56 protein-coding genes (2 of these 56 only partly in view) are annotated in these 55,101 nt (G+C 69.2%); 27 read left to right on the forward strand and 29 right to left on the reverse strand.

The window, feature by feature from the left end; all coding sequences use genetic code 11:
* A protein-coding gene (gatC, locus tag NL115_RS18380; protein ID WP_254830776.1) for an Asp-tRNA(Asn)/Glu-tRNA(Gln) amidotransferase subunit GatC crosses the window boundary here: on the forward strand, positions 1–90 show its final stretch. The gene continues 192 nt to the left of window position 1, outside the view; the window shows 90 of its 282 coding nt (coding positions 193–282); the start codon falls outside the window, past its left edge; it ends in the stop codon at positions 88–90.
* Positions 90–1,454 (forward strand): Asp-tRNA(Asn)/Glu-tRNA(Gln) amidotransferase subunit GatA, encoded by a 1,365-nt coding sequence (gatA, locus tag NL115_RS18385; RefSeq protein ID WP_254830777.1) that lies wholly within the window; start codon positions 90–92, stop codon positions 1,452–1,454. Before gatC ends, gatA begins: the two co-directional genes overlap by 1 nt.
* Positions 1,455–1,508: 54 nt before the next feature.
* Here gatA and NL115_RS18390 read toward each other — a convergent pair whose 3' ends face one another.
* Entirely contained in the window at positions 1,509–2,294 is a 786-nt protein-coding gene (locus NL115_RS18390; protein ID WP_254830778.1) for a DUF6517 family protein, read from the reverse strand.
* Positions 2,295–2,491: 197 nt separating this feature from the next.
* On the opposite strand from NL115_RS18390, the gene NL115_RS18395 reads away from it, so the two are divergent.
* The 4 genes from NL115_RS18395 to NL115_RS18410 all read left to right on the forward strand — a co-directional run bounded on the left by NL115_RS18395 (position 2,492) and on the right by NL115_RS18410 (position 6,573).
* The gene (locus tag NL115_RS18395; RefSeq protein ID WP_254830779.1) at positions 2,492–4,165 is read left to right on the forward strand and encodes a long-chain fatty acid--CoA ligase; all 1,674 of its coding nucleotides are present in this window, start codon (positions 2,492–2,494) and stop codon (positions 4,163–4,165) included.
* 142 nt (positions 4,166–4,307) lie between these two features.
* On the forward strand, positions 4,308–5,462 hold the full coding sequence (locus NL115_RS18400; protein ID WP_254830780.1) for an acyl-CoA dehydrogenase family protein: 1,155 nt from the start codon (positions 4,308–4,310) through the stop codon (positions 5,460–5,462).
* Between the two features lie 486 nt (positions 5,463–5,948).
* The gene (locus NL115_RS18405; protein ID WP_254830781.1) at positions 5,949–6,191 is read left to right on the forward strand and encodes a toxin-antitoxin system TumE family protein; all 243 of its coding nucleotides are present in this window, start codon (positions 5,949–5,951) and stop codon (positions 6,189–6,191) included.
* Positions 6,127–6,573, forward strand: coding sequence for an HVO_A0114 family putative DNA-binding protein (locus NL115_RS18410; protein WP_254830782.1), 447 nt, complete (start codon positions 6,127–6,129; stop codon positions 6,571–6,573). Before NL115_RS18405 ends, NL115_RS18410 begins: the two co-directional genes overlap by 65 nt.
* A gap of 124 nt (positions 6,574–6,697) precedes the next feature.
* Here NL115_RS18410 and NL115_RS18415 read toward each other — a convergent pair whose 3' ends face one another.
* Positions 6,698–7,834: an acyl-CoA dehydrogenase family protein gene (locus tag NL115_RS18415; protein WP_254830783.1), complete on the reverse strand. Its 1,137-nt coding sequence runs from the start codon at positions 7,832–7,834 to the stop codon at positions 6,698–6,700.
* 156 nt (positions 7,835–7,990) lie between these two features.
* Between NL115_RS18415 and NL115_RS18420 the strand changes: the two genes are divergently transcribed.
* The gene (locus NL115_RS18420; RefSeq protein WP_254830784.1) at positions 7,991–9,496 is read left to right on the forward strand and encodes a class I adenylate-forming enzyme family protein; all 1,506 of its coding nucleotides are present in this window, start codon (positions 7,991–7,993) and stop codon (positions 9,494–9,496) included.
* Between the two features lie 9 nt (positions 9,497–9,505).
* Here NL115_RS18420 and NL115_RS18425 read toward each other — a convergent pair whose 3' ends face one another.
* Complete coding sequence (locus NL115_RS18425; protein ID WP_254830785.1) at positions 9,506–10,375, reverse strand: hypothetical protein; 870 nt, start codon at positions 10,373–10,375, stop codon at positions 9,506–9,508.
* A gap of 209 nt (positions 10,376–10,584) precedes the next feature.
* Between NL115_RS18425 and NL115_RS18430 the strand changes: the two genes are divergently transcribed.
* The 4 genes from NL115_RS18430 (at position 10,585) to NL115_RS18445 (ending at position 12,377) form a co-directional block, all read left to right on the forward strand.
* Complete coding sequence (locus NL115_RS18430) at positions 10,585–11,337, forward strand: SDR family oxidoreductase (RefSeq protein WP_254830786.1); 753 nt, start codon at positions 10,585–10,587, stop codon at positions 11,335–11,337.
* Positions 11,338–11,384: 47 nt separating this feature from the next.
* Positions 11,385–11,522, forward strand: a complete 138-nt coding sequence (locus tag NL115_RS18435; protein WP_254830787.1) for a hypothetical protein — start codon at positions 11,385–11,387, stop codon at positions 11,520–11,522.
* A 51-nt stretch (positions 11,523–11,573) separates the two neighbouring features.
* Positions 11,574–12,146: a thioredoxin family protein gene (locus tag NL115_RS18440; RefSeq protein ID WP_254830789.1), complete on the forward strand. Its 573-nt coding sequence runs from the start codon at positions 11,574–11,576 to the stop codon at positions 12,144–12,146.
* Positions 12,147–12,218: 72 nt separating this feature from the next.
* Positions 12,219–12,377: a hypothetical protein gene (locus tag NL115_RS18445; protein WP_254830790.1), complete on the forward strand. Its 159-nt coding sequence runs from the start codon at positions 12,219–12,221 to the stop codon at positions 12,375–12,377.
* Between the two features lie 12 nt (positions 12,378–12,389).
* On the opposite strand, the gene NL115_RS18450 is transcribed toward NL115_RS18445, so the two are convergent.
* Entirely contained in the window at positions 12,390–12,569 is a 180-nt protein-coding gene (locus tag NL115_RS18450; protein ID WP_254830791.1) for a hypothetical protein, read from the reverse strand.
* 3 nt (positions 12,570–12,572) lie between these two features.
* Positions 12,573–14,543, reverse strand: coding sequence for an Eco57I restriction-modification methylase domain-containing protein (locus NL115_RS18455; RefSeq protein WP_254830792.1), 1,971 nt, complete (start codon positions 14,541–14,543; stop codon positions 12,573–12,575).
* An 87-nt stretch (positions 14,544–14,630) separates the two neighbouring features.
* Here NL115_RS18455 and NL115_RS18460 point away from each other — a divergent pair, with 87 nt between their 5' ends.
* On the forward strand, positions 14,631–15,305 hold the full coding sequence (locus tag NL115_RS18460; protein WP_254830793.1) for an O-methyltransferase: 675 nt from the start codon (positions 14,631–14,633) through the stop codon (positions 15,303–15,305).
* A 137-nt stretch (positions 15,306–15,442) separates the two neighbouring features.
* Here the strand turns inward: NL115_RS18460 and NL115_RS18465 are convergent, their stop codons facing one another.
* The 5 genes from NL115_RS18465 to cofD are packed head-to-tail and all read right to left on the reverse strand — an operon-like array spanning position 15,443 to position 18,982.
* Positions 15,443–15,628, reverse strand: coding sequence for a 30S ribosomal protein S17e (locus NL115_RS18465; protein WP_254822392.1), 186 nt, complete (start codon positions 15,626–15,628; stop codon positions 15,443–15,445).
* Between the two features lie 57 nt (positions 15,629–15,685).
* Complete coding sequence (locus tag NL115_RS18470; RefSeq protein WP_254830794.1) at positions 15,686–16,342, reverse strand: DUF447 domain-containing protein; 657 nt, start codon at positions 16,340–16,342, stop codon at positions 15,686–15,688.
* The gene (locus tag NL115_RS18475; RefSeq protein WP_254830795.1) at positions 16,339–17,184 is read right to left on the reverse strand and encodes a triphosphoribosyl-dephospho-CoA synthase; all 846 of its coding nucleotides are present in this window, start codon (positions 17,182–17,184) and stop codon (positions 16,339–16,341) included. The genes NL115_RS18470 and NL115_RS18475 overlap by 4 nt, the downstream gene beginning before the upstream one ends.
* Positions 17,181–17,990, reverse strand: coding sequence for a tRNA-dihydrouridine synthase (locus NL115_RS18480; RefSeq protein WP_254830796.1), 810 nt, complete (start codon positions 17,988–17,990; stop codon positions 17,181–17,183). Before NL115_RS18480 ends, NL115_RS18475 begins: the two co-directional genes overlap by 4 nt.
* On the reverse strand, positions 17,987–18,982 hold the full coding sequence (gene cofD / locus NL115_RS18485) for a 2-phospho-L-lactate transferase (RefSeq protein ID WP_254830797.1): 996 nt from the start codon (positions 18,980–18,982) through the stop codon (positions 17,987–17,989). The genes NL115_RS18480 and cofD overlap by 4 nt, the downstream gene beginning before the upstream one ends.
* A gap of 101 nt (positions 18,983–19,083) precedes the next feature.
* Here cofD and NL115_RS18490 point away from each other — a divergent pair, with 101 nt between their 5' ends.
* The 6 genes from NL115_RS18490 to NL115_RS18515 all read left to right on the forward strand — a co-directional run bounded on the left by NL115_RS18490 (position 19,084) and on the right by NL115_RS18515 (position 24,221).
* Positions 19,084–20,298 carry an HD domain-containing protein gene (locus tag NL115_RS18490; RefSeq protein ID WP_254830798.1) on the forward strand — a complete coding sequence of 405 codons (1,215 nt, stop codon included), beginning with the start codon at positions 19,084–19,086 and terminating at the stop codon, positions 20,296–20,298.
* Between the two features lie 87 nt (positions 20,299–20,385).
* A complete protein-coding gene (locus NL115_RS18495; RefSeq protein ID WP_254830799.1) occupies positions 20,386–21,279 on the forward strand; it encodes a hypothetical protein in 894 nt (297 codons plus the stop codon).
* 88 nt (positions 21,280–21,367) lie between these two features.
* Positions 21,368–21,808, forward strand: coding sequence for a hypothetical protein (locus NL115_RS18500; protein ID WP_254830800.1), 441 nt, complete (start codon positions 21,368–21,370; stop codon positions 21,806–21,808).
* 4 nt (positions 21,809–21,812) lie between these two features.
* Positions 21,813–22,502 (forward strand): DUF7546 family protein, encoded by a 690-nt coding sequence (locus NL115_RS18505; RefSeq protein WP_254830801.1) that lies wholly within the window; start codon positions 21,813–21,815, stop codon positions 22,500–22,502.
* Positions 22,499–23,884, forward strand: a complete 1,386-nt coding sequence (locus tag NL115_RS18510; RefSeq protein WP_350355261.1) for a hypothetical protein — start codon at positions 22,499–22,501, stop codon at positions 23,882–23,884. The genes NL115_RS18505 and NL115_RS18510 overlap by 4 nt, the downstream gene beginning before the upstream one ends.
* A gap of 91 nt (positions 23,885–23,975) precedes the next feature.
* Entirely contained in the window at positions 23,976–24,221 is a 246-nt protein-coding gene (locus tag NL115_RS18515; protein WP_254830802.1) for a DUF7410 domain-containing protein, read from the forward strand.
* A 42-nt stretch (positions 24,222–24,263) separates the two neighbouring features.
* Here NL115_RS18515 and NL115_RS18520 read toward each other — a convergent pair whose 3' ends face one another.
* The 5 genes from NL115_RS18520 to coxB are packed head-to-tail and all read right to left on the reverse strand — an operon-like array spanning position 24,264 to position 28,525.
* Complete coding sequence (locus tag NL115_RS18520) at positions 24,264–24,515, reverse strand: hypothetical protein (RefSeq protein WP_254830803.1); 252 nt, start codon at positions 24,513–24,515, stop codon at positions 24,264–24,266.
* A gap of 43 nt (positions 24,516–24,558) precedes the next feature.
* On the reverse strand, positions 24,559–24,822 hold the full coding sequence (locus NL115_RS18525) for a zinc ribbon domain-containing protein (RefSeq protein WP_254830804.1): 264 nt from the start codon (positions 24,820–24,822) through the stop codon (positions 24,559–24,561).
* Positions 24,823–24,828: 6 nt separating this feature from the next.
* Positions 24,829–25,101, reverse strand: a complete 273-nt coding sequence (locus tag NL115_RS18530) for a cytochrome C oxidase subunit IV family protein (RefSeq protein ID WP_254830805.1) — start codon at positions 25,099–25,101, stop codon at positions 24,829–24,831.
* Between the two features lie 45 nt (positions 25,102–25,146).
* The gene (locus NL115_RS18535; protein ID WP_434084002.1) at positions 25,147–27,750 is read right to left on the reverse strand and encodes a cbb3-type cytochrome c oxidase subunit I; all 2,604 of its coding nucleotides are present in this window, start codon (positions 27,748–27,750) and stop codon (positions 25,147–25,149) included.
* Positions 27,743–28,525, reverse strand: coding sequence for a cytochrome c oxidase subunit II (coxB, locus tag NL115_RS18540; RefSeq protein ID WP_254830806.1), 783 nt, complete (start codon positions 28,523–28,525; stop codon positions 27,743–27,745). Before coxB ends, NL115_RS18535 begins: the two co-directional genes overlap by 8 nt.
* A 174-nt stretch (positions 28,526–28,699) precedes the next feature.
* Between coxB and NL115_RS18545 the strand changes: the two genes are divergently transcribed.
* Positions 28,700–29,434: an MBL fold metallo-hydrolase gene (locus NL115_RS18545; protein WP_254830807.1), complete on the forward strand. Its 735-nt coding sequence runs from the start codon at positions 28,700–28,702 to the stop codon at positions 29,432–29,434.
* A 56-nt stretch (positions 29,435–29,490) separates the two neighbouring features.
* On the opposite strand, the gene NL115_RS18550 is transcribed toward NL115_RS18545, so the two are convergent.
* Both NL115_RS18550 and NL115_RS18555 read right to left on the reverse strand, forming a co-directional pair.
* Positions 29,491–31,770: an OB-fold nucleic acid binding domain-containing protein gene (locus NL115_RS18550; protein ID WP_254830808.1), complete on the reverse strand. Its 2,280-nt coding sequence runs from the start codon at positions 31,768–31,770 to the stop codon at positions 29,491–29,493.
* Positions 31,771–32,643: 873 nt separating this feature from the next.
* Positions 32,644–33,858, reverse strand: a complete 1,215-nt coding sequence (locus NL115_RS18555; RefSeq protein ID WP_254830809.1) for a M24 family metallopeptidase — start codon at positions 33,856–33,858, stop codon at positions 32,644–32,646.
* A 119-nt stretch (positions 33,859–33,977) separates the two neighbouring features.
* On the opposite strand from NL115_RS18555, the gene aroA reads away from it, so the two are divergent.
* The 3 genes from aroA (at position 33,978) to NL115_RS18570 (ending at position 36,838) form a co-directional block, all read left to right on the forward strand.
* Positions 33,978–35,345: a 3-phosphoshikimate 1-carboxyvinyltransferase gene (gene aroA / locus NL115_RS18560; RefSeq protein WP_254830810.1), complete on the forward strand. Its 1,368-nt coding sequence runs from the start codon at positions 33,978–33,980 to the stop codon at positions 35,343–35,345.
* Between the two features lie 93 nt (positions 35,346–35,438).
* Complete coding sequence (locus NL115_RS18565; RefSeq protein ID WP_254830811.1) at positions 35,439–35,912, forward strand: dTDP-4-dehydrorhamnose 3,5-epimerase family protein; 474 nt, start codon at positions 35,439–35,441, stop codon at positions 35,910–35,912.
* The gene (locus NL115_RS18570; protein WP_254830812.1) at positions 35,909–36,838 is read left to right on the forward strand and encodes a dTDP-glucose 4,6-dehydratase; all 930 of its coding nucleotides are present in this window, start codon (positions 35,909–35,911) and stop codon (positions 36,836–36,838) included. Before NL115_RS18565 ends, NL115_RS18570 begins: the two co-directional genes overlap by 4 nt.
* Before the next feature lie 20 nt (positions 36,839–36,858).
* On the opposite strand, the gene NL115_RS18575 is transcribed toward NL115_RS18570, so the two are convergent.
* Positions 36,859–38,358, reverse strand: coding sequence for a sulfatase-like hydrolase/transferase (locus tag NL115_RS18575; RefSeq protein ID WP_254830813.1), 1,500 nt, complete (start codon positions 38,356–38,358; stop codon positions 36,859–36,861).
* 78 nt (positions 38,359–38,436) lie between these two features.
* On the opposite strand from NL115_RS18575, the gene NL115_RS18580 reads away from it, so the two are divergent.
* Positions 38,437–39,453: a sugar phosphate nucleotidyltransferase gene (locus NL115_RS18580; protein ID WP_254830814.1), complete on the forward strand. Its 1,017-nt coding sequence runs from the start codon at positions 38,437–38,439 to the stop codon at positions 39,451–39,453.
* A 40-nt stretch (positions 39,454–39,493) separates the two neighbouring features.
* Here NL115_RS18580 and NL115_RS18585 read toward each other — a convergent pair whose 3' ends face one another.
* Genes NL115_RS18585 through NL115_RS18595 form a run of 3 tightly spaced genes read right to left on the reverse strand, consistent with a single transcriptional unit; the run spans position 39,494 to position 42,344 of the window.
* Positions 39,494–40,435, reverse strand: coding sequence for a glycosyltransferase family 2 protein (locus NL115_RS18585; RefSeq protein WP_254830815.1), 942 nt, complete (start codon positions 40,433–40,435; stop codon positions 39,494–39,496).
* Complete coding sequence (locus tag NL115_RS18590) at positions 40,432–41,175, reverse strand: class I SAM-dependent DNA methyltransferase (RefSeq protein ID WP_254830816.1); 744 nt, start codon at positions 41,173–41,175, stop codon at positions 40,432–40,434. The genes NL115_RS18585 and NL115_RS18590 overlap by 4 nt, the downstream gene beginning before the upstream one ends.
* A gap of 5 nt (positions 41,176–41,180) precedes the next feature.
* Positions 41,181–42,344: a DegT/DnrJ/EryC1/StrS family aminotransferase gene (locus NL115_RS18595; protein WP_254830817.1), complete on the reverse strand. Its 1,164-nt coding sequence runs from the start codon at positions 42,342–42,344 to the stop codon at positions 41,181–41,183.
* Between the two features lie 122 nt (positions 42,345–42,466).
* Between NL115_RS18595 and ileS the strand changes: the two genes are divergently transcribed.
* The gene (gene ileS, locus NL115_RS18600; protein ID WP_254830818.1) at positions 42,467–45,604 is read left to right on the forward strand and encodes an isoleucine--tRNA ligase; all 3,138 of its coding nucleotides are present in this window, start codon (positions 42,467–42,469) and stop codon (positions 45,602–45,604) included.
* Between the two features lie 95 nt (positions 45,605–45,699).
* Positions 45,700–47,025 carry an MFS transporter gene (locus NL115_RS18605; RefSeq protein ID WP_254830819.1) on the forward strand — a complete coding sequence of 442 codons (1,326 nt, stop codon included), beginning with the start codon at positions 45,700–45,702 and terminating at the stop codon, positions 47,023–47,025.
* A gap of 28 nt (positions 47,026–47,053) precedes the next feature.
* Here NL115_RS18605 and NL115_RS18610 read toward each other — a convergent pair whose 3' ends face one another.
* From NL115_RS18610 to rpl7ae, 6 genes are all read right to left on the reverse strand, one after another.
* On the reverse strand, positions 47,054–48,307 hold the full coding sequence (locus tag NL115_RS18610; protein ID WP_254830820.1) for an alkyl sulfatase dimerization domain-containing protein: 1,254 nt from the start codon (positions 48,305–48,307) through the stop codon (positions 47,054–47,056).
* Positions 48,308–48,390: 83 nt separating this feature from the next.
* A complete protein-coding gene (locus NL115_RS18615) occupies positions 48,391–49,041 on the reverse strand; it encodes a helix-turn-helix domain-containing protein (protein ID WP_254830821.1) in 651 nt (216 codons plus the stop codon).
* Between the two features lie 223 nt (positions 49,042–49,264).
* Positions 49,265–49,744 carry a nucleoside-diphosphate kinase gene (gene ndk / locus NL115_RS18620; protein ID WP_254830822.1) on the reverse strand — a complete coding sequence of 160 codons (480 nt, stop codon included), beginning with the start codon at positions 49,742–49,744 and terminating at the stop codon, positions 49,265–49,267.
* Positions 49,741–50,112, reverse strand: coding sequence for a 50S ribosomal protein L24e (locus NL115_RS18625; RefSeq protein ID WP_254830823.1), 372 nt, complete (start codon positions 50,110–50,112; stop codon positions 49,741–49,743). The genes ndk and NL115_RS18625 overlap by 4 nt, the downstream gene beginning before the upstream one ends.
* Positions 50,112–50,336, reverse strand: a complete 225-nt coding sequence (locus NL115_RS18630; RefSeq protein WP_144262070.1) for a 30S ribosomal protein S28e — start codon at positions 50,334–50,336, stop codon at positions 50,112–50,114. The genes NL115_RS18625 and NL115_RS18630 overlap by 1 nt, the downstream gene beginning before the upstream one ends.
* A gap of 1 nt (position 50,337) precedes the next feature.
* The gene (gene rpl7ae / locus NL115_RS18635; RefSeq protein WP_254830824.1) at positions 50,338–50,700 is read right to left on the reverse strand and encodes a 50S ribosomal protein L7Ae; all 363 of its coding nucleotides are present in this window, start codon (positions 50,698–50,700) and stop codon (positions 50,338–50,340) included.
* Positions 50,701–50,983: 283 nt separating this feature from the next.
* Between rpl7ae and NL115_RS18640 the strand changes: the two genes are divergently transcribed.
* Together NL115_RS18640 and NL115_RS18645 are read left to right on the forward strand one after the other, a co-directional pair.
* A complete protein-coding gene (locus NL115_RS18640; RefSeq protein WP_254830825.1) occupies positions 50,984–51,880 on the forward strand; it encodes an aldo/keto reductase in 897 nt (298 codons plus the stop codon).
* A 5-nt stretch (positions 51,881–51,885) separates the two neighbouring features.
* The gene (locus tag NL115_RS18645; protein ID WP_254830826.1) at positions 51,886–53,115 is read left to right on the forward strand and encodes a lactate racemase domain-containing protein; all 1,230 of its coding nucleotides are present in this window, start codon (positions 51,886–51,888) and stop codon (positions 53,113–53,115) included.
* A gap of 290 nt (positions 53,116–53,405) precedes the next feature.
* Here the strand turns inward: NL115_RS18645 and NL115_RS18650 are convergent, their stop codons facing one another.
* Together NL115_RS18650 and NL115_RS18655 are read right to left on the reverse strand one after the other, a co-directional pair.
* A complete protein-coding gene (locus NL115_RS18650) occupies positions 53,406–54,209 on the reverse strand; it encodes a helix-turn-helix transcriptional regulator (protein ID WP_254830827.1) in 804 nt (267 codons plus the stop codon).
* A 125-nt stretch (positions 54,210–54,334) separates the two neighbouring features.
* Positions 54,335–55,101 carry the final stretch of an ATP-dependent helicase gene (locus NL115_RS18655; protein ID WP_254830828.1) on the reverse strand. The gene runs 2,095 nt beyond the window's last position, so 767 of the gene's 2,862 nt are visible here — the last part of the coding sequence; its start codon lies beyond the right edge, outside the window; it ends in the stop codon at positions 54,335–54,337.

Consider the following 55,101-nt stretch of genomic DNA (forward strand, 5'->3'; position numbering starts at 1 on the left):
GAGGTACACGAGGGACTCACCCAGGACGAGGCTCTCCAGAACGCCCCCGAGTCAGAGGACGGCCGCTTCAAGGGGCCGCGGGTGGGATGATGGCGGCGCAGGACTCCCCCGGCGAGGGTCGCCTCGTCGCGGACGACTTCGACGACGAGCACGGCGCCTTCCTCACCGTCGAGCGCGTCGAGGGGGCCGACGACGGCCCGCTAGCGGGTGCGACGGTCGCGGTCAAGGACAACATCTCCACGGACGGTGTGCGGACGACCTGCGGCTCGGCGATGCTGGCCGACTACGTCCCGCCCTACGACGCGACGGTCGTCGAGCGCCTGAAGGACGCGGGTGCGACCATCGTCGGGAAGACGAACATGGACGAGTTCGGGATGGGCACCACGACCGAGACGAGCGCGTTCGGTCCCACCGACAACCCGGCCGCACCCGGGCGCGTCCCCGGCGGCTCGTCGGGGGGGTCGGCGGCGGCCGTCGCCGCCGGCCAGGCCGACTACGCGCTCGGGTCTGACACGGGTGGCTCCATCCGCTGCCCGGCCGCGTTCTGCGGCGTCGTCGGCATCAAGCCGACCTACGGCCTGGTGTCGCGCTACGGCCTCGTCGCGTACGCCAACTCGCTGGAGCAGATCGGCCCCATCGCTCGCGACGTGGCGGGCGCGGCGGCCGTGCTCGACGCCATCGCCGGACCGGACGAGCGCGACGCCACGACCCGGCACGACACCCGCGAGGACCTCGCCGAGGCGTACGGTGGCCAACACCCGGCCGACGCGACGGCCTACGCCGACGCGGCCGACGGCGATGTCGAGGGCCTCTCCGTCGGTGTCGTCACGGACCTCGTGGAGGGCGCCGACGAGGCGGTCGTCGAGCGGTTCGAGAGCGCGCTGGACGACCTGCGCGCGGCGGGGGCGACGACCCACGAGGTCTCCCTGCCCTCCGTCGAGACGGCGGTGCAGGCCTACTACGTCATCGCGATGAGCGAGGCGTCCTCGAACCTCGCGCGGTTCGACGGCGTCCGTTACGGGCAGAGTGGCGGCTACGAGGGCGACTGGAACGAGACGTTCGCGAAAGCCCGCGAGGAGGGCTTCGGCGAGGAGGTCAAACGCCGCATCCTCCTCGGGACGTACGCCCTCTCGGCGGGCTACCACGACAAGTACTACAAGCAGGCCCAGGACGCCCGTGCCTGGCTGAAGCAGGACTTCGACGAGGCGTTCGAGGACGCCGACGTGCTGGCCTCGCCGACGATGCCGGTGCCGCCGTTCGAACTCGGCGAGTCGCTGGACGACCCGCTCCAGATGTACCTCGCCGACGCGAACACCGTCCCGGTCAACCTCGCCAATCTCCCGGCTATCTCCGTGCCGGCGGGCGAGACGGACCGCGGTCCGGTGGGGCTGCAGCTCGTCGGGCCGGCGTTCGGCGAGGAGACAATCATCCGCGCCGGCAGCGCACTGGAGTAGCCGTCTCGACAGCCGTTCGCTCCCTTACTCGACGGACGGTCGCCCACGACCGTCTCACTTCACGGTCCGCATCAGGCCGAACGCCTCTTCCCGGTAGGCCTCCGGCGTCAGGCCGAGGTCGATATCCAGCGTCATGTCCAGCGCCGAACTCAGCTGTTTGTCGATGGTGTCCGTGTAGTTCTCGGCGGCGTGGACCGCTCCGGAGACGAGCGTCGACTCCACCTCGTCGTTGTACCAGACGGCGAGCCACCCACGCACGGGGACGGGCTCGCCCTCCAGCGTGATGGTCTCGCCGCCCGTGACGGTGAATCCGAAGTCGTCGACCGGATAGATGGCCCCGTACCGGACGAGGTCGGCCGTCTGGCCGGTGTCGACCTCCAGCGTCGACTCGCCGAGCACCTCGATATCGGTCAGGCCGTCAGCCTCCATCTCGGTCTCGAAGTCGGCCTTCGCGGATTCCTTCGTCCGCTGGAGCACCTCGTCCCGGCCGATGGCCAGCGGGAGGTTGTCGAGTTCAGGGTCGAACTCGATGCGCGTGGCGAAGAAGACGCTCAACTGCCCGGTGACGGAGCCGAGTGTCTTCTCCGCGATCTCCCGGCGGAGGGTCTCGTCCTGATAGCGGATGGTGTGGCCCCTGGCGGTGACAGTCCCCGCGGCGTACTCCTGGGTGAACACCGTTCCGGACTCCTCCTCGTCCTCGCGCCACCCACCTGCCTCGAGTTTCTCCTGGGAGACCTCCGGCGGGGGCACCTTCCCGAGCACGGACCCGAAGAACCCACAGCCGGCGAGTCCGACCCCAGCGACCACCGAGGACGCACCGAGGAACTTGCGCCTGTCCATGTCTCCGCATGGTCGTTCCCGGGGCAAGGGCCTGCTGGCTGGTAATGACGGTTCGAGAACGGTTGACACGGGGACTGGACGGGCCACACATCACCTTCGCGGGCGCTGGTCCGGTCATGGCGGACCGCAGCAGGTCATAAATACCCCGTGGAAGACCGGCAACCTTCAAGCCGGGGCCGGGCGAACCACGAATCGGTATGCCAGGAGGTCACGACCAGACGCTGCGACCGTTCCTGTGGCGCGCCGAGACGCTGTACGAGGACACGGAGATCGTCTCGCGAACCCACGAAGGTATCGAGCGGTACACGTACGACGAGTACGGCGACCGGACCGCCCAGCTCGCACACGCACTGACCGAGGGCGGCATCGAGGAGGGCGACCGGGTGGCGACGTTCTGCTGGAACCATCACCGCCACTTCGAGACCTACTTCGCGGTACCGACCATCGGCGCCCAGCTCCACACCATCAACCCGCTCCTGCCGGACGAACACATCCGGTTCATCGTTCAGAACGCCGAGGACCGGACCATCTTCGTCGACCACTCGCTGTTCCCGAAGCTGGCCGGCGCTATCGCCGACGCCGACGACGAGTTCGACCAGGTCGACCGAGTCGTCGCGATGGGCGAGACAGTGCCCGAGGGCGCCGACGACCTCCCGGTCGACATCGTCGCGTACGAGGACTTCGTCGAGGGGCACCCCACCGAGTACGACTGGCCCGACATCGACGAGGACCAGTCGGCAGGGATGTGCTACACGTCCGGGACGACGGGGATGCCGAAGGGCGTCGAGTACACCCACAAGATGCTGTGGAGCCACACGATGGCCTCGCTCACGCCGCAGGGCATCCCGATGGCCGACGACGACGTCGTCATGCCCGTCGTGCCGATGTTCCACGTCAACGCCTGGGGGATGCCGTTCACGGCGACCGCGGGCGGCTCCAAACACGTCTACCCCGGCCCGTCCCCGGAGCCCGAGGACATCGCGAACCTCATCGAGAACGAGGGCGTCACCATCACGGCCGGCGTCCCGACGGTCTGGATGGGGCTGCAGGACTACATGCAGGACAACGATGTCGACCTGTCCACGCTGGACACGGTCATCGTCGGCGGGTCGGCGGCCCCCGAGTCGATGATCCGCTGGTTCGACGACCACGACGTGACGCTCCTGCACGCGTGGGGCATGACGGAGATGTCCCCGCTGGGCAGCGTCTCGCACCTCAAGTCGGACCTCGAGAACGCCGACTACGAGACACAGATAGACCGCCGCTCGAAGCAGGGCCTCACGGTCCCCGGCGTCGAGTTCAAGGTCGTCGACGACAGCGGCGAAGAGGTCCCCCACGACGGCGATGCGTTCGGCGAACTGTGGATCCGCGGCCCGTGGGTCACGAAGGAGTACTTCGAGCGCCCGGAGGCCAACGAGGAGGACTTCGAGGACGGCTGGCTGAAGACCGGCGATATCGTCACGGTCGACACGGACGGCTACCTCCAGATCGTCGACCGCGCGAAGGACGTCATCAAGTCCGGCGGGGAGTGGATCTCCAGCGTCGAACTGGAGAACGCCATCATGGCCCACGACGACGTGGCCGAGGCCACCGTCATCGGTGTGCCCCACGAGAAGTGGCAGGAACGACCTGTCGCCTTCGTCGTGCCGGGCGAGAACGCCGACGAGTCGACGCTCGACGAGGAGGTCATGGACCTCCTGCGCGAGGACTACCCCAAGTGGTGGCTCCCGGACGACATCGTCTACATCGAGGAGGTCCCCAAGACGGCGACGGGCAAGTTCTCGAAGAAGGACCTCCGCGAGGAGTACGCCGGGCAGTCGCTCATCGAGGAGACCGAGGTACCCGAGGACGCGGCGCCCGACGACGACTGAATCGGTCGTAGCGCGGCGCTGTCGGCGCAGTCACGGTCACGGCCCCTTCCGTGCCGTTTCCCGCCGTGGGGTCGTGGGACCTCAATAGACAGGCACCCACCGCCGTGCGGTTCTTGTTGCTCCCGCTCCAACGTATTGCTGTATGGAACTCGACCTGCTAGAGGCGTCCATCGTCCCGGAGCACGCACGCGACGCCAAGGCGGAGGCGCGAGAGTTCGCGCAGGAACATATCGCACCCAATGCCGAGGCGTACTTCGACAGCGGGGAGTACCCGTGGGAGGTGCTGGAGGCGGGCATGGACGCCGGCCTCGTGGCCGCCGACGTGCCCGAGGAGTACGGCGGCCGGGGCTGGGACCTGTACCAGATTCTCGCCGCGGCCGAGGAGTTCTACCGCGCGGACGCCGGTATCGGGCTGGTCCTGCAGCTCGCCTCGTTCGGCGCCGAGATGACCGACGAGTACGGGTCCGAACGGCAGAAGGAGGAGTACCTCGCGCCCGTCGGTCGCAACGAGCAGATTACGGGCCTCGCGGTCTCCGAACCCGAGACCGGCAGCGACCTCGCCGGGATGGCCACCGTCGCGGAGAAGGACGGTGAGGAGTGGGTGCTGGACGGCGAGAAGTACTGGGTCGGCAACGGCGTGGAGGCCGACTGGGTCACGCTCTATGCGAAGACGGGCGACGACCCGGACAACCGCTACGGCAACTACTCGCTGTTCATCGTCCCGACGGACGCTCCCGGCTACGAGGCCGAGCACACCCCCGAGAAGATGGGGATGCGTGCCTCGAAGCAGGCCCACATCGTGCTGGACGGCTGCCGTATCCCCGAGGAGAATCTCATCGGCACGGAGGGCGCGGGCTTCTACATGCTCGCCGAGTTCTTCAACTACGGCCGCGTGGTCGTCGGCGGGCACGGCCTCGGCATCGCAGCGGCGGCCATCGAGGAGGCGTGGGACTTCGTCCACGGCCGGAACGCGTTCGGCCGGCAGGTCAACGAGTTCCAGGCCGTCCAGCACACGCTCGCGGACATGCGGCTCACCTTCGAGCAGGCCCGCTCGCTCAACTGGCGGGCCGCCGAGAAGGTCGAGACGAAGGACCAGGGCGGCCTCTGGGCGTCGATGGCGAAGGTGGCCTCCACAGAGGCGGCGGTAGACTGCTCGGAACGCGGGATGCAGCTCCACGGCGGTCGCTCCATCTTCCACGACCGGCGCATCGCCCGGACATATCGGGACGCGCGGATTCCGGTCATCTACGAGGGCGCCAACGAGATACAGCGGAACCTCATCTACAGTCAGTCGTAGGGGGAGAACTCTGACTGGACGAATTAGCGCTACTTTGGATATCCGTCACTATGTCCGAGATGGATTTAGAGGATGTATTCGGCAGTCGGGCGCGGCTATGCCTATGCTACGAATTGGCCTCGTCCCGCGCCCACGACGGAGTGCTGATTAAAAACAGTGCAACAGCGGTAACGAGTACTCCAGCAAGAATTCCGGCGGCCACGGTCGCCACATCGGTCGCACCGGCCCCTGCAACCGCTGTTGAGCCAGCGATGACCGCGAGCAAAATGAGTCCGATGTCTATCCGCTTTCGTAGCTCATAATCCATCTTTTCGGCCCTTACTTATCCCGGCCTATTAATTCCCAGTCGTCCCTATTCAGGCTCTGAATAAGCGCTGTAGGTCGGTCACGGTGACACAGAATGGTCACCATCCGATAATTTCGACGAAAATCGTAGGGGTTTACCCCCACGTTTATACTGTAGGGGACCACCCCTACAACACACGGATGGCAGACGACGTGGTCGTCCTCCGGGACGAGCAGACCGCCTACGACGACGGGACCGTCGTCAGGGTGCGACTGCTGCGCGTCCCCGAATCCGACCGGTTCGAGGAGGGCGTGAAGTACGCGCTCCACTACGGCGCCGCCGGCGCGGACGACCCCATCATCCGATTCGATAACCACCATGACCGAGCCCGACGCCATCGACCCCACCGGCCGCACGCTCCACATCCGGCTCGCCGGCGCTGACGACGAGCGGGAGAGCACGAGCGACCTGCTCGAGGCACTCGACAGCGGCGAGGACATCGAACCCGAGTCTGATCCCGTGCTGCGCGTCGAGAGCCTTGCCACGCTCGGGCGCGTCCTCCGCGAGACGAACCTCGAACTCCTCGATGCCATCGCCGAGCACGAGCCCGAGAGCGTCCGGGCGCTCGCACGGGCGGTCGACCGCGGGCCGAAGGAGGTTCTCGAGAACCTGAACGAGCTCGAGGACTACGGCCTCATGGCATTCGAGGAGGACGGTCGGGCGAAGCGACCCTACCTCCCGTACGAAGAGATCGACATCGACATCCAGTACCCACTTCCGCGGTCGGCAGGTGGGCTGGATTCGGTGACATCGTCAGCCGCCTGACCGCACGGACACAGAGGAGCACCCAGCCGCGGGACATCAGCTTAGAGCCAGCTGGACGCATTATCCCATTATATCTCACCCAAACGACATACTTGGAGAATAATACGTCAGACCTCCAAATATACTATAAATCCAGCACTTCCTTCGCGATGATGTTCCGCTGAATCTCGCTCGCGCCCTCGCCGATCTGGTAGATCTTCGTGTGCTTGTAGTGCCGGGAGACTGCGTAGTCGGTCGTGTACCCGTTCCCGCCGTGCAGTTGAATCGCGTCGGAGGCCACCTCCTCCGCAATCTCGCTCGCGTACAGCTTCGCCATCGACGCCAGTTTCGTCGGCTTCTCGTCGTCGTCGACGCGCTGGGCGGCATCGTACACCAGCCGCTGGGCGAGTTCGACCTTCATCGCCATGTCGGCGACCTTGTGCTGGACGGCCTGGAACTCCCGCAACTCGCGGTCGAACTGCTCGCGGTCCTTCACGTAGTCGATGGTCTCCTCCAGACAGCCCTGGGCGATGCCGAGCGCCTGTGCGCCGATGCCGACGCGCTCCTCCTCGAAGAACTCCATCAGCTGGTAGAAGCCGGCGTCCTCGTAGCCGACGAGGTTCTCCTCGGGGACGCGGACGCCGTCGTAGCGGAGCTGGGCGGTCTCGGAGGCGTTCCAGCCCAGCTTGTGGATCTCGCTCTCCACCTCGAAGCCGTCGCGGTCGGTCTCGACGATGATGGCCGAGATGCCGCTGTGGCCCTCGTCGCCGGTGCGACACATCGTGAGGACGTAGTCCGCGATGGTGCCGTGCGTGATGAAGGTCTTCACGCCGTCGATGACGTACTCGTCGCCGTCCTTCTCGGCGGTGGTCTCGATGCCGGCGGCGTTGGAGCCGTGGTTGGGCTCGGTGTTCCCGAGCGCACCGATGAGGTCGCCGTTGGCGACGCCACGAAGAATCCAGTCCTTCTGCTCCTCGGTGCCGTACTCCGTTATCATCCGGGTGCCGAACTCGGTGCCGATGGCGGCGAGCATCCCGGCGTCCACCCGCGATATCTCCTCCATGAACAGGCTCATCTCCAGCTGTGAGAGGCCCGCACCCCCGTACTCGACGGGGATGCCGCCGCCGACGAGGCCGGCGTCGACGGCCTGCTCCCACACCTCCCGTGGCCACTCGCCCGTCTCCTCGTGGTGCTGGGCGACCGGGGCGATCTCGTTCTCGGCGAACTCGCGGGCGGTCTGCTTGATGGCGCGCTCCTCCTCGGACAAGCCGAAATCGACCATACCCGTCCCGGCGGGGCCGCGAGGGAAGGTGTTTGCCCTCTTATCAACGGTACACTGATGTAGAGTTTCTTGAAGCAGGGCGGGCCGGAGTACGGTCGGGCTGTCGGACGGTACCGCCCCCCAATCCCTAAGCCGGAGGCGCACGCGAGTGACGGCATGAATTTCGCGAACTACCTCGACATGGCCGCAGCGGAGGCGCCGACCGACCTCGCCATCACCGACGTCCAGCGGGAACTGACCTATCGCGACCTCGCGGGCGAGACCGACGCCTTCGCGAACGCGCTGGCCGACCTGGGCGTCGCCCCGGGCGACCGCGTGGCGCTCTACCTCCCGAACAGCACGGCGTTCGTGGCGGCGTACTTCGGCGCGATGAAGCACGGTGCCATCCCGTTTCCCATCAACATGCGCTTCGAGGGCCCGGAGGTCGAGTACGTCCTCGACGACGCGGGCGCGACGGCGCTCGTCACGGTGGGGCAGTTCGAGGACGCCGCCGCCTCCTTCGAGACCGACGCCCTCGAACATCTCATCGTCGCGAACGGGGAGCGGGGCCACGACTACGCGTCGCTGGTCGGCGAGCACGCCGGCGCGGGCTACGACATCCACCCGCGGAAGAGCTACGAGCTGGCCGAGCTGGTCTACACCTCCGGCACGACCGGCCGGCCGAAGGGGGTCAAGCACACCCACGGGAACCTGCAGGCGAACGCCGACGGACTCATCGGAGCGATGAACTGGACCAGCGACGAGGTGGCCCTGACGGTCTGTCCGTGCTTCCACGTCTCCGGGCTGAACGTCACCACGACGCCGTTCGTCGTCGCGGGCGCGGAGAACCACCTCCTGCCGCAGTGGGACATCGACCTCGCGCTGTCGACGATGGCCGAGCGCGACGTGACCTACGCCTTCTTCATCCCGACGATGCTCGTCGACATCCTCAACCAGGGCATCGGCGACCACGACCTCTCGGCGCTCGAAACCGTGGGCGTCGGCGGCTCGCCGATGCCGAAAGAGCGCATCGACGCCGCCGAGGAGCTACTGGACGTGAAGCTGCTGGAGGGGTACGGGATGACCGAGACGACGCCGCTCGCGGCCATCAACACGCCCGACCAGGACCTCTACAAGGCGGGGAGCATCGGGCCGCCGGCCCGCGAGGTAGTCGATGTCCGTATCGAGGACCCCGAGACGAAGGAGCCGGTCGGCACGAACGAGAAGGGAGAGATGCTCTGGCACGGCGACACCATCACGCCGGGCTACTACAACCTGCCCGAGGAGAACGAGGAGGCCTTCGTTCAGCGCGAGGGGAAAGCGTGGCTCCGTTCGGGCGATGTGGCCCGGCAGGACGAGGACGGTCACCTGTTCGTCGAGGACCGCATCGACGACATGATAATCACCGGCGGAGAGAACGTCTACCCCCGCGAGGTCGAGGAGGTGCTGTACGGAGTCGAGGGCGTCGAAGAGGCCGCAGTCGTCGGCGCGCCGGACGACCGGCTGGGCGAGCGCATCGTCGCGTTCGTCGTCGGCGACGTGACCGCTGACGCCCTCGAATCGGCCTGTCGCGGCACGCTGACCGACTACAAGGTTCCGAAGGAGTTCCGCGTGGTCGACGCGTTGCCGAAGACCTCCACGCAGAAGATGGACAAGGTGGCGCTTCGCGACCAGCTGGACTGACCTGTCCGGTCAGGGCTCGCTCACGGAGAGCGAGAACCCCCAGGTGAACGAGTTCCCGTCGGTGGTTCCGGTCGGCGTCTCACCCTCGGAGACCGACACCTCCTCCTCCCAGCGGTACGTGCCCGGCTCCATGTAGCCCTCGGCCCGATAGTCGCTCCAGAGGACGTACTCGTTGCTGACGGACTCGCCCTCGGCGTACTCCTTCTTCAGGCAGCCGTACGCGGCGTACGCGCGCGGCTCGTCGGAGTCCCGGTCGGCCTCCCAGCGGTTCCCGTTGCGGTCGATGCGGTCTGCCTGGCCGGGGTCGTGCAACCAGAGTCCGGCGGGTCGGTCGCTCCCACCCTTCGAGCGGTTGAGGAGGCTGCAGTCGTCCGGGGCGACGGAGATGGAGCGTGGCGAGCCGGTGTTGGTCGTGGTGATGCGCAGGCGCGCGGGCTCCGCGTCCGTCACCCGCGAGCGCAGGAGTTCGGCGTCTATCTCCACCTCGAACCCGGTGGGCACCGAGTCGACGCTGACCAGCGAGACCGTCCGCTGGAGGCCCTCGTGGGGCGTCCCCGTGGCCGTCTCCTCATCGGGTGTCGGTGAGTCGGTCTCCGTGTCCTGTGGCGTCTCCGTCTCGGACTCCGTGGCGGTCGTGGGGCTGTCCGTCTCGGCGTCGGTCGGCGTGTCCGTGGCAGTCTCCGCGTCGGTCGCGGTGGGGGAGTCGGTGTCCGTCGGCGAGTCGGTCGCGGGTCGACGGGTGGGCGAGGGAGAGGCGGTCCCGGTAGCCGTACCCGTCCGGGGCGTCTCGGAGGCGGCTGGCCCCTGCTGGTTCGAGCACCCGGCGAATCCGATGGTACATGCGCTGCCGAGCCATGCGAGCAGGCGTCGTCGGTTCATAGGACCCGTCCCGACTCCACCTCGTAAGTGCCTTGGGTCGCTCGGAGGGACGGCGGCCCTCCTGACCGCGTGGTAAATACGCCCCGTCTCCGTGTGGGAGAGGTTACTTGTACCCGCCGGCGGTGGAATCCGACATGTCGGACCACAGTGAACCCACGGAAAGTTGGCCAGCCACGCCCCCGTCCACAGATGTCTTCGCGGACGACCTCATGGAGGGCGAGACCTGCCTCATCACCGGCGGCGGCACGGGCATCGGCGAGGAGATGGCGCTGGCGTTCGCCGAGCACGGCGCCGACGTGGCCATCGCCAGCCGGGACATGGACCACCTCGAACCCGTCGCCGAGGCCATCGAGGAGAAAGGTGTGAACGCCTGCGCCACGACCGTCGATGTCCGCGACAAGGAGGTCGTCGACGAGATGCGCGACACCGTCCTCGACGAACTCGGCGACATCACCGTCCTCGTCAACAACGCGGGCGCGAACTTCCTCACCCCGTTCGAGGACCTCTCGGTCAACGGCTGGCGCGCCGTGGTCGGGACTATCCTCGACGGCACGGCCTACTGCACGATGAGCGTCGGCGAGCACATGCGCGAGCACGGTGGCGGCTCCATCATCGCGATGGGCGCGACCAACAGCGTGGACGGCGCCCCCTTCCACGGCCACTCCGGGGCCGGCAAGGCGGGCGTCCACAACCTGATGCAGACCGTCGCCAGCGAATGGGCGAAGTACGGCATCCGCGCCAACACCATCGCGCCGGGTATCATCGAGACCGAAGGCGTGTCCGAGGCTGCCGGCGGGGCGCTCCCACCACAGCTCCTCGACGAGATGGCGGCGGACCGCTTCGGCGTCGCACAGGACTGTGTACCGCTCGCGGTGTTCCTCGCGAGCCGGGCCTCGGCGTACGTCACGGGCTCGTACTACCAGGTCGACGGGGGCCATCTCGTGCGTCAGTCACCCTACTGAGCCAGCGAGTGCGCACCCTTTTCCGGAACCGGGCGAAGAGGCGATACATGGGTCACTGTATCGCCTGTGGCGAGGAACTGGTCGAGGTCGTCGAGAGCGACACGGACGCGAAGTTCAGCGACGCCACCGTCTGGGAGTGTTCGGCGTGCGGCGCGATACTCGGCGTGACCGAGTACGGCGTCTGACCCGGGGGCGCCGGAACGCACATCCCGGTCCCGGCCCAACTCCCGACCGACATGGTGATGATGGAATCCGAGGCGGACGCCCTGGAGCGCGGCGACACCGCCCCCGGCTTCGAGCTGCCCGGAACCGATGGCGAGACGTACACGCTCGAGAGCTTCGCCGACAGAGATGCGCTCCTGCTGGTGTTCACCTGCAACCACTGCCCGTACGCGAAGGCGAAGTTCGAGGCGTTGAACGGTATCGCCACGGACTACGACGACGTGGCCGTCGTCGGTATCAACCCGAACGACGCCGAGGAGTACCCAGAGGACTCCTTCGAGGCGATGCAGGCGTCTGTCGAGTCCGGCGAGGTCCGGTACGACGCCTACCTCCGCGACGAGAGCCAGGCGGTCGCCGCGGCGTACGGCGCGACCTGCACGCCGGACCCGTTCCTGTTCGCCAACCACGACGGGGAATGGCACCTGAAGTACCACGGCCGGGTCGACGACGCGATGAACCCCGATGCCGAACCGTCCGGCGAACCCGGCTTCGAGATGCGCGATATCATCGACACGGTGCTGGCAGGGGAGCCGGTGGAGACGGAGATGCGGCCCTCGCGTGGCTGCTCTATCAAGTGGCGCGACTGAGCCGGCTGCCCGCTTCCATCGCTCTGGCACCGACCGGCAACCGTTTTCACCGGAGCCACCGACACTCACGGTATGGCCCTCACCGACTACCTCGACGAAGCAGAACCCGCCGCGCTCGTTGTTATCGGGCTCGTGCTGATCGTCATCCCCGAACCCGCGACCACGACGCTGGGCGCGGGCGTCTTCCTGTTCGGCCTCGCGTACATGGCCTACGAGTGGAACCGGCCCTGAACGACCCCGGCGTCACGGCATCGTGGCGATTTCGGCGGTACGCTCGCTCCCGGCAGCCACGGTGCCACCGTGGAAGCAGTGGGTCGTCTCGACATCGAGTTCGCCCAGCGGTTCGGCCGACGCGAGCGCCGTGTCCACCGCCTCGATGAAGTTCCCCGTCAGCCGGAGCCGATAGTCGGCGCGACGGCGCATCCCTCAACCGTCCTCCACGTCGTCGCCCATGCCGTCTTCGGCAGTTTCCGCGGCCTCCCCGCTCGACGGCTCCTTTCCGGCACGACCGGCGCCATCGAACGCGTCGAGGTGGCGGACCTGTTCGGATACCGTCTCGGCGCCGTCGATACGCCGGCGCAGCATGGCCTCGTGGGCGGCCTGCAGGTCCGCTACGGACATCGACACGTCGAGCGCTGCGAGTACGGCCTCGTCGAGGGCCTCCTGCGCGGCGGCGCCGTCGAGCAGTCGTTCGCCCGCCTCACGGATGACCTCGCGCTCGGCCGCCGAGAACCGTGCCGGGTCGGGTATCGGGACGGACGACACCTCGTAGGTGAGAAGCTGGAGTGCGCCGCCGCCCTCGTGGCGCCCCCAGAGTTCGAGCATGACCTTGTGCAGGGTGGAGTTCAGCAGGTGCGGAACGACCGACTCGTACTCCGTCACGTCGACGCGCTGGATGGCGTTGGTCGGCGCGAACCCGCCCGCGTTCTCGACGGTGAAGACGCGCTCGTCGTAGAAGACGGGATGCAGGACCTCCGGGGCGGGTAACTCGCCGAGATTGAACCAGGGTGTGTGCTGGGAGACGGTCCGGCCCTCCGGAACGCCCTCGGCCGCTCCGTGCCGGATGTAGTCCAGGACGGCCTCGTGACCGTCCTCGCGGAGGGCTTCCTTCACCTCGCTCGCGAGGTCGGAGTGGGTGGGTGCCTCGACCCTCTCGCGAACTGCCTCGACGTACGGGTGCAGGTCGAAGAGGTACTGGTCGGTCGTCTCGAGCCGCCGGGACTCGATATCACGGAGGGAACGGATGGCGGGCCGCAGGACGGCGTCGGGAAGGTCCCACGCCGCCACGTCGCGCTCGTCGAGCAGGAAGAAGTCGTTGTTCCCGGTCTTGTTCCCGAACGAGACCGCCGCGTACGTGTCGAGCCGGACCAGCCCGTCGCTGTCGACCAGCCCGACGAACGGGGAGGGTGCCGTGAGGTAGTAGCCGAGTTTCGTGCCGCCGCGCTCCGCGAGTCGTCGTTGCGGAACGCTCACGACGCGATGTGAGTCCCGGACATCGAGCGCGAACGGCTGGCCCTCGGGGACCGTGCGGGCCGTCCCGACGATGTCCGCGAGCGTCCCGGGCACGACGGGCTCGTTCAGTCGGACGAAATCCGTCACGGTGTCGGCGCGTCCGTCCGGGTCGTCGCACCGCTCGACAAGCAGCAGGACCGTGTCCACCATCGCGTCGAACGCACGCGCGGAGAACCCGACGACGGCCGCCACCGCCGCGTGGTCGTAGAGGAACTCCTGCAGGTCCTCTCCGTATCGTGTGTCGAGCCACTTGCTCGGGAGGACGAACCCGAGGCGGCCGCCCTCGCGGAGGAACTGCAGGCCGTGGGTGACGAAGTAGACGTAGGCGTCCGCTCTCGCCGAGAGTTTCCTGCTTCCGTCGTGGTAGGGCTGCTCGCCGTCCGGACCGTACGCACGCAGGTGGTCGCGGTAGTGGTCCCGGTCCCGTGACAGGGCCTCCTGTCGCAGGTACGGTGGGTTCCCGACCACGGCGTCGAACGTCGCCCCGCGGCCCGCGCCCCCCGGCAGGTCTCCGGGTGAGCAGTCGAAGAACGACGCCGTAACGGTCCGCGCATCCCCGTCCGACAGGGACCGATCTCCCGAGGTGAGATTGCTCGCGGTCAGGTCGAGCGCGGCCCGGTCGACATCGACCGCCACGACCTGGTCGAGAACCTCGCGTCGGGTCGCCGTCGGGGCCGTCTCCGCGAGCCGGTCGCGCGCCGCGACGGCGAACCGTCCGCTCCCGGCAGCAGGGTCGAGCACGCGCGCCGGACCGCCCTGCGGGCGAATCGCCCACTCGCAGACCCCCGCCGCGATGGCCGGCGGAGTGTAGTAGATACCCAGCCCCTCGCGGCGAGCGTCGGGCTGGCTCGCCTCGTACCGCGCCCCCGGCGAGTCCTCGTCCATGGGCGTGGCTGCGGAGCCACCGGCATAACCGTTCGTCCTCGGTCGGCCCACGGTGGCTTTACCCTCCCGGCCGACCCTGTCCGGGATATGGACACAGAGGAGTTCCTGCCGTCGGTGACGGCGTCGTTCGCGTCGACCGTCGGTCCGGACGCCGACGAGGTGGTGCAGGAGATGGACGCTCGCGCCGACCGCGAGGGGTTCCCGACCGTGGGGCCGGCTGTGGGCGGCTGGCTCCGGCTGCTCGCCCGCGCTGTCGACGCCGAGCGGGTCTTCGAGTTCGGCTCCGGCTTCGGCTACTCGGCCTACTGGGTGGCCCCCGCGCTCCCGCCGGACGGCGAACTCGTCCTGACGGAGGTCGACGCGGACGAACTGGCCGACGCCCGTGACTACCTCACCCGCGGCGGCTACGCCGACCGCGCCGTGTTCGAGGCCGGCGACGCGCTCGCCACCGTCGAGCGCTACGACGGCACGTTCGACCTCGTACTGCTCGACCACGAGAAGGAACGCTACGCCGAGGCGTTCGAGGCCGTCCGCGGGAAGGTCCCCGTCGGTGGCATCGTCTGTGCGGACAACGCGATGACGGCCGGCCCCATCGAGTTCGGCGCACTCCGGGAACTGGTCGCCGGCGAGGACGGTATCGACACGACCGACGCGACCCGCGGTATCGCCGAGTACCTCCAGACCGTCCGCGCGGACCCGGCGTTCGAGACGACGCTGCTCCCCCTCGGGGAGGGATTGGCGGTGAGCATCCGGACCGGCTAACAGACATATAGCAGACTTCCAGCTTATTCAAACACCTCGGCAGAAGCCTGAGATATAATGAGGAAAAGATTGATATACTCGACATGTCGGAGCATTTCCACTGTCGAGGCAGTGCGCTCGACGAAGGAATCTCGGCCTCAGGCGACGGGTCGCTTCTTGCGTGTGACGTAGCCCGCGATGCGGTTGCGAACGCCCTTGGATTCGACGTTGGTGGTCTCCGTGACGACCTCCTTGTTGTGGTCGAAGTCCTGGCCGAAGGCGTCCGGGTAGCGCTCGAGCAGTCGGTTCCCGATCTTCTTGATGTAGGCGGGCTTGATAGCCATGGTATCCGACAACTCGACGCTCCGTACCTAAAAACGTTCGACTCCGGATTCGCCGTGTCAGGCGTCGGCACGACCGTCGCCGCGCCAGTTCACGAGGTCCTCGAACCGTTCCCACGCGGCCGCCTCACGCTCGCCCGCACAGGAGTCGACCACATCGGCGTAGTGAGCGATACGCGCCCGGAGCCGTTCGTCGTCGAAGCCGGGCACTCCGAGACGGGACGCCGCCACGGTCGCCTCGACGACGGCCGCCCGGGCCCGGTTGTGGACCGGCACCTCGCGCGAGCGCACGACCGACTCGACGGGAGAGAGCGCCCAGTCGACCCACTCCGTGCCGTCCTCGGCTCCCGCATCGAGGCGTTCGACCCGGACCTGGGCCCAGGCGGCGGCGCTCTCGAGTACCGGCTCGTCGGCCTCGCGGACGCTACACGCGGCCTCGACGAAGTCGACGGGGTCGGTCCAGAACTGGACGTACCCGTCCCCGCGCTCCTCGAAGTTGCGACGCGTCCGGGTCCGGCCCCAGGTCCGGGCCGTGACCGGGGCGGCCTTCGAGTCCGGTGCCGACAGGCCCAGCGCCGCCACGTTCCAGCGGTCGTTCGGGCCGCGCGTCGTCACGACGGACTCGGCCACGCCACGGCCGGCGAGGTCGACGGGCCACCCGGCACTGGGTGGGCTGTCTCCGTCACGAGGCGCCCTGGCTGGCGGGTCGGCGGTCACACCGACACCCCCCGCCGGAGCGCGACGAACAGGGCGCCCGCCGTCAGGTCGGCCGTCGTGCCGGGGTTGACGCCCTCGGCCACGAGTTCGTCCCCGAGCGCTGCCGGGTCGGTCTCGCCGTCGCGCGCGGCCCGGGCGCGCTCGCGGATGGAGACGGCCGTCTCGTGGTCGTGGGTCTTGACGACGAACGTATCGAGTTCGGTGGCGAGCAGGTCGAGGAAGACGCGGGAGGCACGGTCCGGGACGGGCCCGTCGTCGGACAGGATGGCCTCGGCGGCCTCGAACACGCGCGGGAAGCCGTCGACCCACTCGGCGGCGACGCCGTCGACATCGGCCGAGCGCGCCATCACGTCCGCCAGCGTGAGGCCGCGCTCGCGGAGTACCGGCTCGGCGTCACCGCCCCGCCGGACATCGAGGTCGGCCATCCCATCGGGCGGGTCGTCGACAGCCACGTCGACCGCGTCGAAGGCGCGGTAGAACCCGACGGCGTCGTCGACCGTGGTCGCGGTCACCACGGCCGCAGCCCCGTCCGGCGAGAGGTCGTCCGCGGCGTCGGCGTAGGCGAGCGGCAGGACGGTGAGGATGGCCCCGAACTGGGTGTTGCCACCCTGCTGGTGGCTCATCCCCTCGATGGCACGCCGGAAGGCCGCCCCGAGCGGCGCGTCCGGCACGGCCCGGAAGGCCGGTTCGGCCCCGACCGCGCCGGTGAGGAAGTGCTCGAACCGGAGGTCGTCGTGGTCGTGGTGGCGGTCGACGTTTCCGGGCTTCGGCGTCCCGGTGACCTCCAGCAACAGCGCGAGTACCGCGTCCTGTGCCGCGGTCCGGGGACTCGGACTCGTCACCGGTCGCCACCTCCGTCGGCCGCAGTCGGTCGCCCTGCGGGAGCCGACTCGTCGAACCACTCCGTCACCGCGGCCCGGACGCGCCGCAGGACCTCGGGCCGGTCGCTCGGCCGACCGACCGAAACCGCGTCGGCGCCGTACGAGAGGTACTCGCGGACCGTGCGGCGGTCCCGGACGCCGTTGTTCGCGACGACGACGGCGTCGGGGCAGGCCGCGGCCACCGCGGCCACGGCGCCCTCCGAGTCCATCGCGTCGACGTGGAGGAGGGCCGCGCCGGCCGCGTGTGCGCGGCGACACACCGCCGGCAGGTCGACCCCCGGTACCTCCGTCCGGCACTTGACGCTGACCGTCGCGCCGGCCTCGCTCGCGGCCCGGACCTGTGCGGCGAGTCGCTCCGTGTCGCTGAGGAGCGACTGCCCGGCGCCGGCCGCGCACATCTCGTCCTGCCGGCAGTGGGCGTTCACCTCGATGATGGCGTCGTGGCGGGCACAGACCTCGGCAGCCTCGGCGACCGGGTCGGGACCGGCCGCGCGGACGTTGAACGCCGGGCGGAGGGGCGCGTCGGCGAGTGCGGCGAGTTCGTCATCGACGAATCCGAGCGGGTCCTCCGGGAGGAACTCATCACGGTCCCGTTCGACCAGCTCGCGGGCGGCCTCCCGGGTCGGCTCGTCCAGCGCGATACCGCCGAGGACGGCGCAGCCGACGTGGGGCGCGGCCGCCCGGGCCCAGGCCGCGTCCGACTCGCCGGAGAGCGACGCGGCGGCGACACGGGGCACGAACGCCGGCGTGTCGGCAGCCGGGGTCATGCGCCGACGACCTCCAGCGCCTCCTGGCACGCGCGCGCCACGCGCTCGGCATCGGCCGCCGTGGAGAGCGTCGTGTCCGTGCGGACCACCGGGCGGTCGAGGTCGGTGCCGTCCTCGTCGTCGAGGACGAACGCGTCGACCCCGGGGTAGGCATTCGCGACGCCGCGTGTCGAGGGCTCGTAGCCGACCGCTTCCATCAGCTTCGCCGCCGGCCCGGAGAACACCCGGTCCTCGACGAACGGGGAGACGGCGACCGTCGGCGTCCGGTCGAGCGCCTCGTGGAACGCGTCCATCGCGGTCATCGGGCCGATGCTCGTGACCGGGTTCGAGGGCCCGATGATGACCGGCTCCGTGAGCGCCGTCAGTACCTCGTCGGTCGGCTCGGCGGCTCCGGCGCCCCGGAACTCGACGGACTCGACGGCCGGTTCCGCGCGCCGGTGGACCCAGAACTCCTGGAAGTGCATCGGCCCCTCGTCGGTGTGGACGATGCTCGCGACGGGGTCGTCGCTCATCGGCAGGAGCGTCCGTTCGAGGCCGAAGGCGTCGGCGAGACGCCCGGTGACCTCGGTGAGCGAGTGGCCCTCGTCGAGCAGCGAGGTGCGGGTGACGTGGACGGCGCGGTCGCGGTCGCCGATCTCCATGAACTCCGCGACGCCGGAGAAGCGCCGCCAGCGGGCGATGTCGCGGCCGGTAGTCTGGCGGTCGTCGGGGAGATAGCGCGGCCCCGGCCCGAGTCCGGCCGCGTCGGCGAGTTCCCGCAGGCGGTCGTGGGTCGCGGTTGTGTCGTCCTCGATACCCCACCAGCGCTCGCGGTCGAGGACGCCGCCCTCCAGGAAGAGGACCGTATCGAGGTCCGGACAGACGAGGTGGCCGCCCAGCTCGACATCGTCGCCGGTGTTGGCGACGACGGTCGTCGCAGCGGGGTCGAAGACGGCGTCCGCGCCGGCCAGCAGCTTCGGCGTCCCCGTGCCGCCGGCGAGGAAGGTGACCATACCCACGGCTCCGGCGTGCCGGGACTAACAGGTTTCGCTCGCCGGAGAAGTGGCGATGGCCACGCGTAGCCTTTTGCCGTATCGCGAACTACGTCCGGCCGATGGTCACCATCAAGGACTCCGTCCACGACCACATCGACATCGAGGGTGTGGCGGAGCCCCTGCTCGCGACGCCGCCGGTCCAGCGGCTCCGGCGCATCCGGCAACTGGGGACCGTACAGCTGGTGTATCCGTCGGCCAACCACACGCGCTTCGAGCACTCGCTCGGGGTGCTCCACCTCGCCGACCGCGCGCTCGAGCACCTCTCGGTCGCCGGCCAGCAGGCCGAGCGCGTCCGGGCGGCCGCGCTCCTCCACGACATCGGGCACTCCCCCTACTCGCACAACACCGAGGCGGTCGTGGAGCGGTACACGGGTCGCGCCCACGACGACGTAGGGCCGCTCATCACCGAGGGGTCGGTCGCGCGCGTGCTGACCGAGCACGACCTGGACCCGGCGAAGGTCGCCGGGCTCGTCCGTGGCGAGGGGGAGCTGGGCCAGCTCGTCTCCGGTGAGCTCGACGTCGACCGGATGGACTACCTCGTCCGGGACGCCCACCACACCGGCGTCCCGTACGGTACCATCGACCAGGCGCGGCTCGTCCGGGAGCTGGCGCTGGTCGACGGCGAACTCGCGCTCGACGAGGGGAACGTCCAGACCGCCGAATCCCTGCTGCTGGCCCGGGCACTGATGAACCCGACCGTCTACAACCACCACGCCGCCCGCGTGGGGAAGGCGATGCTCCGACGCGGCGCCGAGCGCCTGCTCGAGTGCGGCGTCGCGCCAGAGGAACTCCGGCGGATGGACGACTGGGCGTTCCACGTCGCACTCCGGAACGAGGACGCGACCGCCGCTATCGCCCACCGACTCGACCGCCGGGACCTGTTCAAGCGCGCGGTCTGGGCCGAACTCGTCGACGTGCCCGACGACCTGCTCGCTGCCGACCATCACGAGGTCCAGTCGCTTGAGGCGGACATCGCCGACCGGGCCGGGGTCGACATGGACGCGGTCATCGTGGACGTGCCCGGCGAACCGCGGATGAAGGAGTCGACGACGAAGGTCGTCGTCAACGGTGAGGCCCGGCGCCTGGACCAGCAGTCGGCGCTCGTCGACGCGCTCCGGACGGCCCAGCGCGAACAGTGGCGGATGGGCGTCTACTGCCCCGCCGAACACACCGGGACCGTCGGTCCGGCCGCCGAGGCCGTCCTCGGTCTGGAACTCGACGCGCTCGTGACGGACGTGCGAACCCGGATGCACGCGCGCCTCGACGACTTCTGACCGCGCCCTCGCCGTCGTCGCGACAGCGTGTGACGCCGGCGCGACACCTCGGACCGCTTTTACGCGGCGACCGCCTATCCGGAGTGAATGGCCGACGACGCGGATACGGGGTACGTCTGTACCCAGTGCGGTCGCCAGCACCCGACGGACATGTCGACCTGCGAGTGCGGGTCGGCCTCGTTCCGGCCGGTGACAGAGCGGCTCACCCGGAAGTGTACCGAGTGCGGAACGCTCGTGGCGAGAGGGGTCGAGAGCTGTCCGGAGTGTGGCTTCCGGTCGTTCGAACCCCTCGACGCGGGGCCGACCGCCGGCGAGGTCGCCACGGGATACAAGGAGTGGCGCTGCACGGAGTGTGGCCGCTCGCACCAGCGCAACAACCCGCCGTGCAAGCGCTGTGGGAACGGTACCTTCGAGCGGGTCGATGTCGACGCCGACGAGGTGACGCCGACGGAGTTCGTCGACGGCCGGTGGTACGAACTCGACCGGCCCACCATCGGGCTGGCGCTCGTCGCGGTGCTCCTCGTGAGCGTCGTGGGCGCGGGGCTGCTCGGTGTCGGCCCGCTGGCACCCGACCCGCCGTGGACCGCGACCGTCGACGAACCCGCGCTCGAATCGGCCGTCGTCCAGGACCTCAACGACGCCCGGGTGGAGAACGGGGCCGACCCGCTGGGCTCGGACGCCGACCTCGACGACGCCGCGGACGCCCGGGCAACGGCGCTCGCGTCGGGCGACGGCGGGACGACCGTCGCCGACCGCGTGAACAGGTGTGACGCCACCGGCGACTCGGTGACGGTCAGTGCCGACCAGCGTCCGCCGGGCGACGGCGGCGACCCGACGACCGCCGAACTCTCACGAGCCGTCGTCTCCACGTTCCTGTCCGACGACGGCGGCGACCCGTTCCTCGACCCGTCGGCCTCCCGTGTCGGCGTGGGGGTCGCGAGCGACGGCGGCCGGCTGGCCGTCACCGTGGCGGTCTGCTGAGGGGACACAACGACGGGGGCGACCACCTGCCAGCGCCGGTGCCTTTTTGAGCTTGCCCGGGTGAACGGGTACCAAGTGAAACGCACACATGCCACAGGCAGGATTACTCGCGAGCACCGTCCTCATGGGCGTGCTCACCGCAGGGCTCGTGATGCTGGTGGCGAACGGCCGCAGGTGGCGGAGCTACACGCCCACCGCGCTCCCCACGACCCGGGCGAGCGGGGAGCCGATGTCCGAGCGGCCGGGGATGCTCGCGCTGGGGTTCATCGCCGTCGTCTTCGTCGTCGGCGGGGCCGTCGTCCTGCTGGCCGGCGGCCTGACGACGATGGGGACCACCGCGCCGTCCATCGACATGGCGGTGGCCGTCTCGGCACTCCTCGGCCTGCTTCTGGCAGGGTTCGCGGTCGTCGGCTCGTACTCGACGGCCCGCTCGCACGGCGCCGGCTACGCGCAAGCACTGCTGGTCGGCCTCTGGGCACTCGGCCTCCTGTTCGTGCTCGCGGTGGCCGCGAAGCTGTTCCTCGGCTGACCTGATGTCGACCCGCACCCTCGAGTTCAGGCCCGGCAGCGAGGAATGGTGGCTCGCCAGCCTCCTCGCCGCCGAACTCCTCGCGCTGGTGGCCTACTTCGGCCTCACCGACGCTGCCATCACCGGGCCGCGGTACGTCCTCTACCCGCTGGTGTGGATCACGGTCGGTGTCTGGGCGGTCGTCCGGACCCCGCCCCCTGTTGCGAGCGAGCGGGCACGCTGGGTCGCGGGCGGCGTGGCCGCCGGCTACGTCCTCGTGCTCGCGTTCCTGACCGGGCTGCTGGCCGTCTACCTCTCCAGCGGTGCCGGGGGCTCGCACGGCCACTCGCACGTCCACGGGCTGCAGGTGACGATGACCGCGCCCGGCTGGGGCCCGCGCATCTCGTACGTGAGCCACGCGTTCCACGTCTACTTCGTCCCCTTCCGGGTCATCGGCTATTTCGCGCTGGGCTATCTGGTGTACGCGACACTACTCGATGCTCGTCGCGTCGCGCTCTCGGGGGTCGTCGGTATCGCGACCTGTCTCAGCTGTGCGTTCCCACTCGTCGCGTCCGTCCTCGGTGGGCTCGGCGGCGCGGCCGTGATGGGCGGGCTCGCACCCTACTCGCTCGACCTCTCGACGGCCGCCTTCTGCCTCGCGGTCGGGCTGTTGACGTGGCGTCCCGGCCACAGGAGGGGCCACGGCGCATCGTGACTGGACCACCGACGCCGGGCGCGCGTGGCGCCCGACTGTGCGGCCGCCTGGTCGCACTGGGGCTGTGGCCGCTTCTCGCTGGGACGGCCGCGGCTCACGTCGGCGCACTCGGCGGCGCCGGCACCCCACAGCCGGTTCCCTTCTGGCTCGTCGCGCTGACCGGCGGCGGTCTGGTCGGTGGCTCCTTCCTGTTCACCAGCCTGATGACCGACCAGGAGGCCATCCGGTCGGTGAACGCCAGCCGGCTCGGGGTTCCATCGAGCGCTACACTCGCCCGGACCGCCCGCGACATCGCGCGCGTGCTCGGCGTCCTCGGCCTGCTAGCGGTGCTGGGCGTGGCGCTGGTGGGCCCATTCGGGTCGACGAACGCGGCCGTCCTCGTGGTGTGGGTGGGCTGGTGGGCCGGCTACACCGCGAGCACCTACCTCGTCGGGGACAGCTGGCCGGCGCTGAACCCGTGGCGGACCCTCGCCGGGCTGGTACCCGCGTCGGAGCGGGACCTCCCGGACGTGAGCGCGTGGGCCGCGACCGCCGGCCTGCTCGGACTGGTGTGGCTGGAGGTCGTCAGCCCGGTCGCCTCGGACCCGCGCTTCCTGGCGCTGGTCGTCCTCGGGTACACCGTGGTCACGCTCGCCGGAGGCGCGATGTTCGGGGACCCGTGGTTCGAGCGCGTCGACCCCGTCGCCCGCGTCTTCCGCCTGTACGGCTGGCTGGCGCCGGTCCAGCGGACGGCCGACGGGCTGTCGCTCCGGCTCCCCGGTGCGACTCTCCCCGAGCGCGCCCTCGGGGACCGCTCCGAGGTGGCGTTCGTGGTCGCCCTGCTCTGGGTCACGACCTTCGACGGGCTCGTGTCAACGCCTGCGTGGAACGGCGCCGTCGCGCCGGTCGTCGACCTCGGCGTGCCGGCGCCGCTGGTCTACCTGGTCGCGACACTCGCGGGCTTCGGCGTCTTCCTCGGCGGCTACCGCTTCGCCGCGCGCTACGCCCGCCGGACCGCGGGCACGTACGTTGCGCCGGTCGCCATCGAACGCCGGTTCGCCACCGCCCTGTTGCCCATCGCCGCCGGCTACCACCTCGCGCACTACCTCGGCTACGTGGTCGGCCTGTCGCCGGCACTGGCGACCGCCGTCACGAACCCGCTGACCTCCCCTGCACTCCAGGCGGTGGTGCTTCCGGGCTGGTTCGGTGGCATCGCGCTGGCACTCGTCGTCCTCGCGCATCTGGTCGCGGTGTGGGTCGCCCACGCCATCGCCTTCGATCTGTTCCCGGGGCGGCTCCAGCCCATCCGCAGCCAGTACCCGTTCGTCCTCGTGATGGTCGCCTACACCGCGACCAGTATGTGGATCGTCTCGCAACCGTTCGCGCGGCCGCTCGCCGTCTGATACTCCCATGTCAACGCCGTCGACCATCCCACACGATACCGCTCCGAACGACACGCAACCGGAATCGGACCACCAGCCGCCGGAGACCACCGTGCCAGCCGATTCCGACGCCGACCGCTGCCCGTACTGCGACCAGCCCTTCCCCGAGGGGTCGCGCCTCGCACTGCACGTCGGGGAGCGACACGGCGATGCGTGTACGGACGCCGAGTGGACGGCCTACGAGTCGGCCCGCGACGAGGAAGGCGACGAACTGTTCATGTACCACCTCCGGGTCATCGCGGCGCTGGGCGTGCTGTACGCGGTGCTGGTGCTCGTCTACATGATCGTTCTCGCCTGACGGGCGGGCGAGATGACAGTCCTCACCTGACGGGCGGTGGCGTCAGGGCTCGGGTGGTGCCGACCCGTCGTCCGTCGGCTCCGGTGCGGGTTCCTCCTCGGGATTGGTGGCCGCGGCCGCCGCGACCAGCACGAAGGTGACGATGAACGTGACCCCACCCATCGCCAGCGCCAGCGGAATCGTCGGCGGAGCGTTGACCGACCGCCCCGCAGCCAGCGCGACGCCGACGCCCGTGGGGAACGAGAACAGTAGCGCCCAGAACAGACCCTCCGCGTCGAGCGTCCCCGGAAGCACTAGCGGCTCACCTCCGGAATCTTCGCGCGGGGCGACGGCACCATCACAGCAGCCCCGCACACACTCGGCAGAAGCGGTAGTCCTCCTCGTTCACGGTCCCGCAGTGTGTACACAGCACCCCGTCCGTGCCCGACGCGGACGCCGTCCCGGTGGCGCGCCACTGCTGCGGGGTGCCGGCGTCCCCCGAGGCGACCGGTGGTAGCTCGGACTCGTCGGCCGCGACGTACTTCGAGAGGTACAGCACCAGCGGTACCTGGACCGCCGGGATGAGTACCAGCGCGGCGACGAGCCACGGTGAGACGCCCATGTCCGCTCACGTGATGGAGTACGATGCGGCGATGGTCAATGCCAGCGCCGCCAGCAGGCCCATCCCCATCAGGTAGCTGAGCGAGCGCTGCTCCCAGCGCAGGTGCTGGTAGTACGCGGCGACGATGACGGCCTTGATGAGCGACAGCACGATGATGGCGCCCACGGCCGTCCAGTAGGTGCCCGGCTCCAGCAAGCCCGCGTACTCGACGCCGACCTGTACGGTCGCGCCGACGAACAGTACCACGTAGATCCACGTGTACAGTTTTGCGTGTGACATGTACTTTGTCTTCTATTTTTGTATCTTGTGTGGCTGGTTATTCGGTTAGAGGATGTAGAACAGTGGGAAGAGGAACAACCAGACGATGTCGACGAAGTGCCAGTAGAGGCCGAAGAACTCCAGCGGCCCGTCGTCGTCGAGGTACGCGCCTCGCGAGGCGCGGACTATCATGTAGGTCGCGATGATGAGCCCGACGATGACGTGAGCGGCGTGCAGGCCGGTCGTCAGGAAGAACGTGGAGGCCCGGATGTTGGTCGACAGCCAGATGCCCTCGTGGAACAGTTCGAACCACTCGATGCCCTTGTTGACGAGGAAGCCGATGCCCAGCAGCAGGGTCACGAGCATCGACGCGACGACCCCCCGCGTGGAGTTGCGCTCGGCGGCCACCAGCGCCAGGACGACGCTGAACGAACTCGTCAACAGCAGGTAGGTGTTGATGAGCCCCGGCAAGGAGCGATGGGGAATCGGCTCCCAGGCCGTCCAGCCGCCGGGGAAGGCGACGCGGATGAAGACGTACGAGCCGATGAACGCGCCGAACAGTACAACGTCCGACGCCAGGAACACCCACATTCCCGTTTTGAGGTTCGACGTCTCCGAGAACGGCCAGCTCTCGCCGAACGGGCCGGTGGGGCCGTGGAACTCCTCGAGCCCCATCGCGACCATCGCGCCGAGCCCGAGGACACCGCCGAACACCAGCGACCCGAGGTGGACCATCCCCCAGATACCGCCGATGAGCTCACCGCTCTGGATGCCCGAGAGGCCGAAGAACGCGAACAGCGCGGCCACGCCGGTGACGAACGGCCAGATGCTCGCGTGGCTGACGTGGTCGTCGTCGTGGCCCGTCGTGGCCACATCGCCGCCGTCGGGGGCGGCCTGCCCACCGTCGGCCGCTGCCTCACCGCCGTCTGCCGCCGACTCCGGTCGGAACGAGAGCTTCCCGTCCCCGTAGCTGGGGATGCCCGGGAAGTTCTCCAGCGGCGGCGGTGACGGGACCGCCCACTCCGCCGTCGTCGAGTAGGCCCACGGGTTGTCGTCGGCCTCCTCCCCGGCGAAGATGGCCTTCCCGATGGTGTAGACCGTCAGGAGGAAGCTGAAGCCCAGGATGAACGCACCGATGGTGGCGAGCTTGTGCCAGGGCGCGAACGCGGCGTCGTAGCTGAACACCCGTCGTGGCGTCTCCCAGGCGACGAACATCGGGAAGTACAGCAGATTGAACCCGATGAAGTACAGCGCGAAGCTGACCTTCCCGAGGAACTCGTCGTACATCTTCCCGGTCATCTTCGGGAACCAGTAGTAGAGCGCCCCGATGAGCGCGGTGACGCCCCCGACCATCACGTAGTGGAAGTGTGCGACGACCCAGTAGGTGCCGCGGAACTCGTAGTCCAGCACGACCGCGCCGAGGAAGACACCGGTGATGCCACCGATGATGAACAGGAACAGCGCGCCGAAGGCGTAGAGGAACGGCGTGGTGAAGCGTATCCGCCCCTTTATCAACGTGTAGATGAGTGCGAACACCATCAGGTCGAACGGCAGGGAGATACCGATGGTGGTTGCCATGAACAGCGTCTTGATCTGGAGGTTGATGCTCGTCAGGAACATGTGGTGCATCCAGACCACGAACGACTGGATGGCCACCAGCAACATCGCGCCGATGAACCACTTGCGCCCGACGATGCGCCGACCGGTGAACGTCTGGAATATCTCGGCCATCGCCCCCAGCGCGGGGAAGAAGACGATGTACACCTCCGGATGGCCGAAGAACCAGAACAGGTGTGCCCACAGCAGCGAGCCGCCCGCCGACTGCGCGGCGAAGTAGGTCGTGCCGAGGATGCGGTCCGAGGAGAGGATGATTAGCGCCGCCAGCAGCGCCGCGAACGCGAACAGCATCATCCAGACAGTCAGCAGGATGGACCACGAGAACAGCGGCAACCGCCGCATGGTCAACCCTTCGGCCCGCATCCGATGCATGGTGGTGATGAAGTTCACCCCGCCGATGGTGACCGACGCCGTGAACAGCACGAGCCCGAGGACGGATGTCGTGGCCCCCACGCCCGGCGTGTACGTCGGGATGTTGAGGGGGGCATACATCGTCCAGCCGCCCGGGAACGCGCCGGCCTGGAAGAAGGAGACGCCGACGAGGATGCCCGAGGCGAGATAGAACCAGTAGCTCAGGGCGTTCAGCCGCGGGAACGCGAGGTCCTTCGCCCCGATCTGCAGCGGGACGATGTAGTTGGCGAAGCCAAAGGCGAACGGGGAGAGGAACCAGAACACCATCAGCAGACCGTGCAGAGAGACTGCCTGGTTGTAGGCGGCCGCCGAGAGCGGTCCCGCACCGGGGGCGCGCGGCGTCCAGAGCTGCAGCCGCATCAGGAGCGCCAGTACGCCGCCGAACAGCAGGAAGAACATCGCCGTCACCGTATAGAGGATGCCGACATCCTTGTGGTTCGTCGTGACGAGCCACCGTTTCAGCGAACTCGTATCCGGCATCCCGTGGCCGTGGTCGTCCTCCTCGACATCGGAGACCGGCAGTTCCTCGCCCGCCACCGTTCCCCCGTCGGGGCGGGGCTCCGAGGCACCTCCCCTTCCGTCGTTCGTCTCGTCGTCGGCCGCCTGTACCGCTCGGTCGTTATCGCTGGTATCCTCAGGCATGTGACTCACCTCCGCCACCACTGCCGTGGCCGGCTTCCGTCGGCGTCGGCGTCGTGTTGTCCGTCGTGTTCGCGTACCACTGCTCGTACTCGCCCGGGTCCATCGCGACCACCGTTGCGGTCATGTAGGAGTGCTGCTGGCCACACAGTTCGTAACAGGCCGCACTGTAGTTCCCGGGGTCGTCGGCGACGAACCACGACTCCGTCGTCTGCCCGGGGATGGCGTCGGCTTTCACCCGCTGTTCGGTGATACCGAAGTTGTGGAAGACGTCCGCCGAGGTGATGCGCAACTGGACCTCGCGGTCGGTCGGGACGCGCATCACCCCCGACCCCTTCGTCGAGTAGCCGTTCGGGTAGACGAACTCCCAGTAGAACTGATGGCCGATGACCTTCACCTCGACCGGGTCGCCCTGAGTCACCTCGTTGTCCGGACCGGGGCTGGCCTCGACGTACAGCAACGTGCCGTACGTCCAGAGGATGAGCGAGATGACGATGAAGGCGCTGAGGGTGAAAGAGAGGAACAGTTTCTTGCCCTTCCCGCCGCTCGTGGGGACCTCCCCGAGCGACGGACGCTCGTCGTCGCCCTCGGCGGCGTGGCTCCCACCCTCGCGGTACTTGTAGGCGTTCCAGCACATGTAGCCCAGCACCACGACGCCGACCAGAGTCCCGAGGAAGAGGAACACGTCGTAGATGCGCGAGAACACCTCTACCCGAGTCCCCCGTGGGACGATGCCGGACTGGAGCGCAAGCAGTGCACGGCCGCCGATTGGTATCATCGTTCATGCGGGAATCCCTGCCCGGTCACTTATCCGTTACGGGGAGTGTTACCAGACATCGCGGCGATTGCGTACACACGACAAGGTCATGGCCCGGGGATATCCGGCCCGCCTCCCGACGAGTACCCGACCGGCTCCGCCCCCTTCTTGTGTGCGGCTCCCGAACTGTTCGCCATGGCTCGCGAGTTGGCCGACGGTGTCTGGTTGCTGGACGTCGGGTTGGTTCCGCCGCTCGCGACGAACGCGTTCCTGCTCGACGGGAACGAGGCGGTGGGGGATACGGACCACACCGACGAGACGGACGGGGAGGTGACACTCGTCGACACCGGGCTCTGGTGGAACCGCCCGTCTCTGGTGGGCGAACTGGCCGACGCCGGCTACGAACCGACCGACATCGACCAGGTGCTGCTCACGCATTACGACCTCGACCACGTGACTGGGCTCGGTCGCCTGCTCGAACGCGGGTTCGACGGGCCGGTGTACATGGGTCGACGCGATGTGGAACTCGTCCGTGGGGAGTGGGACCCGCCGCTCGCCCACCACAAGGGCGCCTTCCATCGTGCCGCACGCTTCCTGTTCGACTTCCCGGAGGTCGATCTCCGGCCGGTCGACGACGGCGACCGCATCGGCGGGCTCGTCGCCTTCCACACCCCCGGCCACAACCACGGCCACACCGTCTTCGTTCACGATGGGCTCTCAGTGGCCTGTCTCGGCGACCTCGTCTGGGAGGAGAACGGCGAGCTGACGCCCCCGTTCTGGCTGGACTCCTACGAGATGCGCGCCATCCGCGAGTCGATAGAGCGATTCGACCGCGAAGCGCCGGAGTTCGACGTGGCCGCGATGTCACACGGGACGCCGTTCGTGACCGGCGGCCGGGAGGCGATTCGACGGCTGGCGGCCGAACTGTAGCGCGGCCGCTCCCGGATTCGTGGCCGACGAAGAACGAGTGTGCGTTCGTGCGAGGCTCAGGCCGCGGCGGCGACGCGGTCCGCGACCGACTTGATGACTGCTTTCAGCACCGCGTCGCGCTCGCCGGAGAGGAACTCGACCTTGCCCTCGCGAGCGCCGCGTGCGGCGACGCCGGCGTGCTCGGCCTCCTCGGCGACCTCCTCGGCGATGGCACGGAGGTCGAGCTCCTCCGTCGCGCGGAGGAACAGCTCGTCCTTCGCGATGCCGATGGTGACGAAGCTGTCGCCCTCGGCCTCGCGCCGGTGGAGTTCGTCCAGCAGGAGCCGCTTGGGCGGGAAGTCGAAGCGGTGCGTGTACGAGTCCGTGTCGAGGACGGCGAACGAGACGCCCGCCGCCTCGCGGCGTTCGAGGTTCGCAAGCGCCGTGTCCATCTCGGCCTCGAGCTTGGTGTCGAACTGCTCGGAGACCTGCTCGGCGAGTCCGACGCCGTCGCCGCCCTCGCCCCGCTCGAACAGCAGGTCGATGATGAGCTCGCGCTTGTCCTCGTAGGACTGGTAGTACGCCTCCAGCGCGACGGCCTCGCGGAGCTGCCGGGTGGTCTCGGCGTCGACGCCGGCCTCCTCGGCGAGTGTGCCGTACTGCTCGGGCGCGTCGTCCCAGTAGGAGACGGCCGGCAGGTGGCCCAGGTCGTCGCGGATGGCGTCATTGATGGCGGCCGCGAGCGTCGCGCCCACGGTGGCTGCGGTCCGCTCCTCGCTCCCGGCGGCCGGAGCGACCGTCGTCTCGACGGCGTCGCGGACCTCGTCGTCCACGGCCTGCCCGTCGACGACGACACGCTCGGCGTCGTACACCTCCAGCAGGTCGAAGCCGTCGAGGGACTCGCGGGTGCCGCCGGCGGCGGCGAAGACGAACAGCGGGAACTTCTCGTCGTGACGCTCCTGGTCGCCCAGCATCCCCGTCACGTCCTTCGTGGCGTCGTCCATGTCGTAGACGGCGCCCTCCAGCGGCCGGCGGTCGAAGTAGTGGTAGCTGGCGTCGCTGGCGGCGTGTTCCTCGGCGACCAGCGGCAGGACCGCTCGTTCGATGGCGGCGCCCGCGACGTAGCCGTCCGTCGTGGCGGCGTGCCGGATGACGACCGGGCGCGACTCCGCGACCGCACGCCGGATGGCCGTCGCGGCCTCGCGGAGGTCGTCGTTCAGGTCGGCGATGACCTCGTCGACGGCCAGCGGCTCGACGCGCTCGGGCTCGGCCTCCTCGTCGAGCGCCTCGGCCATCCGCTGCTCGACGGTCTCCTTCGCCTCGTCGGCCAGCACGACCAGCTCCTCGGTCTCGACCTGGAGTTCGTCGCGCCGGACCCGGACCTCGCCCGTGAGCCGGACGATGTCGCCGGTCTCGACCTCGGGATAGGCCCGGACGCCAGCCTCCTCGAACGCAGCGCAGTCCACCACGGCGGTCTCGTCACGCAGTTCGAAGACGGTCGGCCCGGAGGTCTGTCGCACGCTCACGACCTCGCCCTCGATGGCGATGACGTCGCCGACGCGCTCTCGCAGGTCCTCGACGGACGCGCGCTCGGCCTCGGCGCTCTCCGTCGGCTCCCCGTCAGCGTCGTCGGTCGGCTCCTCGGCCGGCTCCTCCGTGGACGCCTCGGGCGCCGGCTCGGACGCGCTCTCGGCCTCGTCGGGCTCCTCACCCGTCGGCTCGCTCGCCTCGGGGTCGGCCTCCTCGCTCGCGGCGGCCCGGCCCTGGCCGGCGGTCGGTGCCGGCTCCGAGTCACGTCCTGACGGTGCTTCGGACTCGTCGGCGGGGTCGGACTCCGTCTCGGCCTCGGTCGTCTCGGCCTCGGTCGTCTCCGTGTCGGATTCCGTGGACTCGTCGGACTCCGAGACCGGCTCGGGCTCCGAGGTTCCCTGTTCGCTTCCACCCGTGTCGGCGTCCGGCTCGTCGTCATCGTCCTCCTCGTCGGCGAGGTAGTCGCCGTCGGGAGTGTCGACGAGGCGGCCGCGGAAGTCGCGGTCGGACTGGCGGATGGACCAGCCCAGGTCCACGTCACCGTTGTCGCGGACGTTCGTGACCTGGACGAAGACGCTGTCGCCCGGCTCCCAGTCGAGGGATTCGAGCCGCCGGTCGAGCTTCGAGCGGTGGAGCAGCCCGGTGACGCTGCTGGACAGGTCGACGAAGACGCCGAAGTCGGCGTAGCCGTCGACGGTGCCCTCGTAGAAGCGACCCTCGGTCAGCTGGCTGGGGCTGTTCCCCTCGAACTCGAAGACGACGTCCTCCTGGTGGGTGTCACAGATAGGCCCGTCAGTCGCCGTACCACAGATGATGCAGTTACCCATTACTGCGAGAGAGCGGGCCGTGCCTAAAACCCCTGTCGGATTCCCGCTCGGACTCAATTGGTCGTAATCGGGGGCTGGTCCGGTGTCGTAGCGGCCTCAGGGCTGGCTGCGTTGTCCTCGCGCTCTCTCACGGTCATGGCGACAACCAAGACACCTACGAAGCCCTCGCGCGCTCAGGGCGCCGGGGCTCGCTGCGCTCCTCGCTCCGCTCCCTGCGGTCGCTCCGCTGCGGTGCTTACGTCGCCCGGGCACCGCTGAGCGCGCTCGCCCTTCGAGTCCGCCAGGAACGTTGAACGTGTCACGGCGCGGCGCCCCTGCCCTTCCCCGGGTCGCGCGGGCTTGCGCGTCCGCGCTGCGCCACGCGCTCCCGGCCGGGGAGTGGTTGCTCGGCCGCCCGGTTCCGAGACCAGGAAGCGCGCGGGCGCTCCAGCCGTGGAGGCCGCGAGCGGAGTCCTCGTGAGCGAAGCGAACGAGGGCCTTGGCAGTCGCAGCCCGCGTAGGGAGCGAAGCGACCGAGCAGGAACGTCTGCCTGAGCGAGCGTGCCGGAACACGCCGGCGCCCGCGCGGGGAGGTGTGGGGACACTAGCACTCCCCCGGAACCACCACGCGCGAACGCTCGACCGAACCGGCAACAGGGCGGGGGCTTTCTACCCAGGTCCGCCGGTGTCGGATTCGTCACGGGGAGAGCGGGTGGGGGCTCTCAACAGGATTCCGTCGTCGTGGCTGACACCGGCAGAGACCGAGAGGTATCCCGACGCCGCTCCAGCAGTTGCTACTTCCCCCATATACAAGTTTTAGAGGGATAATACTACGATTTTGTCCCCAAATTCAAATATTAGGGGAGTGGTGTCAGATTTGGATAGTAATATAAATCACACCTCGATAACGAACTCCGTCGGGTAGTCGGTCAGGTTCTCCACGCCGTCCTCGCGCACCACGACGAGGTCCTCGATACGGACCCCACCCACATCGGGGTCGTACAGCCCCGGCTCGACGGTCACGACCATCCCGGCCTCCAGTTCGTTCTCGGCCGTGCTCAGGCGCGGGTACTCGTGGATGTCCAGCCCCACGCCGTGCCCGGTGGTGTGGATGAACCCCGTCTCCGTGGCGTCGTCGTCCCGGAGCGTCGGTTCCCCGGCAGCCTCGTACACGTCACAGACCGCGCCGTGGACCTCGCTCCCCGAGACGCCGGCCTCGATGGCATCCAGCGCGGCCTCCTGCGCTTCGAACGTGAGGTCGTACCAGTCGTGTGCCCGGTCGGTCGGCTCGCCGACGCAGAAGGTGCGGGTCATATCCGCGAAGTAGCCCGTCTCCTTCGAGCGCGGGAAGATGTCGACGATGATGGGCTCGTCGGCGTGGAGCGGCCCGCTTCCGCGGTCGTGGGGGTCGGCGGCGTCGGCGCCGCAGGCGACGATGGTCTCGTCGAGCGCGCAGCCGTTGTGGAGCAGTTCTATCTCGATGGCAGTGCGGACGCGCTCGCTGGTCAGCGCCTCGCCGTCGTGGCGGAGGACGCCCTCCTCGACGGTGGCCTCGCGGAGCAGTTCCTCGGCCCGGGCCATCGCCTTCTCGTTCGCCTTCTGTGCCTCGCGGATGTGGTCGATCTCGGCCTCGGTCTTGATGGCGCGGACGCGTTCGACCGTCTCGTCCCGGTCGACGGTCACGTCGAGACCCTGCTCGCGGAGGCCGTCGGCCGGCCCGAGCGGCGCGCGTTCTGGCATCGCGACCGATTCAACGCCGTGGGCCCGGCAGAACGCCGCCACCGCGCGGTCGCTCCCCTCGTGGGGGCCGTACTCGTCGACGAGCGACTGGGCGTCGTACGCCGACCCACGCTCGACGGTGTCCGCACGGGCTTCCTTCGCCGCGCGGCCGTACTCCAGCGCCGAGACGAGGAGGTGGGTCGTGCCGCCCGACGCGTCGGCGCTCCCCTCGCCCGCGCCCTCGCGGACGTACAGCGTCACGTAGGGGTCGGGCGCGTCGAAACCGGAGAGGTAGCGCTGTGTCGCGTCCTCGCCGTCGGCGTCGACGAGGTAGCCGTCCGCGCCGGCCTCGTCGAGATATGTATCGAGCATCGAGAGGTCGAGGTCCATGACCGGGAGTGGGTTCGGGGCGAGTAAATGGTTACCGGGCGGACGGTTCCGGGACGCGGGGCGGTCGTCCCGTCGCCGCCTCCGAAAGCCGTTTACAGGGGCCACGAGTGCCCACCGCTATGGACGCAATCGTACGCGCGTCGGCGGTCCGTGGCGTCGCACGCGCCCCGCCGTCGAAGAGCTACACACACCGTGCCATCCTCGCCGCGGGCTACGCCGACGGGGCGCTCGTCCGTGGCCCGCTCGACTCGGCCGACACCCGCGCGACGGCCCGCGCGGTCGAACGCTACGGCGGCACCGTCGACCGCCTCGGCGAGGACGACCAGCCACCCAGCGTCGACCCCGAGGGCGTCGGCTTCGTCGACAGCCCCATCGACGCCGACCCCGGCGACCTGCTCGTCACGGGCTTCGGCGGCCGACCCGACGTGCCGGCGCAGGTCATCGACTGTGCCAACTCCGGCACCACGATGCGCCTGACCACGGCCACCGCAGCCCTCGCGGACGGGCTGACGGTCCTGACCGGCGACGGCTCCCTCCGGTCGCGGCCGCAGGGCCCGCTGCTGGACGCCGTCGACCAGCTCGACGGGCGCGCCGAATCGACCCGCGCCAACGGGCAGGCGCCGCTGGTCGTCGGCGGGCCCGTGGGCGGTGGCACCGTCTCGATTCCGGGCGATGTCTCCTCGCAGTACATCACCGCGCTCCTGATGGCTGGCGCCGTCACCGACGAGGGGGTCCGCGTCGACCTGGAGACCGAACTGAAGTCCGCGCCGTACGTCGACATCACGGTCGAGGTCCTCGACGAGTTCGGCGTCGCCGCGTGGGACACCGACGACGGGTTCGCGGTCGACGGCGGCCAGTCCTACGAGCCGACCGACGGCGAGTACCACGTCCCCGGCGACTTCTCCTCCATCTCCTATCTCGTCGCCGCGGGCGCGCTCGCTGCCGCACCCGACGACGAACTCGTCGTCCACGGCGCCAAAGAGAGTGCCCAGGGCGACACCGTCATCATCGACGTGCTGGAGCGGATGGGCGCCGACATCGACTGGGACCTCGACGAGCAGCGCATCACCGTCGCGCGCTCGTCGCTCACGGGTGTCGAGGTCGGCGTCGCCGACACGCCGGACCTCCTGCCGACCATCGCCGCGCTCGGTGCGGCCGCCGACGGAACGACGCGCATCACGGACTGCGAGCACGTCCGGTACAAGGAGACCGACCGGGTCAGCGCGATGGCCGAGGAACTGGAGCGGATGGGCGCCACCGTCGAGGAGTTCACGGACGAACTCGTCGTCCACGGCGACGAGACGGACCTGCAGGGCGCGACCGTCGACGGCCGCGCGGACCACCGCATCGTCATGTCGCTCGCGGTGGCGGGCCTCGTCGCCGACGGCGAGACGCGCATCCAGGGAGCCGAACACGTCGATGTCTCCTTCCCGGACTTCTTCGAGGTGCTGTACGAACTCGGCGCCGACGTGGACCGGGAGGGGTAGCCTGCACCGACCATCGGCCGCGCCGCTCCCGACCGCACCCCCTGACCGCGCCGCCTCCAGACGATTTATCTCCGGGCGCGGCCAACCGCGTCTGTGAGCGGAATCGAGGGGGTACGCGAGCGGGAACTCGAACCGATAGTGGACGAGCGAGGCTGGCTGATGGAGATACTTCGCTCGGACTGGCCGGAGTTCGAGGCGTTCGGCCAGGTGTATCTCACGACGGCCCGCCCGGGCGTCGTCAAGGCGTGGCACGAACACGAGGCCCAGCGCGACAACTTCGTCCCGGTCTCCGGGCGCATCAAACTGGTCCTGGCCGACACGCGCGCCGACTCCCCGACCGAAGGGGAGATTGTCGAGTACTTCATCGGCGAGCGGAACTTCCGACTGGTCTCGATTCCGCCGGGCGTCACGCACGGGTTCAAATGTATCAGTGACGACGAGGCGATGGTGGTGAACGTCCCCACGACCACGTACGACTACGAGGACCCCGACGAAATCCGGTACGACCCGGACACCGACGCCATCGACTACGACTGGGTGCTGCCGGACGACCGGGTCCACGGATGAGACTCCTGGTGACTGGCGGTGCCGGGTTCATCGGGAGTCACTTCGCCGGCGCGTACGCCCGGAACCGGCCGGTGGACGAGGTCGTCGTGCTCGACGCCCTGACCCATGCTGGCGACCGCGGCCGTGTCCCCGACCACGAGGCCGTGACCTTCCGGGAGGGGAGCGTGACCGACCCCGACGCGGTGGCAACCGCCATCGAGGGCGTCGACCGGGTCGTCCACTTCGCCGCGCGGACCCACGTCGACCGAGCCATCGCCGACCCGGGTGCGTTCGTCGAGACGAACGTCCGTGGCACGCAGGTCCTGCTCGATGCCGCACGCGCGGCCGACATCGACCGGCTGGTGCTGCTCAGTACCGACGAGGTGTACGGCGAGACGCTCGCCGGCGCCCAGCACGAGGACGACCCGCTCGACCCCCGGAACCCGTACAGCGCGACGAAGGCCGCCGCCGAACATCTCGCGGGAAGCTACGCGGCGACCTACGGCCTGCCCGTGCTCAGCGTGCGCCCGAGCAACACCTACGGGCCGCGCCAGCACGCCGAGAAGTTCATTCCGACCATCCTCTGCCACGCGCTCGCCGAGGAGCCGATTCCGGTCTACGGGGACGGCAGCGCCCGCCGCCAGTGGCTCTACGTCGACGACTGCGTCCGGGCCATCGCCACCGTCCTCGACGAGGGGGCCACCGGCGAGACCTACAACATCGGCAGCGGGCGGGAGCTGTCGAACCTGGAGCTGGTCCACACCGTGCTGGAGCGGCTCGGCCGGTCGCGGGACCTCGTCGAGTTCGTCCCGGACCGACAGGGCCACGACATGCGGTACGATGTCGACGACACGAAGCTCCGGCAGCTCGGCTGGGAGCCGTCGGTCGATATGGAGGAGGGGCTCGAACGGACCATCCGCTGGGGACGCGAGCGGTTCGACGAGTAAGGGGAAGTCCGCCGTCCGACCTACAGATAGCCCAGGTCGCGGAGCGACTGCTCCACGTCGCCCCCGAGGTCGACCGTCGGACCCTCCCCACCCTCGAACGCCGCAAGGCGTTGCTCGCAGGAGCGTCGCGCCGCCTCGGGGGCGTCCTCGTACGGGCGTCGCTCGCCGCCACACGTCGCCAGCCGGTGGCCGTCCGAGCGGGCCTCGACCTTCCACTCCCCCTGGAACGCGACCGTCGTGTGGTGTTCGATGGCCGTGGCGAGCAGCTCCCGCGGCACCGCGTCGAACTCGTCGTAGTGCTGGGTGGATTCGTGGGCTGGGCTGGCGCTCGGGACGACCTCGCGGTCGGTGAACGTGCCGAGGTCCCGGCCGCCGCTCGCCAGCACGGTGTCGAGGTCGTCGGTGAGCAGCGTCGGCAGGTCCGCGAGCGTGACGCGGTCGGGTACGGAGCGCCCGTCGAGCGCCGGGTGGGCGAGCAGGAGTGGCACCTCGAGGACGGCGTCGCTGGTCGTCGCCTCGTGGCCCATCGTCCGCCCCCCGCGCCAGGTCCGCTCCCCCAGGTTCTCGCCGTGGTCGGCAGTCACGACGAGCAGGGTGTTCTCGAGCAGGCCGAGCCGGTCGAGCGTAGCCCGGAGCCGCCCCAGCTGTTCGTCGATGCTCCGCGCCTCGGCGTAGTAGAGGGCGCGTATCGCCTCGATGGTCGCCTCGTCCACGTCGCCGCGCTCGTTGGCCGCGTGGAACGACCACGGGAGGACGTACTCGCGGTTCAGCCGGTCGGCCGCGCTGCGCGAGAGCCCCTCCGGGAGGTACGCCTCGGGTGGCCGGTACGGCGAGTGCAGGTCCATGTAGTTCACGAACCCGAAGAAGGGCGCATCGTCGGCGGCAGCCCGTTCGAGCAACGACACCACGCGGTCCGTGTTGTCGGCGGCGTCGTAGCTGTAACCGAAGCGACCGCCGTTCGTGAACCAGGGGTGCGGAACCCGGCGGAGCGGCTCCCAGTGGGACACCGCCCGCCCGACCGTGGCCCGCGCCACGTTCACGAGGCTCTCGGACGGGTTCTCGTGGGTCGCCGCCGCACGCAGCACCCGGGCGTAGCCACGCGGCGTCGCGCCGTGTTCGCCGAGCGCGTTCGACGCGTCCAGCCCGTCGGCGTGTTCGCGGTCGATGCCGTTCGTGTAGTGGAACTCGTCGAACGAGGCGTCGAAATCGTAGTGCTGGGAGGCGAAGATGTTGGCCGAGACGCCCCAGGTCGTGAAGCCCCGCTGGCGGAACCCCTCGACGAGGTCGAGGCGGCCGACGGAGTGGTCAGAGCGGGAGTATCGGACGTGTTCGGACGGGTCCGCGCCGGTAAGCATCGAGACGTGTGCCGGGAGCGACCAGCTCGCGGGCGTCACCGCGCGCTCGAACGTCAGGTTCGACGCCGCGAGGTCGGCGAACGTGTCCATCGCCCGCCGTGTCGCGTCCCGACGACACGCGTCGAGCACGACGTAGAGCACGTTCGTCTCACCGGAGTCAGTCATCGAAAATCGACGGCTGTACTGCGGTATCGTTCATAATACTTTTGTCTTTCCGACAGGTTCGATTCGGCGGACAGTCGGATGAAGTGTGTACTGCTGGCCGGCGGTTCCGGGACACGACTGGCCCCACTCACCGACGGGTTCTCGAAGCACCTCGTCAGGGTGGGCCAGCGGACGTTGCTCGAACACGCCCTGTCGGACCTGGAGGCAGGAGGCGTCGACGAGGTCTGTGTCGTCCTTGGTGAGACCGGCGCGACGGCGATTCGGGACCATCTGCGGGAGAGCGACCAGTTCGACCTCGAGGTTCGCTACGCCGTTCAGGGGGCCGCTCGCGGCGTCGCGGACGCCATCTCCCACGCGGAGCCGTTCGTCGGCGACGAGCCGTTCCTCGTCTACCTCGGCGACAACCTGTTCGGGCCGTCGCTGGAGCCGTTCGTCCGCGGGTTCGCGGCCACCGAGGACGGGGTCGGCCTCTGTCTCCGTCGGGTGGACGACCCGACCCGGTTCGGCGTGCCGGTGTTCGAGTCGGGGAGCCTCCAGGACATCGTGGAGAAGCCGGCCGACCCGCCGAGCGAGTACGCCGTCACCGGCCTGTACGGGTTCCCGCCGGCGGTGTTCGACCACATTGAGCGCCTGGAACCCTCCGACCGCGGGGAGCTGGAGGTCACCGACGCCATCCGGTCGTTGCTCGACGCCGGCCGCTCGGCCCACGTCCACCGGTTCGACGGCTGGTGGGTGGACGCGGGGACGCCCGACGGACTGCTCACCGCGAACCGTCGCGTGCTTGCCGGGTCCGGTGGCTCCGGACCGGCCGCCGCCACGGACGCTGTGGGCGCCGACGCCGACTCCGGACTCGGGGAGGGGGTCAGGGTACGGGCCCCCGTCTCGGTCGGTGCGGGGGTCGAAGTCGGCAACGGGACGGAGCTCGGTCCGAACGTCACGCTCGACGCTGATGTCGTGGTCGGAAGCGAGGCGCGCATCAGCGACAGCATCGTGCTCTCGGGGGCCACCGTGGCCGACGGCACGAGCGTCACGGAGAGTATCGTCGCGCCCGGTGCCCGGGTCACGTCGCCGCTCCGGGGCGAGGTCTACCGGTAGGTCCATCCCGACGCAGCGGGCACGGGCACCGCCACCGCGGTCAGTCCTGAACGACGGTCGCCCGGTCCGCCGGGCAGTCGTCCATCCGGTACTCGACCGTCCGGACGAACGCACCCAGGCGCTCGCGGGCGTCCGCTGCGGCCCGGGCGAGGAAGTCGGCGTCAGCCGGCTCCTCGACGTCCTCGGTGACCGCGCCGACGGCCAGCCCGTCCGTGCTGGGCCAGTACTCGTCGAGTATCCGCCGTGCGGTCGGTGGGTCGTACTTCGCCCAGAAGAGCGGCCAGTTCCGGTAGACGTGGTAGAGCCCCCCGGAGTCGGTCTCCGAGAGGTAGCGGTCGTGTCTCGCGACGGCTCGCGGTTCGAGCGCCACGTCCCAGCCGCGCTTTCGTGCCCGGAACCCGAGGTCGGAGCTCTCCCAGTAGATGCCGAACCGCTCGTCGAGGATACCGACCTCCGCGACGACCTCGGCGCGGACGACCGTGCCGAGCAGCGTCACGCTGGGGCGCCGGAGGAGCCGGTCGTCGATCCCCGGCTCGCGGGTGATGGGATGGCACATCCGGTAGCGGTTGAACCGATGGCCCGCCGAGTAGATGCCGCCGCGGAAATCACGGACCAGCGGCTGCACGACGCCGAGGCGGTCGTTCGCCCGGAGCGTTTCCCAGAGCCGGTCGATGGCGCCGGCGTCGAGCGTCGCGTCCTGATCGAGCAGCATGAACGCCGACGGGTCGAGCCGGTCGCTGGCGTAGCGGAGCAGGTCGTTCACGCTCCCGACGTAGTGGGTGTTCTCGGTGTGGCCCAGCACGGTGAGCCGCGAGCGGTCGCGCAGCCGCTCCCGGGTCGCGTCCGTGGAGGCGTCGTCGAGCGCGAGCACCGCCGTCTCCGGCGTCGCGGCGGCCGCCGCGTCGAGCACCTCGTCGAGGAACCCTCGCTCGATGTAGTCCACCCCGTCGTAGTAGGGGAGCAGTATCGCGAGGTCGGTCACGGCTCCACCCCCACGGCGTAGATGAGGCGGTCGTCATCGTCGCCGTATCCCGTCGCGAGGTGGGCCTCGCGGTCGGCCAGCGAACTCCGGTCGTGAGCGAAGCGGAACTCGTGGGCCGTCACGTACCGGAGTTCGTGCGTGGCCGTGTGCGTCTCGACCAGTTCGTCGTCCGCGAACACCTGCAGGGTCTCCTCGTGGTGCCACCGGTTGTCGAGGGTATCGACGGAGTGGCTGACGTGCTTCTCGATGCGACCGTCCTCGTGGTCGAGTGTCTCGGTCAGCTCCGCCTCGTACCCGTCGACCAGATGGGACATGAAGTTGGAGGCGTCCACGACGACCACGCCGTCCTCGGCCAGCGCGTCCCCGAAGGCGTCCAGCGCCGCGACCACGTCCGCGTTCGACAGGAGGTAGTTGAACGTCGTGTACATGCAGACGATAGCGTCGACCGACCGGCTCCCGAACTCACGGAGGTCGGCCTGGAACAGGTCGATGTCGTCGGACTGCTCGCGGGCGTACGTCAGCATCTCCCGGTCCACGTCGAAGCCGACCAGCTCGCACGCGGTCTCGTCGGCGAGCGCCCGCAGCAGCCGCCCCGTGCCACAGCCCGCCGACAGGAGCGTCGCGTCCGGCGAGTCGGTAATCCGCTCCGGGAGCGTCTCGAGCAGGAACGACACCTGCTCGTCCACCCGCCGGTTCCACAGCCGCTCGTTCTCGGCCGGCAGGAACAGCGAGTCCGCCATCGGTCTCAGAACGCCCCCGCCGGCGGCTCCGTGACCGGCGTCCGCTGCCCGTCGTCGTACGCCCGGACGGCGTCGACGATGCGTTCACGCGCCGTCTCGTCCACGAACCACCCGTTCGGCACGCAGACGACCCGCTGGTCGAACCACCGCGTCCGGGGCCGCTCGTCGACCGCCGTGTCGAACACCGACGCCTCGATGTTGGACTGGTGGAGTGCCGAGCACTGGATGCCCCGGTCGGCCATGAAGTCGATGAACGACAGCCGGTCCTCCACGAGAACCGGGTAGAGCCACCGGGCCGACCGGCTCCCGGACGGGACCGAGAGCGTCCGGACGGCCTCCAGGTCGGCGAACGCCTCGTCGTAGCGGGCGGCCTGCTCGCGCTGGGTCGCGACGAGTTCGTCGAGGTAGTCGAGCTGGACGTTGCCGACGGCGGCGAACACGTCGTTGAGCGTGTACCGGTAGCCGGGCTCGGTGATCTCGTAGGTCCAGGGACGCTTCCGGTCCAGTTTGTCGGCCTTGTCGGTCTCGATACCGTGCCAGCGGCGCCGCTTCGCTCGCTCGGCCGTGGCCGCATCCGGGACGGCGACGGCCCCGCCCATGACCGAGGTGATGGTCTTGACGGGGCCGAAGCTGAACGTGGTGTAGTCGGCGATGGCGCCGACCGGGACGCCGTCGTAGGCCCCGCCGAAGCTCTGTGCGGCGTCCTGGATGAGCGTCACGTCGTGCTCGTCGACCACCTCGAGGAGTTCGTCGTAGGCCGCCGGCGTCCCGTGCATGTCGACGACGACCAGTGCGGTCGTCTCGTCGCTGACCAGTTCGGCGACCGACGCCGGGTCCGGGAGTCCCGTCGCCGGGTCCGTCTCGGCGAACACGAGGTCCGGCTCGAAGTGGAGCAGCGGGACGTTCGTCGCGGCGCAGGTGAACGGCGTCGTGACGACCTCGTCGCCGGGCTCGATGCCAGCGAGGTCGTAGGCCAGCGAGAGCGCGCTGCTCCCGGAGTTCACCGCGACCACGTGCGGGTTGTCGATGCGGTCGCCGATGCGCTCCTCGAACCGTTCCACCCGTGGTCCACCCCCGATCCACCCCGACTGGAGGACCTCGACCACTCGGTCCCCGACCTCGGCGGGCATGAATGGCTCCAGAATCGGAATCTCGTCGTCGTCGGCCATCGTGAACCACCTCTCGCGGCGGCGCATTAATCTCGGTGGTGCCGGCCACAACCACCGGCGGGAATTGTAGGGAAGCCGACGAGATGTTATGATTTATGCCCGAGCGCCTGCCCCGAACAGCTATGAGCGACCCCGAGTCCGAGTTCGAGTTTCTCTCGGAGCTAGACCAGCAGTACGACCCACACGAGGTCGAGGCGGACATCAACGGGTTCTGGGACGATGTCGACGCCTACGAGACGGTTCGCGAGGAGGGTATCCCCGACTTCTACTTCCTGGACGGGCCGCCGTTCACCAGCGGGCAGATGCACCTGGGGACGGCCTGGAACAAGACCCTGAAGGACGCCATCATCCGGTATCTCCGGATGCAGGGCCACTCCGTCTACGACCGCCCCGGCTACGACATGCACGGGCTTCCCATCGAGACGAAGGTCGAGGAGAAGTTCGGCTTCGAGAGCAAGAAGGATATCGCCGAGGCCAGCATCGAGACGTTCATCCAGGAGTGCCGGACCTTCGCCGAGGAGAACCTGGAGAAGATGAACGAGGACTTCCAGTCGCTCGGGGTCTGGATGGACTGGGACGACCCGTACCGGACGGCCTCCAACGAGTACATCGAGGGGGTCTGGTGGGGCTTCAAGCAGGCGTACGACCGGGGCCACGTCGACCGCGGGCACCAGGTCATCAACCAGTGTCCCCGCTGTGAGACCGCCATCGCGGACAACGAGGTCGAGTACGAGGACATCGACTCCCCCTCCATCTACGTGAAGTTCCCGCTGGTCGACGAGCCGGGGTCGCTGGTCATCTGGACGACGACCCCCTGGACGCTGCCGGCGAACCTCTACGTGGCCGTCGACGAGGAACTGGAGTACGCACGACTCCGTCTCGACGGCGACGAGGAGGTCATCGTCGCCTCGGACTGCGTCGAGGAGGTCGTCGAGGCCGCTGGCGCGGACTCCCACGAGGTGCTGGAGACGATGCCGGGGTCGGACCTGGTCGGCGCCAGCTACCGGAGCCCGCTGGGCGAGCAGGTGCCCGCCCAGGCCGAGTACGACGACGAGCCCGACCATCATCAGGTCTACCCCACGGACTTCGTCGAGGCCGAGCGCACGGGGCTCATCCACTCCGCACCGGGACACGGTGTCGAGGACGCGGAGTTCGGCGAGAAGTACGGGCTCGACGTGTTCGCGCCGGTCGCCACGGACGGCGTGTTCACCGACGACGCCGGGGAGTACGCCGGCCAGCAGGTCTGGGACGCCAACGACGAGATAATCGCGGACCTTGAGGCGAGCGGGGCGCTCCTGTCGTCCGGCACAGTCTCGCACCGCTACGGGCACTGCTGGCGGTGCGACACACCCATCATCAACATGGCGACGGCGCAGTGGTTCATCCGGGTCTCGGAGATCAAGGACCGACTGCTCGAGGAGCTCGAGAAGAGCACCTGGCATCCGGAGTGGGCCCGTGACAACCGGCAGCGCAACTGGATCGAGGACGCCCGGGACTGGTGTGTCTCGCGCCAGCGCTACTGGGGGACGCCGCTCCCCATCTGGGAGAACGACGACGGCGACATCATCGTCATCGAGTCGGTCGAGGAACTCCGCGAGCGAGCCGACCAGGAGTTCGACCCGACCGATATCGACCTGCACCGCCCCGAGGTCGACGAGATCACCATCACCGAGGACGGCGAGGAGTACCACCGCGTCCCCGACGTGTTCGACGTCTGGGTCGACTCCGGGGTGACCTCCTGGGCCGCCATCGACTACCCGAGCCGGAGCGACCTGTTCGACGAGATGTGGCCCACGGAGCTCATCGTCGAGGCCCACGACCAGACCCGGGGCTGGTTCTGGTCCCAGCTCGGGATGGGCGTGACCGCCCTCGACCAGAACCCCTACGAGGAGGTCGTGATGCACGGGCACGCGCTCGACGAGGACGGCCTGAAGATGTCCAAGTCACGCGGGAACATCGTCACGCCACAGGAGGCCATCGACCGGCACGGGGCCGACCCGGTCCGCTCGTTCCTGCTCACGCGGAACCTCGACGGCGAGGACATGCGGTTCTCCTGGGAGGAGATCGGGAACCAGGCCGACCGGCTCAACATCGTCTGGAACGTCTTCCGCTTCCCCGCGCCGTACATGCGGATGGACGGGTTCGACCCCCGCGAGGAATCGCTGGCGGACGCAGACCTGCGCCCCATCGACGAGTGGGTGCTCTCCCGGCTCGAATCGACGAAGCAGGTCGTCGACGCCGAGATGGACGACTACGCCCTGCCGGAGGCGCTCTCGGCGGTCCTTTCGTTCCTCATCGAGGACGTGTCCCGGTTCTACATCCAGTCCATCCGCGACCGGGTGTGGGAGCCCGAGGACTCCGCCGACAAGCACGCCGCCTATCTGACGCTGTACCGGCTGTTCGACGAGTCCAGCCGGCTGCTCGCGCCGTTCGTCCCCCACATCGCCGAGCGGCTCTACCAGACGTTCGTCGGCTCGGAGACGACCGTCCACGACCTCGACTGGCCGGGCGCCTCGGAGGCCTACCACGACCCGGCGCTGGAGGCACAGATGGAGACGGTCCAGGCCATCGAGAAGGCGGCCTCGAACGCCCGGCAGAACGCCGGCCGGAAGCTCCGCTGGCCCGTCTCGGAGGTCATCGTGAGCACCGACGAGGCCGACGTGGTCGAGGCCGCCACCGAGCTGGAGCCGGTGCTGCGCGACCGCATCAACTGTCGCGACGTGACGGTCGTGGAGGGGACGTGGGACGGCGTGGAGTTCGTCGCACGCCCACAGATGGACGTGCTCGGCCCGGAGTTCGGCGGGGAGGCGAGCGCCATCGCCGACGCCATCAGGGGAATGACCCGGGCGGAGTTCGAGGCAGACCCGACGATAACGGTCGACGGCGACACCATCGAGGTCACCGAAGAGATGGTCGAATTCCGGAAGTCCGTGCCCGAGCACGTCTCGGCCGCCGAGTTCGGACAGGGCAGCGTCTACGTCGACCTCACCATCACCGACGACATCCGGAGCGAGGGGTACGCACGAGAGGTCATCCGCCGGGTGCAGGAGATGCGCAAGGAGATGGACCTCGACCTGCACCAGTCCATCGAACTCGACCTGGCCTTCGAGGACGCGGAGGCCGACGACCTCATCGAGCGACACCGCGACCTCATCGCCCAGGAGACCCGCTGTGAGAACTACTCCGCGGACGCCGACGACTACGTCGAGACGTGGGAGTTCGAGGGCGTGACCGTCACCATCGGCGTGGCGACGGTCTGAGCAGCGCGGGCCGCGGCGACCGGCTACCGGCTCTCGGTGCCGACCTGTTATAGACGGCAGCACGGTTAGGCCCGGTCCCCCGGCTTGGTCTGACGATGCCCGAGGCACGAACGGACGACGGGAGGTCGGGGACCCGGTCGGGCGCGGCCGCTCCCTATCGCTGGGTCGTGCTGGCGAACGTAGCGGTCACCCACGCCGTCGCACTCGGCGTCGTGTGGCTGGCCATCCCCGCGCTCGCTCCCGTCGTCTCGGACGACCTCGGCGTGAGTACGACGGCCGCGCTCCTGCCGTACGCCGTCATCAATCTCGTCCTGCTGGTCGGACAGGTGCCGGCTGGCGTGCTCGGCGACCGCTACCCGCTGCGGTGGGTCGTCGGAGGCGGCGTGCTGCTGGCCGGCGTCGGCACCGCGCTCCGGGCCGTGGTGCCCACCTTCATCGGCCTGCTCCTCACGAGCCTCCTGACGGGCGCCGGGATGGCGCTCGCGAACCCGAACGTCATCAAGGCGGTCACGGAGTGGTTCCCGCCTGGCCAGCTCGGACTCGCGCAGGGCGTCACCATCTCGGGCTACAACGTGGGCGCGGGGCTGGCCGGGTCGCTGTCGGCGGGCATCCTGCTCGCTGCCGTCGGCGACTGGCCCGATGTCTACCTCGTCTACGGTGTCGTCTGCGTCCTCGTCGGGGTCGTGTGGGTCGCCACCGTCCGGAACCCGACCGCCGCCGAGCGTCCGGACTACAGCGGCGCGGCGGGGGCCCCGGCTGCCGTCGCGGAGGGGACCGCCGAGTCCACGCGCGAGACGTTGCGGGCGGTGTTCGGCCGCCGGAACACGTACGTCGCGGTGGCGCTGGCGGTCTGTGCGTTCTACGCCGTCATCGGTGGCCTCGGGGTCATCCCGTCGTGGCTGGAGGCGGCTCCGGTCCCCGTCCCCGCCTGGTACGCCGGTATCCCACTCTACGCGGGTATCGTCGGCGCGCTCACGCTGCCGCCGCTCTCCGACCGGGTCGGCCGCAAACCCGTGCTCTACCTCGGACTCGTCGGGAACGCGCTCGCGCTCGTCGCGGGCGGGTTCGTCGCCACCATCCCGGCACTCGTCGTCGTGCTCGTCACGGCGGGCGTCTTCGGCGGCGGGCTGTTCGCGATGCTGTACGTCCTGCCGGGAGAGCTGCCCGGCATCGGCCCGGCCCGCGCGGGGACGATGGCTGGGGCACTCCTCGCGCTCGGGCAACTCGGCGGGACCATCGCACCCGTCGTGGGCGGCCGTGTTCTCGACACGGCCGGGCTCCGCCCCTCCGTCCTGGTCGTGGGGCTCCCGCCCCTGCTCGGCGTCCTGGCGATTCGCGCGCTCGAACTCGACCCGGAGAAGGTGACACCCATCACGGGACCGGCGGACGATTCCGCCGCCGTTCCGGAGACCGACGACTGACCCGCCGGCTGTCGCGTCTCGCTCGTCGCTACCGGAACGGCCGGCGCTGGCCCGCGTACGAGGCAGCCGACCGGTAGATGTTCTCCGCCATCAGGCTCGGCGCCTGCTCTGCGCGCGCCGTGTAAACGCGGTTGACGGCGGGCGCGACCGCATCGTCCTCGGGTGCCGCCTCCAGCGCGAAGTCGGCGAGGTGGCCGGCCAGCCGGAACTCGCCCTCCTCAACGAGCGCCTCCGCGCGCTCGGCCAGTTCCGCGGGCCCGCCCGCGAGCGCAGCCACCTCCGACGCGAGCGTCGCGCGCGGCGCGGGCTTCAGTTCCGACGGCCGGCCGGTCCACCAGCCGCCATAGCGCCGGATGACCGACCGGACGATGAACTCGGGTTCGTCGTACTGCGGCGCGAGCCACTCCTCGTCGGGGTCGGGGTAGTCAACGTCGTGGACGATGTCGACGTGCGGCGGGGACTCGTCGTTGAGGGCCGTGAGCGCCTCGTCCACGAGGTCCTCGAGGTACGCGGCGGTGCGGACGAGGCGCTCGTCCACGGCGTCGGGGTCGTCGACGATGGCGTCGCCGTGGCCGGGACAGAGGTGGCGGGGCTCCTCGGCGGCCATCTCGCGGAGCGCGTCGACCCACTCGCCGGGATAGCGCTGGACCTTCTGGGGGTTGCCAGCGTTCGGACACGCGCCGATGGAGAAGTCACCGGAGCAGAGCACCTCGCGGTCCGGGCAGTAGACCCACGTATGGTCGTCGGTCTCGCCGCGCCCGTGGTGGAGTTCGAACCGCTCGCCACCGACGGTCAGGACGAGTTCGTCGCGGTACTCCGTGGTCGGCGGATAGTCGGGGTAGCCGAACGGGGAACCGTCCTGGTACATCATGTCGGCGAGGTCGACGGTGCCGCCGAACTGCCGGGCGTTGATGGCCTCGTTGTGTTCTTGCGTGCGAGCGTAGCGCGCGAAACGCTCGGTCATGGCCTCGTGGGCGACGACCTCCGGGTCGGCCTGCCCGTCGAGGAGGTACGGCTCCAGCCCGTACGCATGGTCGACGTGGCCGTGGGTGTAGATGGCCGTATCGACGGGTGCGTCCGTGTGCTCGCGAAGCGCCTCGGCGATGTGTGGCGCGAGCTGTCCGAGTCCCGTGTCGACGAGCACGAGTCCGTCGTCCGTCTCGAAGGCAGTTACGCCGCTGAACAGCGGACAGAAGTAGGTGCGTTCGGTGACCTGGACTATCTCGGGGTCACGGACGCCGCCCTCGACCGCGGCGACGGTTTCGATGGCGTTCTCGACCATGGCGGAGTGATTCGTGGAGCGTGCTTGCCTCTTGCCCCGGTCATGCAGGGACACGCGCGCTGGACCGACCCCGCCGCCGCGACTCAGGGAACGATCTCGTTCATCAGCGTCGCCTCGATACGCCGGAGGTGCTCGCCGACCGTCGTGGCCGTGAGCCCGACGGCGTCGGCCACGTCGGCGTGGGTCGCCTGCCGGGGTTCCTGGTAGTAGCCACACTCGATAGCCGCGCGGAGCACCTCGCGCTGGCGCTCCGTCAGGAGCGAGAAGATACGACCGCTCCCGGCCTCGTACTCGCCGGTCCGCTCGACCTCGAAGTGGGTATCGTCGGGGACCGACGCGAACACCTCGGAGATGGTGTCGTCGTTCGCGATGAGTGTGACCCGGAGCCGGCCGCCCTCGGTGAACACCATCGGCATATCGATGGCGAACTCGTACTCCTCCATCACATCGAGGAGTCTGTCGACGACCGGCGTGGGCTCGAAGTGTGTGTGCTGGAGGACCGTCCCGTCCCCGCGGGTGATCTGGTGGCCGATGGACTGGTCGTGTTCCTGGATGATACCCATGATTCGGTCCGGGTCCCCGCTGATCTCGTACATCGCGACCGCCGATCCGTCGGCGAGCCGGTCGAGGTGGTGGATGGCCTCCCGGCGCACCTCTGGGTCGGCCAGCAGCGCCTCCTCCATCGGCTGGAAGAACCCCTTGTCCGGTTTTATCGTCCCCGTTACGAAGCGCATACCCGGCCGGTGGGCACGGGGGGTGCTAAACGTTGTCGACCGGAGGGACGGCCTGAGCCACAGTTATCTGAGGAATACAGTGGTCTCTCTACGAACACACTGATTTCTTCGGCTAGATTGCTGTTTGGGGAGTTATTCGCGGAGTGACTCCGCGGCAGGCCACGGGGCGGGCCACGGAGTGCAGCCGCTCCCTTCTCGGCGTGAACGACGGGGGAGGTCCCGTCTAGAAGTCCGCGTCCTCGTAGAGCCAGCCCTCGTCGGACTGCTCCCAGTCGACCAGTTCCTCGTCGTCGAAGAAGAGGGCGATCTCGCGCTCGTTGGCGCCCTCGTCCTCGTGGTCGGAGCCGTGGATGACGTTCTGCCCCAGGTCCAGCCCCAGGTCACCTCGGATGGTGCCGGGCTGTGCCTCGGCGGGGTCGGTCGTGCCCATCATCCGGCGGACCTGGCGGGTGGCGTCGGCGCCCTCCCAGACCATCGCGAACACCGGCGCGGCGGTGATGAACTCCACGAGGTCGTCGAAGAACGGCTTGTCCTCGTGCTCGCCGTAGTGCTCCTCGGCGAGGGCACGGTCGATCTGCATGAACTTCGCGCCGACCAGCTTCAGCCCGCGGTCCTCGAGCCGGGAGACGACCTCACCGATGAGGCCGCGCTGGACGCCGTCTGGCTTGACCATCACGAAGGTGCGCTCGTCGTGGTGGCTCATGCTTCGGTCTCCTCTTCGGTCTCGGCGGACTCCTCGGTGTCAGCGTCAGCCTCGTCCTCGGCGTCTGCCGATTCGGATTCGGCCTCGTCCTCGGCGTCGACCTCGGCCTCCTCCGGTTCCGGCTCGGATTCGGCTTCAGCTTCGGCGGCTGCCTCCTGTCGGGCCTCGTCGGCTGCACGGTTCGCCTCGGCAGCCTGTCGGCCAGCCTCGGTCCAGCCGACGTTCCGGGGCTCGCGACCCAGCTCGTCCGATCGCTCGCACTTGGCCGAGCAGAAGTGTTCCGTGGTGCCGTCCACGCGGACGAACATCGTGCCCGTGCCGGGCTCGATGTCGTCCCCGCAGAAGTTGCACTCGCGCGTTCGTACCATTATTGGCCTCCGATGGAGTCTGCTTCGCGGGCGGTCTCGCGCAGCTGAACGACGTCCCCGACCCGGACGGGACCGAGGACGTTTCGCGTGATGATTCGGCCCTGGTTCGACCCCTCCCGGATGCGGCACTTGACCTGCATGGCCTCGCCGTGCATCCCGGTCTTGCCGACGATCTCGATGACCTCGGCGGAGGTCGCACCGGACTCACCTTCCTCTGCGGACATCTTACCGGAGTTCCTCGATCTTGTTGCCGATCTCCTCGACGTCCGTGGTCGCCTCGCCGGCGTCCACGATGGCGGCAGCGGCCGAGCCGACCTCGAGGCCGGCCGCGCGCCCGACGTCGTCCTGTGCGCCGACGAAGATGTACGGGATGTCCTTCTCGGCACAGAGGTCCGGGAGATGCATGACGACCTCCTCCGGGCTGACGTCCTCGGCCACGAAGACGAGCATGGCGTTGCCACGCTCGACGGCCTTGGTCGTCTCGTTCGTTCCCTTCTTCACCGCGCCTGTGTCCCGGGAGACCTCGAGCGCCTCGAGGGCGTCGTCCTCGAGGTCCGCCGGAACGTCGTAGTCGACGTATACTGACATGATGTGTTCACCTCCTGTACGCGGGCTCGCGCTCCCCCGCCGGTTCGGGCACCGCGCCCTGGCCCCCCGTGAGACCACAGGGGGCGTATCCTGAGAGGCTAGGAGCATCACAACCCGGTACAGGCTGTACCCCCTCGTTCCGCTCCGGCACGTAAAAGCGTGTATGAACGTTCTCGGGGATGACACGCGAGCGCACGGTTCAGCCGGGGCGGCCGACGAGGAGTCGGGCTGGCAGACGGCATCAGCACGAACCGTTATCCGCCCGCCGCGAGTGGTACGGACCATGCCACCAGCGACCTTCGACATCGGCGGCGACCTGACGGTCAACCGGCTCGGGTTCGGCGCGATGCGGCTCTGTGGTCCGGACATCATCGGGGCGCCCGACGACGAGGCGAACGCCCGGCAGATCCTCCGGGACGCCGTCGAGCAGGGTGTCGACCTCATCGACACCGCCGACTCGTACGGCCCCGGCACCAGCGAGCGGCTCATCGGCGAGGCGCTCGCGCTCGACGGCCCCGTTCCCGACGGCCGCGACCGCGTCGACGCCGAGGACGTGGTGGTCGCCACGAAGGCCGGCCTCCTCCGGAACGCCGGCGGCGACTGGCTCCGCCACGGGAAGCCCGACTACATCCGCAATCAGGTCCTCGCCTCGCGCGACCGCCTCCGCGTCGATACCATCGACCTGTACCAGTACCACGCGCCCGACGAGGACACGCCGTTCGAGGACGCCGTCACGACATTCGGCGAGCTGCAGGACGACGGGCTCGTCCGCCACGTCGGCCTCTCGAACGTGAGCGCCGACCAGCTGGAGACCGCCCGCGACCACGTCGATGTCGCGACCGTCCAGAACCACTACAACGTCGTCACTCGCGACACCGACCGGGTCGGCGGTGACGGACGACGCGTCCTCGACGCCTGCGAGGAGTACGACATCGGGTTCATCCCGTACTTCCCGGTCGGGGCGGGCGATCTGGACACCATCGCCGACACCATCGACCCCATCGCCGAGGCCCACGGCGCGACCCGGTACCAGGTCGCGCTGTCGTGGCTGCTCCACCGCTCGGACGTGACCCTCCCCATCCCGGGGACGAGCGACCGCGACCACCTGGCCGAGAACGTCGCGGCCGCCGACATCGAACTCACGGACGCAGAGGTGGCCGACCTGACCGACGCGGCCTGACGCCGATGTACGAACTCCCGCTCGGCGACGGCACCGTACGGTTCGACCTCCCCGACTGCGAGGTGGACGTAGCCGAGCCCCCAGGTTCGGAGGAGGTCGATGTCTCCGGGGCCGCCCACGAGGCCGTCGAGAACCCGCACGGCCCGCGCCTCTCGCAGCTCGTCGACGCCGACGACCTCGTCTGTATCGTCGTCACGGACGTGACCCGCGCGACGCCCGACGACCTGCTGCTGGATGCGCTGTTCGACGAACTCGGGCGGGCGGGCATCCCGCCGGCGCAGGTCCGCGTGCTGGTCGGCCTGGGCCTCCATCGGCCGATGACCGACGCGGAACTCCGCGAGGGCCTCGGCGAGTACGCCGACCGCGCCGTCAACCACGACCCCGAGGACTGCGTACAGGTCGGCGAGGTGGATGGCACACCGGTCGAGGTCCACGCCTCGGTCGCACACGCCGACCGCGTGGTCTCGACGGGGATGGTCGAGCCGCATCAGTACGCCGGGTTCTCGGGCGGCGCGAAGACCGTCGCCATCGGCGCCGGCAGCGAGTCGTTCATCCGGTACACCCACGGCCCGGAGATGCTGGGGCGCGAGGGGGTCCGGCTCGGGCGCATCGAGGATAACCCCTTCCGGGACGCCGTCGACCGTGCCGGCGACGAGGTCGGCCTCGACTTCTGCCTCAACGTCACCCACGGCCCGTCGGGCATCCTGGGGGCGGCCGCTGGACAGCCACGTCAGGTCGTTCGGGACCTCGCCGGAACCGCCCGCGAGGCGCTCTCCGCCGAGGTGGACGACTGCTACGACGCCGTCGTCGCGGGCGTCGGCGCGCCGAAGGACGCGAACCTCTACCAGACGACGCGCGCGTTCACCTACGTCACGCTGGGCGCGACGAACCCGCTCGCGGGTGATGGCGGCCGTGGACGCGTCGTGATTCCGGCGGCCCTCCCCGAGGGTGCCGGCGAAGGGACGGGGGAAGAGCGCTTCTACGACCGGCTCTCCGGGGCAGACTCGGCCGGGGGGCTGTACGACGAGCTGGCCGACGGCTACGACCCCGGTGCGCAGCGCGCCTTCGTCGTCGCGCGAGCGCTCCGCGACCACGACCTGTACGTGACCGACTCGTCCGCGCCGGCGGTCGTCGAGGACTGCCTGATGCACGCCAGGGATACCGTTCCGGCGGCCATCGAACCGGGGAGTCGGGTGCTCGTCGTGCCCGACGCGCTCGAGACACTCCTGGTGTAGTGGCCGGCACTCGTTCGGGGCGACCCTGCCGATAACGGGGTCGGTACAGGCCGACCCGGACGGACGGGGACAGGTCCGTCCGTCGTTCTGCCTCCCTCGCCGATGGGTGCACACCTCCCCCCGCCAGGGTGTGCATCCTCCTCCCCCCACCGCCGAGCGTGCCCGTTCGGGACGCCGTCTCGGCCCGAGATTCCGGGTCCGGCCGGGCAGTCCCGACCGACCATCTCCGCCGTACTCTATAGTATGCATCGGGGCGTAATGTCCCGGAAGCACAGATTAGCGACGGTTCGTTAACTGTTCCGCCCCCCGGAACAACCCGGCGTGTCCGCGGCGAACCGCGCCAGTGGCTGCCCTCCCGATTTCGTCCGCATGAACCAGTCGGCCGCCCATTCACGGAGCGACGGGTCGGTCGAGTGGAGGCAGGCCCGCAGGTCGCCACGCGTCCCGTACGCTTTCAGGAACACCTCGTCGTCGACAAGGGCCAGGCCGCCCTCGATACACTCCGGCACGACGTGAATCGTCACGCTGTCGCGTTCCAGGGCCACTTCCATCACCGCCGGGTACGAGTCCAGGACGTGCCGGGCGTACGACTCGTCGTAGACGAGTTCGACCTCGGTGCCGGCCTCCACGGTCGGCTCGAAGGCCTCCACCATCCGCTGGGTGAGTACCGGCGTGAAGCCACGGAGGTCGTCAGCGTCGTCGGGAAGCCGGTCGTAGAAGAACGATTCCGGCGCCTGTGGCTCGGTCGGTGTCGCCACGCACACCTCGCCGTCGACGGGGAACGGCAACTCGTCGGCCCGCGGGAACGCCGTGAGGAACTCGCTGAACCGGTCGCCGACCGTGACCGCCGCGGCGAGGTCCTCGTACCGTTCGTGTACGTGTCGGCCCGCCGCAGTCAGTGCGTAGTGGTCGTCGTCCTTGCGGACCCAGCCACGCTCTTCGAAACCGGTCAGGGCGCGGTGAATCGCGGTGCGGGAGGCGTCGGTCTGCTCGCGGAGTTCGCACGGTCGGCACGACATCTCACCGAGACGCCTGAGGACGGCGACCCGCCCATCTGACCCGGTAAGGAACGCGATTCCCTCGCGAGCATCCATGTGCTACGAACCCACTGACAGGGGTAAAACGGTTCGGGGTACTCGTCACCCATCAGGACTGCTCGGCAGCGACCGACCGCCGCGAGACCTGGCTGCAGCAGGGCGAAGCCGGGTACGCCCCGGCCCTAATCGTCGCTCTCGACGACCGCTCCGTCACCCTCGGTCTCGGACTCGTCGATAGCGTCCAGCACCCGCCGGTGGAACTCCTGGAGAACCGCCGACTCGTCCTCGGCAAGCACCACGTCGCTGGCCATCAGCGTGGCCAGTCCGAACGCCCGCGGTGTCGGCGTCTCGACCGTGTGGTGGACCACATCGACCGCGCCGTGCTGGATGTCCCCGAGGACATCCTCGATACCCGCCAGATTGAGTTTGTCTTCGAGGATCTCGCGATAGGTCTCCTCGATTACAGCGAAATCCTCGAGATTCTGGGCGAAGGACAGCAGCATCTCACTCGAGACCTGCTGCTGTGCGGCCGACTTCTCGTACCCCTTGTACCGCTTGAGTATCATCAGCGACCGGGTGGCGTTGATGCGGAAGTAGCGCTTGAGCAGGTCCGTCCCGTCGAGCGCGGCACGGAGGTCAGCCCGGGCCTCCTCCGGGGCGATGGACTCGAGCACGCCCGTCACGTCCACCTTCCGGTTGAGCGGCATCGACAGCGTGAAGCCGTTGTCCGCCACCGCGACCTGCACGTTGGCGTTGGCCGCCTGCGCACAGCGGTAGGCCAGCAGCCGCGAGAAGCCGTCGTTGAATCGACGGCCGTAGTTCGAGTGGACGTAGTAGTGGCGCTCGTACTCGTCGTGGTCGAGCTCCTCCTCGACGACGAGCCGGTCGTCGGTCGCGACGCTCTCGATGCCCGCGTACCGTACCTGCTCATCGAACATCCGTGTCACCG

Source organism: Haloglomus salinum (genome assembly GCF_024298825.1).
Lineage (GTDB): Archaea > Halobacteriota > Halobacteria > Halobacteriales > Haloarculaceae > Haloglomus > Haloglomus salinum.

What these genes read in the sequence shown, in the direction of transcription:
- NL115_RS18530 (WP_254830805.1), bottom strand. Translation starts at nt 25,101, where the DNA reads ATGTCACACGCAAAACTGTACACGTGGATCTACGTGGTACTGTTCGTC.
- NL115_RS18550 (WP_254830808.1), bottom strand. Translation starts at nt 31,770, where the DNA reads ATGGGTAACTGCATCATCTGTGGTACGGCGACTGACGGGCCTATCTGT.
- NL115_RS18495 (WP_254830799.1), top strand. Translation starts at nt 20,386, where the DNA reads ATGGCCGACGACGCGGATACGGGGTACGTCTGTACCCAGTGCGGTCGC.
- NL115_RS18430 (WP_254830786.1), top strand. Translation starts at nt 10,585, where the DNA reads ATGGAGGGCGAGACCTGCCTCATCACCGGCGGCGGCACGGGCATCGGC.
- NL115_RS18640 (WP_254830825.1), top strand. Translation starts at nt 50,984, where the DNA reads ATGCCACCAGCGACCTTCGACATCGGCGGCGACCTGACGGTCAACCGG.
- NL115_RS18650 (WP_254830827.1), bottom strand. Translation starts at nt 54,209, where the DNA reads ATGGATGCTCGCGAGGGAATCGCGTTCCTTACCGGGTCAGATGGGCGG.
- NL115_RS18610 (WP_254830820.1), bottom strand. Translation starts at nt 48,307, where the DNA reads ATGGTCGAGAACGCCATCGAAACCGTCGCCGCGGTCGAGGGCGGCGTC.
- NL115_RS18545 (WP_254830807.1), top strand. Translation starts at nt 28,700, where the DNA reads ATGGCTCGCGAGTTGGCCGACGGTGTCTGGTTGCTGGACGTCGGGTTG.
- NL115_RS18455 (WP_254830792.1), bottom strand. Translation starts at nt 14,543, where the DNA reads ATGGACGAGGACTCGCCGGGGGCGCGGTACGAGGCGAGCCAGCCCGAC.
- NL115_RS18425 (WP_254830785.1), bottom strand. Translation starts at nt 10,375, where the DNA reads ATGAACCGACGACGCCTGCTCGCATGGCTCGGCAGCGCATGTACCATC.
- gatA (WP_254830777.1), top strand. Translation starts at nt 90, where the DNA reads ATGGCGGCGCAGGACTCCCCCGGCGAGGGTCGCCTCGTCGCGGACGAC.
- NL115_RS18440 (WP_254830789.1), top strand. Translation starts at nt 11,574, where the DNA reads ATGGTGATGATGGAATCCGAGGCGGACGCCCTGGAGCGCGGCGACACC.
- NL115_RS18395 (WP_254830779.1), top strand. Translation starts at nt 2,492, where the DNA reads ATGCCAGGAGGTCACGACCAGACGCTGCGACCGTTCCTGTGGCGCGCC.
- NL115_RS18420 (WP_254830784.1), top strand. Translation starts at nt 7,991, where the DNA reads ATGAATTTCGCGAACTACCTCGACATGGCCGCAGCGGAGGCGCCGACC.
- NL115_RS18450 (WP_254830791.1), bottom strand. Translation starts at nt 12,569, where the DNA reads ATGCGCCGTCGCGCCGACTATCGGCTCCGGCTGACGGGGAACTTCATC.
- NL115_RS18645 (WP_254830826.1), top strand. Translation starts at nt 51,886, where the DNA reads ATGTACGAACTCCCGCTCGGCGACGGCACCGTACGGTTCGACCTCCCC.
- NL115_RS18595 (WP_254830817.1), bottom strand. Translation starts at nt 42,344, where the DNA reads ATGGCCGACGACGACGAGATTCCGATTCTGGAGCCATTCATGCCCGCC.
- NL115_RS18630 (WP_144262070.1), bottom strand. Translation starts at nt 50,336, where the DNA reads ATGTCCGCAGAGGAAGGTGAGTCCGGTGCGACCTCCGCCGAGGTCATC.
- NL115_RS18465 (WP_254822392.1), bottom strand. Translation starts at nt 15,628, where the DNA reads ATGGCTATCAAGCCCGCCTACATCAAGAAGATCGGGAACCGACTGCTC.
- NL115_RS18625 (WP_254830823.1), bottom strand. Translation starts at nt 50,112, where the DNA reads ATGGTACGAACGCGCGAGTGCAACTTCTGCGGGGACGACATCGAGCCC.
- NL115_RS18580 (WP_254830814.1), top strand. Translation starts at nt 38,437, where the DNA reads ATGAAGTGTGTACTGCTGGCCGGCGGTTCCGGGACACGACTGGCCCCA.
- NL115_RS18590 (WP_254830816.1), bottom strand. Translation starts at nt 41,175, where the DNA reads ATGGCGGACTCGCTGTTCCTGCCGGCCGAGAACGAGCGGCTGTGGAAC.
- NL115_RS18435 (WP_254830787.1), top strand. Translation starts at nt 11,385, where the DNA reads ATGGGTCACTGTATCGCCTGTGGCGAGGAACTGGTCGAGGTCGTCGAG.
- NL115_RS18505 (WP_254830801.1), top strand. Translation starts at nt 21,813, where the DNA reads ATGTCGACCCGCACCCTCGAGTTCAGGCCCGGCAGCGAGGAATGGTGG.
- NL115_RS18405 (WP_254830781.1), top strand. Translation starts at nt 5,949, where the DNA reads ATGGCAGACGACGTGGTCGTCCTCCGGGACGAGCAGACCGCCTACGAC.
- NL115_RS18555 (WP_254830809.1), bottom strand. Translation starts at nt 33,858, where the DNA reads ATGGACCTCGACCTCTCGATGCTCGATACATATCTCGACGAGGCCGGC.
- coxB (WP_254830806.1), bottom strand. Translation starts at nt 28,525, where the DNA reads ATGATACCAATCGGCGGCCGTGCACTGCTTGCGCTCCAGTCCGGCATC.
- NL115_RS18535 (WP_434084002.1), bottom strand. Translation starts at nt 27,750, where the DNA reads ATGCCTGAGGATACCAGCGATAACGACCGAGCGGTACAGGCGGCCGAC.
- NL115_RS18570 (WP_254830812.1), top strand. Translation starts at nt 35,909, where the DNA reads ATGAGACTCCTGGTGACTGGCGGTGCCGGGTTCATCGGGAGTCACTTC.
- aroA (WP_254830810.1), top strand. Translation starts at nt 33,978, where the DNA reads ATGGACGCAATCGTACGCGCGTCGGCGGTCCGTGGCGTCGCACGCGCC.
- ileS (WP_254830818.1), top strand. Translation starts at nt 42,467, where the DNA reads ATGAGCGACCCCGAGTCCGAGTTCGAGTTTCTCTCGGAGCTAGACCAG.
- NL115_RS18605 (WP_254830819.1), top strand. Translation starts at nt 45,700, where the DNA reads ATGCCCGAGGCACGAACGGACGACGGGAGGTCGGGGACCCGGTCGGGC.
- NL115_RS18490 (WP_254830798.1), top strand. Translation starts at nt 19,084, where the DNA reads ATGGTCACCATCAAGGACTCCGTCCACGACCACATCGACATCGAGGGT.
- NL115_RS18415 (WP_254830783.1), bottom strand. Translation starts at nt 7,834, where the DNA reads ATGGTCGATTTCGGCTTGTCCGAGGAGGAGCGCGCCATCAAGCAGACC.
- NL115_RS18410 (WP_254830782.1), top strand. Translation starts at nt 6,127, where the DNA reads ATGACCGAGCCCGACGCCATCGACCCCACCGGCCGCACGCTCCACATC.
- NL115_RS18500 (WP_254830800.1), top strand. Translation starts at nt 21,368, where the DNA reads ATGCCACAGGCAGGATTACTCGCGAGCACCGTCCTCATGGGCGTGCTC.
- cofD (WP_254830797.1), bottom strand. Translation starts at nt 18,982, where the DNA reads ATGGTCACCTTCCTCGCCGGCGGCACGGGGACGCCGAAGCTGCTGGCC.
- NL115_RS18460 (WP_254830793.1), top strand. Translation starts at nt 14,631, where the DNA reads ATGGACACAGAGGAGTTCCTGCCGTCGGTGACGGCGTCGTTCGCGTCG.
- NL115_RS18525 (WP_254830804.1), bottom strand. Translation starts at nt 24,822, where the DNA reads ATGGGCGTCTCACCGTGGCTCGTCGCCGCGCTGGTACTCATCCCGGCG.
- NL115_RS18480 (WP_254830796.1), bottom strand. Translation starts at nt 17,990, where the DNA reads ATGACCCCGGCTGCCGACACGCCGGCGTTCGTGCCCCGTGTCGCCGCC.
- NL115_RS18445 (WP_254830790.1), top strand. Translation starts at nt 12,219, where the DNA reads ATGGCCCTCACCGACTACCTCGACGAAGCAGAACCCGCCGCGCTCGTT.
- NL115_RS18575 (WP_254830813.1), bottom strand. Translation starts at nt 38,358, where the DNA reads ATGACTGACTCCGGTGAGACGAACGTGCTCTACGTCGTGCTCGACGCG.
- ndk (WP_254830822.1), bottom strand. Translation starts at nt 49,744, where the DNA reads ATGAGCCACCACGACGAGCGCACCTTCGTGATGGTCAAGCCAGACGGC.
- NL115_RS18390 (WP_254830778.1), bottom strand. Translation starts at nt 2,294, where the DNA reads ATGGACAGGCGCAAGTTCCTCGGTGCGTCCTCGGTGGTCGCTGGGGTC.
- NL115_RS18615 (WP_254830821.1), bottom strand. Translation starts at nt 49,041, where the DNA reads ATGCGCTTCGTAACGGGGACGATAAAACCGGACAAGGGGTTCTTCCAG.
- rpl7ae (WP_254830824.1), bottom strand. Translation starts at nt 50,700, where the DNA reads ATGTCAGTATACGTCGACTACGACGTTCCGGCGGACCTCGAGGACGAC.
- NL115_RS18400 (WP_254830780.1), top strand. Translation starts at nt 4,308, where the DNA reads ATGGAACTCGACCTGCTAGAGGCGTCCATCGTCCCGGAGCACGCACGC.